The organism is Chryseobacterium cupriresistens (assembly GCF_046614675.1).
Lineage (GTDB): Bacteria > Bacteroidota > Bacteroidia > Flavobacteriales > Weeksellaceae > Chryseobacterium > Chryseobacterium cupriresistens.
Genome location: NZ_JBKKJT010000005.1, coordinates 288,358 through 346,028 on the forward strand (window position 1 = coordinate 288,358; position 57,671 = coordinate 346,028).

The following is a 57,671-nucleotide window of genomic DNA, read 5'->3' on the forward strand; positions in this document are numbered from 1 at the left end:
ACCTTACCCTTGCGATTATAATCAGGCAAAATCATCGATGGAGCTTACCCACCGCTGGCTGAAAAGATGTATTGACTGGACGAATGATAATCCTGAATTATACGGACATAAGCAAAGGCTTTTCCCGATTGTTCAGGGATCTACCTATTCTGATCTTAGAAAAATCTCTGCAGAAGTGATTTCCGAAGCAGGGGCAGAAGGGAACGCGATCGGAGGACTTTCGGTAGGAGAGCCTGAAGAAGAAATGTACAGAATCACTGACGAAGTGACAGATATCCTTCCAAAAGAGAAACCAAGATACCTGATGGGAGTAGGAACTCCGTGGAATATCCTTGAATCGATCGGGCTGGGAATTGATATGATGGATTGTGTGATGCCAACGAGAAATGCAAGAAATGCAATGCTTTTCACATGGCAAGGGGTAATGAACCTTAAAAATGAAAAATGGAAACGCGATTTTTCGCCTTTGGATGAATTTGGAACCAGTTTTGTAGATCGTGAATATTCAAAAGCGTATCTTCGCCACCTGTTTGTATCTAAAGAATATCTGGCAAAACAGATTGCTTCGATTCATAACCTTGCATTCTATCTTGATTTGGTAAAAGTAGCCCGAGAACATATTATTGCAGGTGATTTCTATGAATGGAAAAACGCTGTAGTACCGGTTCTTAGACAAAGACTGTAAGAGAATATGCTTAAAATTGTAGACAGATATATCATTAAAAAATACCTTGGGACTTTCAGTTTCATGTTGGTATTATTGTCTATAGTCGTATTGGTAATCGATGTTCAGCAGAAGATTCCAAGGATAGAAAATGCCAAGGCCATTGATCCGAAATTGGATCTGACCTATTTCCTTATCCATTTTTATCCTTTCTGGATCATCAATCTTGTGGTGACTTTCCTTTCCATTCTGGTATTTATATCGGTAATTTATTTTACCTCCAGGATGGCAAATAATACTGAAATTGTTGCTATTATCAGTAGTGGAGCCAGTTTCCACAGGTTTTCCAAACCTTATCTGGTTACTTCCATTTTTATTGGATTGATCGCCCTTGTGGTGTACCATATGGTGCTGCCATGGGCCAATATCAAGAAAAATGAACTGGAAGCGTATACGTATAATGCAGCCAATAAAGAAAAGATTTTAGGAACAGCACCTGCTTCTTCACAGCTGAGTAAAACGGAGTATATCTTTGTCGATTCATGGAATAAAAGAGAAAAAAGAGGGTCGAGTTTTGTCTATCAGAAATATGATAAAGACAGAAAAATGACCTATGAGCTGAAGGCAAGTGAAGTGTATTGGGATAAAGCTAAAAAACAGTTTGTTTTAAATAACTATCTGGAAAAAACAATCAATAAAGACAATACCGAAAAACTCGGTAACGGAATAGAATTAAGGAAAAATTACGGGCATTCTCCGGAAGAACTTTTCCCGAATGAGCTTTTGGGACAAAATAAAACCACTCCGGAACTTTTGAAATTTATTGAAAGGGAAAAAGAAAGAGGAAACAGCAACCTGAACTCTTACCTGAATGAACTTCACCAGAGAACTTCCATGCCTGTTTCAATTATTATTCTGACATTTCTGGCGCTTTCCCTGTCATCACAGAAGAAAAGAGGAGGATTAGGAGTCAATCTAGCCATCGGTATTTCATTGGCCTTCATTTTCGTGTTTTCATTCGAAGCCTTAAAAGTGGTTTCGGAAAATAAAAGTTTGTCTCCAGCTGTAGCCATGTGGCTGCCTAATATGGTGTTTTTGCCGCTTACCCTTTATTTGTATATCAAGAGAGCCAATCAGTAAAGTAATTTTACTTCTTTGTGATAAAAGGAATGCATTCCGTCTTCCAGTTCGATCCATAGTTCACCCTTTTCGTCTGCACGCCGGATAATGCCATTTTGTCGCGCTTTTTCAATTTCAAAGACCGATATCTGATCTTTTCTGAAAAGGTTTTTATTAAATCCATCCAGGATTTCCTGATCTGAAGGTATGTTTTTAAGCTTTTCACACAAATATTCATGAAGGTTTAAGGCAAGTTCTTCCAGGTCAAATTGCATCCCCGTCTGCGTCAGAAGTGACCCTGCATTGGATATTTCATCAAAATTTTCCTGCAGAATGTTGATTCCGGCTCCTATGATGAAATAATTATTTTGATTAATTTTTTTCTTTTCTATTAAAATTCCAACGATTTTTTTACCTTTAAGGATAATATCATTCGGCCATTTGATTTTTACCTCAGAGTCAGACAATTTGGCAAGGAAATCCCGGATCACCATTGCGGTATAATAATTGAACATAAAGTCGGAGCACAGGATGTTCTGAGTATTCACTGCCAGCGTATAAGCCAGATTTTTTCCGGCGGTCTGAGTCCAGATATTTCCATACTGACCACGGCCTTTAGTTTGATTAAAAGTATGAAGCCCTATAAAATTTGAATCTCCGTAAAGTAAAAACTTTGATATTTCGTCATTAGTAGAAGAACATTCTTTCAGGTAAAAGAGTTGGCTCATTTAAGAAAACTTTAAGAGATTAAGAGGGTAAAAGTAAGGTTAAAGTAAAGAAAAAACAATAAATTTGCAGATTATAGTATTTTTTTAATGAATAAAACAGCAGAAAAACAAGCGTTAATAGATAAAATCGTTGAAGCTATCCAGGATGTAAAAGGAGAAGACATTATGATCTTTGATCTTTCAAACATCGAAAACTCAGTAGCAGAAACGTTCGTGATATGTAGTGGAAACTCAAATACACAGGTAGCTGCATTAGCGGGAAGTGTAGAGAAGAAAGTAAGAAACGAACTTCAGGACAGACCTTGGCACGTAGAAGGTACTGAAAATGCGATGTGGGTATTGGTGGATTACGTTTCAGTGGTGGTTCATATATTCCAGAAACAGGTACGTGAGTACTACGACATAGAAGAACTTTGGGGTGACGCAGTCATTACCAGAATTGAAAATGAATAATAAAAATTTTAAAAAGTCTAAATGAATAATAAAGGATTCAACTGGTTCTTTCCTATTGCAATCGTAGCTCTTTTGCTATTCTTTGGCTCCAATTTCCTTGGAGGTGATGCCGCAAAATCTATTGATGAAGATGGTTTCTTTAGAGAAATGCAGGCGGGCAAAGTCCAGAATATAATTATATACAAAGACATAGAGAAAGCTGATGTTTTCCTAACAAAAGAAGCAAAATCGGCAATGGTTTCCAAAGCCGGAAAAGAAAACAACCCCCTTTCTGCCTTCGAAATGGCTCCAAAAGCAGATTTTTCTGTGAAATACGGAGATCTTCAACTTTTCCTTCAGAAATTTGAACAGGTCAAAGCCAGCAATCCGGTTATTAAAACAACCAAAGATTACGGTACAGGGAAGAGCGCATTAATGGATATCTTAATCCCTGCGCTGGTTTGGATTTCAATTTTAGGATTATTCTACTTCCTTCTTTTCAGAAAGATGGGTGGAGGCGGAGGTCCTGGCGGACAAATTTTCTCTATCGGAAAATCCAAAGCGAAGCTTTTCGACGAAAAAGAAAGAATTCAGGTAACATTCAAGGATGTTGCAGGATTGGAAGGTGCTAAAGAAGAAGTTCAGGAAGTAGTAGACTTCTTGAAAAACTCCGAGAAATATACAAAACTGGGAGGTAAAATTCCTAAAGGAGTTCTTTTAGTAGGGCCTCCGGGAACTGGTAAAACCCTATTGGCGAAAGCTGTTGCAGGGGAAGCTAAAGTTCCGTTTTTCTCACTTTCAGGTTCCGATTTCGTTGAAATGTTTGTGGGAGTAGGAGCTTCCAGAGTAAGAGACCTTTTTGCTCAGGCTAAAGCAAAATCTCCGGCCATTATCTTCATTGATGAGATTGATGCTATCGGACGTGCCAGAGGGAAAAATAATTTCTCCGGCGGAAACGACGAAAGAGAAAATACCTTGAACCAGCTTCTTACTGAAATGGATGGTTTCGGAACAGATACCAACGTTATCGTAATGGCAGCAACCAACAGAGCGGATATCCTTGATAAAGCTTTGATGAGAGCAGGACGTTTTGACCGTTCTATCTATGTAGACCTTCCGGAACTTCACGAAAGAAGACAGATCTTTGATGTTCACTTGAAAAAGATCAAACTTGATGATAATGTAGACAGAGAGTTTCTTGCCAAACAAACCCCTGGTTTCAGTGGGGCAGATATTGCCAACGTTTGTAACGAAGCAGCACTTATCGCAGCAAGAAATAATCATACTTCAGTAACAAAACAGGATTTCCTTGATGCTGTAGACAGAATCATCGGCGGTCTTGAAAAGAAAAATAAGGCAATCAAACCTTCTGAAAAAAGAAGAGTTGCTTACCATGAAGCAGGACACGCTACGATCTCATGGTTGGTAGAACACGCATCTCCACTTTTAAAAGTGACGATCGTTCCTAGAGGACGTTCACTGGGAGCAGCATGGTACCTTCCTGAAGAAAGACAGCTTACCACTACTGAACAGATGCTGGACGAAATGTGTGCAACATTGGGAGGTAGAGCAGCAGAGCAGGTGATCTTCAATAATATTTCTACAGGAGCACTTTCTGATCTGGAAACCGTAACAAAGAGAGCTCAGGCAATGGTTACAATCTACGGATTAAGCCCGAATATCGGTAATATTTCTTACTATGACAGCTCAGGCCAGTCTGAATACAATTTCGGAAAGCCTTATTCTGAAGAAACCGCTACAAAAATTGATGCAGAGATCAAATCAATCATCGAAAATCAATATGAGAGAGCGGTAAGAATTCTTGACGAGAATAAAGATAAGCTTGACGCTTTAGCAAGTAAATTGCTTGAAAAAGAAGTGATTTTCCGTGAAGACCTTGAAGAGATTTTCGGAAAAAGAGCATGGGATCCTGAATTGACAGAGAAACCTGTAACCAATACTATTCCTGAAAAAGATCAGCCCATTGTAGAGGAAACACCTCAGATCAAAGAGAAAGAAGAAGAAAGCGAAATACAGGCTCCCGAAAGCCCGACACAGCTTTAAGATTCTTAAAAAATAGAATTAATAAAAACCTGACAATCGCAAAATTGTCAGGTTTTTTCATATTTAAGGAGATATTTTGGACACTATTGTAATTTATTTTCTATTTTTGTATAAAGTTGACTAAAAATAGATTAAGTTGAATTTATTCAAGAGGATTGTAAGCAAACTTACCAACCAGCCTGAAGAAGAGGACAAACAGAGCCTGGAGAAACTTGGGGATTCGCTGAAAAATGCGGATCTTGACTATAAGTTTGCGCAATTATTTACGCATTCGGGAGGATTTTTTAATTATTGTGCAGATGAAGCGGAAGCTCTACAAACTTTAAATCAAATTATTAAAATAGAAGGTGTTCACAACCTTTTCTGCTGGGATAAAGAACTTCAGAACTTTTTGAACGTTGTGAAGTCTTCATATACGTCAGAATTACAGCCATCTAATGACGCCGCATTCATCACCTGTGAATATCTCATTGCCTATGACGGCAGAATCATGCTTTCGCATAATAATATCCTGCATTATCATTCTTCAAGGCTTCCTGATAAAATTATCATCATTGCCAATGTTTCTCAGATTGTAAACAACCTGAATGATGCCATGGGTAAAATAAAAAGAAACGGAAATATCAAGAACCTTACTTCCATCAGCGGAAGCCAATCGAAAATGGATAGTTCTTCCAATTCCAATACAAAACTGTTTTTATTGCTGCTTGAAGATTAAGCAACCACTTCTAAATTTTAAATTTTGGACAAAAATCTCATTCAAAGAACCGTATCAGGTATCGTTTATGTAGCCATCATTATTCTTTGTTCTACTCCGTTGGGAGCGCAGCTGCTGAACAGTATTGCACCTGGTCTTGCCAAACAGCAGTATCTGTATCACGGTTTAATGAGTCTTCTGCTGATTGTAGGAACCTGGGAATGTGTTAAAATTATGAAGTTTGGAAACGGCTATGAAAAATGGGTCGTATATCCATTGGTCATTTTTATTTTCTACATGTTTTCCAAAAGGTATTTTAATCACGATTTCTTTTTTGATTTCAGACTTAGTGAAATATTAGCACTCGCCTTGATTGGAATAGCTGTAGTAACCTTATTCAAATATCCTAACGAATTATACTTTGACAGCGGAAAACTTATTTTTACCGTTATTTATGTGGCTCTCCCGTTCAGTTTTGCATTAGGACTGCCCAAATTCTCCAGTTATAATGAAAACTTCTCTCTGGAAGTTCTTTTCCTGTTTATCCTTATCTGGAGTAGTGATACTTTTGCCTATCTGGTAGGAAAATTCTTTGGAAAACATAAAATGGCTCCTAAGATTTCGCCTAAAAAAACATGGGAAGGTTATGCCGGAGGTGTTGTTTTAACATTGGTGTTGTCTTATTTTATTGAACACTATCAGCCCGAGCTGAGAGGAAACTGGATGATCGTAGGATTTCTGGTGGCAGCCTTTGCGCCATTAGGAGACCTGGTAGAAAGTCAATTGAAGAGAAACTTCGGTGTAAAGGATAGTGGAAACATCATTCCGGGACATGGAGGAGTTTTAGACAGGCTGGATAGTTTTATTATCTGCGTTCCTGTCGTATATTTGTACTTTATTTTAGAAAAATTTATTTAATCTCATGAAATTACATAGAGAATCAAAAGGAACGATTACCGTTGCGACCATACTTTTTATCATTCTGGGCGCTTTAGCAATTTATTTCCTTGAAATATGGTCCCTGCTGATCATTATGCCTTTGCTGGTTATTTACAGTTTAGTATTCTGGTTTTTCAGAGTTCCGGACCGTAATATTCTTGACCACAGAGAAAATGTGATCGCTCCGGTGGACGGAAAAGTGGTTATGATCAAAGAAGTGGAAGAGGATGAATTTATAAAAGGTAAAGCAATCCAGGTTTCTATTTTTATGTCTCCTCTGAATGTTCACATCTGCAGATATCCGGTTTCAGGAGAAGTGATTTACAAAAAATACCACCCGGGAAAGTATCTGGTAGCATGGCATGAAAAATCTTCTACAGAGAATGAAAGAACTACCGTAGCAGTGCAGACGATGACCAATCACAAAGTAGTCTTCAGACAGATTGCGGGATATGTAGCAAGAAGAATTGTATTCTACTGTAATGAAGGAGATAAAGCCAAAGCCGGGCATGAGTTCGGATTTATTAAATTCGGTTCCAGAATGGATGTATTCCTGCCTTTGGATACTGAGATTATATGTAAGATCGGAGATATTACAAAAGGTGGTTTGGATGTGATTGCCAAACTGAAAGAAAACTAAAATTCTTATCGTAGATAAAAAACCAAAAGAGAGCTTTTAAAGTTCTCTTTTTTATTTGGGGTATGAAGGGTATATTTTGTTATTTGAGTTTAATTACGCATGAGTATTATTGCGTATCGGAAGACTAATACCTTTCCGTTGGGATTGATAATTTTGCCTGCTTAAAAACACAGGCCCATGCTTTTTTAAGTGATTCAAGGTAAATGATTGTTAATTTATTGTCAAAAATGGCATTTCATTTGATAATTTTAACATCTAATTTTAGTAAATTGTAGCTAGAAAAACACCTTAATCATCTCCTTTTAATGCTGAAAAAGACTAATACATTTCGTTTTGTAGATTTCTATTTTGCATGAAAGGCTGTTAATATTGGAAAATTTATACTTTCAGGAGTACAAATGCCAACTTAAGCTTGTGAGAGCACAAAAAAACAACAAGATGATTTATAAGTTTTTCTTTAAGATGATTAACGACGAAACTGAGAAGATGGATGATGATTTTGAAAGTAGTTATCTTCATCTTATTAACCGGTATTTGCTTTTACTGTTTTTCATATTCCTGTTTTACTCCATTTTTATTATTACTTTTTTTGGGGATATGCTGATCTCCATATTTCTTACCGTTATTACCTTCTTCTGGCTGTTCCTCATGGCTATCAAAGGAAAAACGAAACGGTTCAAAAAGGTTTTAAAGCCTTTCATTATCGGTATATTTGTTTTACTCACATTTATAGTAAGCTTTTTTCATATTTATACTTACAAAAACGCAGGTGTAGAATACTTTTACTTTTGTCTTCTGTTTGCTGTTCCGTTCTTTCTGAAATACAAACAGGACTCCCTTACGATCTTTTTTATTACATTCATCATCAGTATCAATTTCATTGCATGTCTGTATTTTGATTTTGATTTCCTGCCAAAGAGCCGATTCATAGAAAAAGAAGATTTTAAAACAATCAAACTGCTGAATATTTTATTCTCCGTTGCTTCCTTTTTAATGGATATCGTATTTATTACACAGAAAGACGCATTGATTCATGGCTTAATTTCCGATAAAAAAGCCAAGGATTCCACCATCAAGGATCTGGTCAAAACGAATTCGGAATTGATGAAACACCAGATGTTGATTAACCATCTTTCAGAGGAAAATATTCAGGAAATACTGAATTTAGCGGAAAGCAATTCACCCATGTTTTTTGAGAAATTTCAGGTATTTTTTCCTCATTTTATTCCGGATATTTTACAAATAAATCCTAATCTGATCCATTCTGAGCTCTATTTCTGTGCACTGATGAAGCTGGATTTTGATACCAAAAAAATAGCACAGTGTACCAATAACAGTATCCGGGCTGTAGAAAGTAAAAAATACAGGATCCGGAAAAAACTGAATATTCCCTCAGAGATCAATATCAACAGCTTTTTGATAAAAATTTAAACAGAATTCCGATTTTTGTTACTCATACGTAATCTTGAGTAGGTTCTGATGGTGTTTTTTGATTTTCTTGTCAATATTTTTACTTAAAAACATTGTGATGAATATTAAGAACATTCATATTGGAAGCCTGATCCGATCCAAAGTGGAAGAGTATCAGATTTCAATAGAAAGAATTTCCCGGTTTTTAAACAGTACGGAAGATGAAGTGGAGAGCATGTATCATACAAAAAGTATGGATACTGATGTTCTTCTGAAATGGTGTAAACTTTTAAAATTCGATTTCTTCCGGTTTTATACCGGACATCTCATTTTATATGCTCCCCAGGCGAGAATTGATAATGTCTTTACTCAAAAGGAAAATACCATGGTTTTCAGAAAAAGCATTTATACGCAGGAGGTTAAGGATTTTATTCTTGATAAAATAAAGACAGGGAAAATGACGGCCAATGATGTGGTTGAAAGGTATAAAATACCCAAGACCACTTTATATAAATGGATGAAAAAGATATAAGATGATGCCAGATTATAAGCAGATTTATACCGACATTCTTGAAGAAAAATTTCCCGAGAAATTATCAGATACCGCCATCAGGCTTAAGCTGGAAACATTACATTCAGCTTTTGATATTCTGAAATTTAATCAACTGATTTTTGGAGAAACAGAATATACTATGGAACGTAAAAACCAGAGGCTCCGTTCTTATGATAAGGAATCAATTCTGAAAATTCTCAGTTATCAGAAAAGAAATGAACTGACTAATCTTCAGGTGAGTGATCATTTTAAGATAAGCCGAAATACCATTGCGAAATGGAAAAGAATTTTAAATGATGACTGATATTGCGTTTTTTAAACCTAATGATTTTTTAAACCTAATGATTTTATTTTTTATGATAAATAAGTTGTTATGGTTCTTTTAAGTTGTTTTGCTTTTGATATTTGAATGTATGGTTGGGTTTTGTTAAAAAGCTCAACTTTTTATTTGTATTTTTTATCAGGATAAGTCATTGGCATTTGTGAGTTTTACTACGCGTGAGTAGTATTGCGTAGCAAGGAATTATTTTGTAATCGTCTGTGGTTGATAATTTTGTGGAAGTTAAATGCCCGGATTATTATTATCAAACAATTATAACTTATACAATGATGGAAACAAAATTTACAATGCCCCCAATCAAAGTCCTGCTCATAGCAATGCTCTTTGTTTTTGGAAGATCTTTTTCTCAAACCAACAATGGTGCAGTAGGGATTAATACTACTACGCCGAACTCTAATTCCGTTTTGGATGTTATTTCAGGAAATAACAACAAAGGAGTACTTATTCCAAGGTTAACAGAAGCGCAGCGAAACGCAATTGTAATCAATCAATCCAATGATGATGGCTTGACGATTTACAACACCACAGAAGACTGTTTCAATTACTGGAGTTTTGTGGATAAAGAATGGAAAAGTGTGTGCGGACAGCTAGGTAAATCTGTTTTTACCATAGACTGTTCCGCTTCCAAAGCAATGGGAAGCTATGTAAAAGGGAAAGAACTTACCAATTCCAATTACCTGAAGATTGCCGTGAATGTGACTAAACCCGGTAATTATACCATTTCCGGAACAACCACAAACGGATATAATTTTTATGGAACCGGAGTATTTCTAAACACCGGAACACAAACAATACAAATTCCGGGACAGGGAACTCCTCAGAATATTCAGACAGATAATGTTGCTCTTGAGGCCAACGGAACTGAAGTAACTTGTACCCCTGCGATTTCGATTGCTGTTCTGAGTCCTGCAGGTACCTATACCATGAGCTGTGGAACTGCAACGGTAAATGGAGTATACAAGGTGGGAACTGCTCTTACTGCTTCGAATACAATTACCTTACCTGTAAATGTTTCAACATTGGGAAGTTATACTGTTTCCACTAATACTGTTGACGGAATTTCTTTCAGCGGATCAGGCACATTTACTTCTACGGGAAATCAGAATATTACATTAAGCGGAACAGGAACTCCAACTTCTACATCGGTGAAAACAATTACCATTACTTCCGACAGCCAGGGTGGGGTATCTACAACATGTTCTGTGAATGTAGTGGTTGTCATTCCTAAAAAAACGGTTCTCCATATCGGATTAGAAACAGCTTACGGGTATAGCGCCTATACCGGTCCGTCAAGAAGTCTGATGGATTCTCCAACAAACTTTGGTACCACTGCTTCCAGTATTGTTAAGTATGAAGGTTTTACACATACTTCTTTAGGGAACTCACCTTCTTCAGCAGCTCTTCAGACGGCTCTTAATAATAAGCCGGATATTGTTGTCATTGGATACAACTATACACCTAATGCTACAGATGCAGGTTATATTGCTTCCTATCTTAATAAAAAAGGAGTTGTCATTGCGATGACAGATGATACGGGCACTGCACAGAATTTATTCAGAGGGATATTCTCTGATCCTACCATTTCAGCATCTTATGGAGGCGGTGCAGGTTCAGTGTATGCTCTTACCAATTCTGATGATCCCATCCTTAACGGACCTTTTGGAGATGTAAGAGGGAAAAACTGGGGTGAAGATGCTTCTACCACAGTAAATATTTCGGGGTTGACAAGCGGATTTGTTCCTTACAGCTATGCGCAGCCTATCAACAGCACCACTGCCAGAACAGGAATTTCAGGATTAAGAAATACCAGCCTGAACTTTATATGGTTTGGTGACGGTGGCTTTTTAAGTAATGAAAATGCTAACGGGAACCAGTATCCAAGTAATACCATTGAGCCTTTTGTTGCCCCAAGTTCAGGAGGGTATTTCCCGGTTCAGAAGTCTTCTTACGGATACGCAGGAAACGGCTATACAACAGGAGGAATGCAGGTTCAGAATTCAATCCTCTTTGCGAATATGATTGCCTGGGCAATTAAGCAGGCAGAATTCAACGGAATAAACACACAATGATAAAAGGTTTTTAAAGATGACTCCGGCACGATTATTCATGCCGGAGTTTTTTATTTTATATGTCTTTTAACTTCCTGTACAAGGTTTAATATGAATTCTACGGGAATATCCTCCTCCGTATCAATAAGAAGGATTTTAAACTTCTTTCTGCCGTCCTGGATCAATTCAGGATAATCAAGCCGGTCACCATGATAAAAACTCAGGTAGTGCTTTTTGTATTTTTTGCTGTAATAGAAATAGCACAGCATTTTCTTTTTGTATTTGATAAACGGAAGCCCGAAACTGAATGTTTCTGTAATATTTTCCGGATCTGAAGCTAAGATCGTATCACGCAAAAATAAAAGAGTACTTCTTTCAGGCTCTTCGATTCTGTAGAAATACTCTTGTATAGGATTCATTGTAATTCAGTTATAAGATTAGTCGAAGTTTTGAAGTTCGACAAGTTTGTGATACATTCCTCTTTTTGCAATCAGGTCGTGGTGGGTTCCCTGTTCTACGATATCACCTTTTTCCATCACTACAATCCAGTCTGCTTTCTGAATGGTTGAAAGACGGTGGGCAATCACTAAAGAAGTTCTGTTTTCCATCATCTTCTCCAGTGCATCCTGTACGAATCTTTCGGATTCTGTATCCAAAGCTGAAGTTGCTTCATCAAGAATCATGATCGGTGGGTTCTTCAATACCGCTCTGGCAATAGAAACCCTTTGTTTCTGACCTCCGGAAAGTTTACCTCCGTCATCTCCGATATTGGAATCATATCCTTCAGGAAGTGTGGTGATAAATGCATCTGCATTGGCAATTTTAGCGGCTGCAATCACTTCTTCTCTGGTGGCATCAGGTTTACCCATCAGAATATTATTGTAAACGGAATCATTGAATAATACAGATTCCTGGGTTACCATTCCCAATAGCTTACGGTATTCCTGTAGTTTTAAATGTTTGATATCTGTTCCGTCAATCAGAATTTCTCCTTCCGAAACATCATAAAATCTTGCTAATAAATTGGCAATCGTTGTTTTACCACTTCCACTTTGCCCAACAAGAGCAACCGTTTTCCCTTTTGGAATAGAAAGGGAGAAGTTTTTAAGAATCGTATGATCTTTATCGTAATAAAAACCAATATTATTAAATTCGATAGAATGCTTTAATGTTGAGATAGAAACAGGATTGGGTACTTCGTCAATTTTCACATCAGCATCAAGAATAGCTAAAACTCTTTCAAGAGAAGCTTCACCCTTCTGAACATTCGAAATAGATTGAGATAAACTTTTCACAGGAGGTAAAATCTGGAAGAAAATACCCAGGAAAACCAAAAAATCTGCAGGTGAAATACTTTGTTCTACAATGATTTGTTTTCCCCCATACCAAGCAATAATTAAGAATGTTACTGAACCTAAAAATTCGCTCATCGGAGATGCTAATTCTTTTTTTCTTCCCAGACTTATAGAACTGTTAATCCATCTCTGCATAGACTGCATAAAACGGTTGTCCATTATTTTTTCTGCACTAAAAATTTTAATAACCTTTGTAGATTTCAATGTTTCGTCTACAATTGAGAAGATATTCCCCATTTCATTCTGCGCTTCGTGGGAGTCTTTTTTCAGACTTTTTCCAATTAAAGCAATCATAGTTCCCATTACCGGTAATACCAGAAGTGAGAAAAGAGTCATTTCTGTACTTAAAAAGAAAAGAGTCACCAATGTACTGATCAGCATGAAAGGTGCATTGATTAATTCAACTAAACTTCCTAAAATATTCCCTTCAACTTCACCCACATCATTGGACATACGGGACATCAGATCTCCCTTTCTGCTTTCTGTAAAAAAGGAAACAGGTAAAGCAAGAATCTTTCTGTACATTGCTCCACGAAGGTCTTTAGTAACCCCTACACGGTAATTGATCAATAAAAATGAACCTAAATATCTGAAAAGGTTTCTCAGTAAAAACATAAACGCTGTTACCACGCAAAGCCACGCCAAAACGTTAAGTGCTCCATACTGGGTTACTAAACTCTGAACATAGTAATTGGCATATTCTTTTGCGTAGGAGAAAAAATCTAAAATTTCTCCCGAATACACAGGGGGATGGCTGTATTTTTTAGCCTCAATGGTTCCGAAAAGCATTCCCAAAACAGGTAGAATAGTTCCTAAGGAAGCAATCTGAAATACAGAATACATAAGATTGAAAAACAAACTTCCGTAGATGTATTTTTGGTGAGGTCTTGCGAACTTTAGTATTTTAATATATTGGTTCATTCAATGAAAAAATTGGATAGCAAAATTACGTAAAATTAAAAGATAAGACGTTCTTAATCCTGTTTTACTTTACCGGATAAGTTTCAAAAAGTGTCTTTTTGTTACAACTCAGCACTATTAAGCATTATTTTTTTGCTTAAATAAACCTGAACTTGGCTTAAGAACAGGAAATCGTAAGGTGTTGCTGTTTAATAAAAAAAACTGCTGAAAGAGCAGTTTTTTATAATGATTTCACTTAAAATTTCACCTGATCATTGTATTTAGGAGCAAAATTTTTAGGACTCAGTTTATCCAGTGTTTTTCCCAAATTATTGATGATCTGAGTCATATTATCAAAATCGACAACGTTGATGTCATCATTTTCATGGTGATAATGAGACGCTTTGGTCATATCAACAGTAGAAAATGAATGGGCAATGATTTTCTTTTTGACAAAGCTTACATTATCTGAACGGTAAAACAGCTGCTGTTTTGCATAAGGGTCAGCATTAATTTTTAATCCGTTTACTGCATTTTGATTGAAAAGTTCATCAAGGTCAGAGAATCCGTCTCCCGTCATATATAATGCATTTTTTCCCCACTGAGATTCCGTAGCAACCATTTCGAAATTAAAAAGAGCTGTCATTTTATTATAAATATGATCCAGATTCTTATCAGTGGAAATCGCTCTTGAACCCAGCATTCCTTTCTCTTCTCCATTAAATGCCATGAACACCATAGAGAATTCCGGTTTTTTGTTTTTAAAATAATCGGCGATACCTACCAGAGTCGTGATTCCGCTGGCATCATCATCTGCTCCGTTATAAATATTATCTCCGCTTTTATCACTGGTTCCGATATGATCAAAATGTCCTGAAAAACCAAGGTACTGATCAGATTTTCCTTTTTTAATTCCACAGACATTGTATACGGTCTTTCCATTGTAATCAAAAGGTACCAGATAAGATTTTCCGGTACAGTATTCCAGATTATTTTCTTTGAAAAGTGCAGCGATGTAATTGGCTGCATTTTCATTTTCCAGGGTTCCGATTTCACGGCCTTTCATTTCATCTGAAGCGAGAGTGGAAAGAACTGTCTTTACTCTTTCTTTGGAAACCTCCTGAGCAAAAGTGAATATGGAGAATAGTGATAAAGTAAGATACGTTAGCTTTTTCATTGTCTTTTATTAAAGTTATAGGATCTGTCGTATTTTTAACTCAAAAGTTGCAATGAATTTACATAAAATAAATTAAGAGTGTACGACAAATAAAAAACAGCTCCTTAAAAGAAGCTGTTCTCACTCAAAAAATCGTTGTAAGGCTATCGAAGTCTGTCTACAGATTTTACGAGCCTCTCATCTTTACGGATATAAATGTTTGCTATGAACAAACAGATTACCGCAATCAATGGGAAAATCGGCTCAATACCCTTCTCAGGAATTTGAATTCCTCCGGATAAGTTTAGTAACCAGTACGCCAATACACCAATCAACAAAGCGTTTATAATGATGCTGATGGTATTCAGCAAAATTTGTCTTTTTCTGTTTTTGAAACTGAAAATACTTAATGCTCCGATAACAACAAGTACGATACAGCCTATATTAAGTAAAGGAATACTGTCTGAAATGACAACATCCTGTCCTGTTATAAAAAGGAAAACCGCAGCTAAAACTGCTAATAAGGTCCATATGGTTTGTATTCTCTGTAGCATTGAATATTAAATTCTTGGCAAAAATAATATAAATTTTGCACAATTCAAAAATAAGTGTAGATTTGCATTATACAATGTACTTGAAAACAAAAGTCACCGGACTTACTTTTCTTACTCACAATTAATTACATTTTTACATTAAATATGTTTAACATAGAAACGTTAAGGTCAAAATCCGTAACGGAACTGACTAAAATCTTGAAAGATTTGGGCGTTAAAGTTGCAAGAAACAGCAATGAAAATGACAAGATCTTTGCTATTCTTGACTTTCAGGCTTCTAACCCTAAAGTCGCAAAAGATTATTTCAACGCCACCGAAACCGCCAGTATAAATACTGAAGAGGCTCCAGCAGAAAAACCTGCCAAAGCCCCGGCAAAAAAAGCTGCCCCTAAAAAAACAGCAGCCAAGCCAAAAGCAAATGCAAAAGCTCCGGTAGAACCTAAAACAGAGGAAATAGTAGAAGAAAAGGTAGCTGCTCCTGAAGAAATTAAACCGGAAGAACCCAAAGTGGAAACCACAGCAGCCACGGTAACAGAAGAAACCGCAGCAGGCGCTCAGGCCAAAAAGAAAAGAAAAAGAGTTTCAACCAATGCCACAAACGCAGAAGTATCTCAGGAAAGAACTGAAACTCCAAAAAACACAGAACCTCAAGAGCCTGCCCAGGCTGAAGAAAGGCCTAACAATCCTCAACAACCACAGGCTAACAGACCTCAAAAAGGACACAACCATCCACAGAACGGTGGAAACCAACATAAAAACCAAAACCAGCAACATCAGCAGCACCAAAACCAAAATCAGAATCAAAACAGACATTCTGAAAAGGCTGAGGAGCAGAATGACCATAAAAAAGAATTCAATTTCGATGGATTGGTAAGCATTGAAGGGGTTTTGGAAATCTTACCGGATAACTACGGATTTTTACGTTCTTCAGATTTCAGCTATATCTCTTCTCCTGATGATGTGTATGTTTCTACAGCTCAGATCAGAAATTTCGGTTTGAAAACAGGAGATACAGTAAAAGGAATTGTAAGACTTCCGAAAGAAGGTGAGAAATACTTTTCATTATTAAGACCTACAGAAGTTAACGGACGTGATCTTGCATTTATCAAAGACCGTGTTGCTTTTGAATATCTTACCCCGCTTTTCCCTGAAGAGAAATTTAATCTCGCTGGAAGCGGTTCTACAGTGTCCACACGAATTGTAGATTTATTTGCACCTATCGGAAAAGGACAGAGAGCAATGATCGTTGCACAGCCTAAAACAGGTAAGACGATGCTGCTTAAAGATATTGCTAATTCTATTGCAGCCAACCACCCGGAAGTATACATGATGGTTCTTCTGATTGATGAACGTCCGGAGGAGGTTACTGACATGGAAAGAAGTGTGAATGCAGAAGTAATTGCTTCTACATTTGATGAAGCTGCTGAAAAACATGTAAAAGTAGCCAATCTTGTTCTTGCAAAAGCACAAAGAATGGTAGAATGCGGACATGATGTAGTCATCTTGCTGGATTCTATCACCAGATTGGCAAGAGCATATAACACGGTAACTCCGGCATCTGGAAAAGTACTTTCCGGTGGGGTAGATGCCAATGCACTTCACAAGCCGAAAAGATTCTTCGGAGCTGCAAGAAAGATTGAAGGTGGAGGATCTCTTACAATCATTGCAACAGCATTGATTGATACAGGATCCAAGATGGATGAAGTAATCTTTGAAGAATTCAAAGGTACAGGTAACATGGAACTTCAGCTAGACAGAAAAATTGCCAACAGAAGAATTTATCCTGCTATTGATCTTGTAGCATCAAGTACCCGTAGAGATGATCTTCTTCTTGATGAAGTAACTTCACAGAGAATGTGGATTCTTAGAAAATATCTTTCTGAGATGAACCCTGTGGAAGCGATGGAATTTGTAGATAAAAACATCAAAGGAACTCTTAATAATGAGGAATTCCTGATGTCAATGAATAAATAAATTAATTTAATTATTGTTAAATAGAAAGCACGGATCATCAGGTTCGTGCTTTTTGTTGATATTACATAAAAAAATAAAACTTAATTCATTCTAAATCAATATATCAATGTTAAAGATTTATTAAAGTAATCCAGAATCCTTGATAATCCCTTAAATATTGGCTAATTTTGAATTATAACATTAAAAATAAAGATTATGTCATTTGAATTACCAAAACTAGGATATGCATACGATGCATTAGAGCCAACGATCGATGCAAGAACTATGGAAATCCACCATACAAAACACCACCAGGCATATATTGACAATTTAAATAAAGCAATTGAAGGAACTGAACTAGCAGGAAAAACTATTGAAGAAATCTGCCAGACAGGAACTGATAAACCAGCTGTAAGAAATAACGGAGGAGGTCACTTCAACCATTCTTTATTCTGGGAAATTTTAACTCCCGGAGGAAGCAAAGAACCGGTAGGAAATGTAAAAGCTGCTATTGAAAACTACGGAGGTTTTGATAAATTCAAAACTGATTTTTCTGAAGCTGCTAAAACAAGATTCGGTTCAGGATGGGCTTGGTTGGTAAAAAATGCTGACGGTTCCGTATCTGTTTCTTCTACGCCAAACCAGGACAACCCGTTAATGCCTGTAGCAGACGTTAAAGGAACTCCTGTTTTAGGATTAGATGTTTGGGAGCACGCTTATTACTTAAACTACCAAAACAGAAGACCAGACTATGTTTCTGCATTCTTCGATGTAGTAAACTGGGATAAAGTAGAAGAATTATTCAATAAATAATTTTCAGCTATTATAAAAATGAAAAGGTTCAGAATTACTCTGAACCTTTTTTATTGACTATGCTTTAAAATTTACCTTATCGCATCACTTCCGGATAATCCATTTAATCTTAGCTTATACTTCCAGTTTACATAGACAAAAACCTGGTATAATTTATATTCAAACTTGATCCCGTAATTTTCCTTGGGATCATAATCTATCCCCGATTCTATAATATTTCTGTATCTGCCGGAATTATAATAACTGTTCCATTCGTTGACCAAAAAAGTATTTTTTGTCTTGAGATAAGATTCTGAGTACTGGCTGATCGGTTTGGCAACAGCATTTATAAAATAATCAAATTGGGTATCTATAACGGTAAGGTCCCATTCTCCGTCTTCATTTTTAGAAGGCTTCATTTCATGCTGCTCTTTATCTTTCTTCGGCGTTTCCTGAGAAAAGCAGCTGAAAGGTACCAATGCAATCATTACTAATAAAATAATATTTTTCATGACACAAATATTTTATATAAAAAAAGCACTCCAATAAGAGTGCCTAAATTTTTTATGGTTCTTTCTGAAGAACTACAAATGCCGGGAAGTGATCACTGTAGCCTCCTGTGAACTGGTCTCCATTCCAGGATCTGAAAGGATATCCTTTATAATTTCCTTCTTTATTAACGAGATAAGCCGGGGCAAAGATTTCTGTTTTATACACAGAATATTCTTTATTCACCTGATCTGAAATTACATTTTTAGAAACAATAATCTGGTCAAAAAGGTTAGGAGCGTCCTGATAAGCCAGAGAAGCAACTCCTTTCTTATATAAAGGATACATCAGATTAAGATAAGGTGTTTCCTCGCTTAAGTCTTTTGGATTCGCCTGAGCTTTCAGGTGGTTTTTTAAACTTGGGCTTACAGGGTCATCATTAAAGTCACCCATTGCGAAAAGCTTCGTCGTTGGGTCTGCAGCTCTTACACTGTCCATTTGTTGTTTTAATAAGGCTGCAGCTGCATTTCTTTTAGGTAGAGAAATGGCTTCACCACCTCTTCTTGAAGGCCAGTGGTTCATGAAAAATGCTACTTTTTCATTATCTAAAAATCCTGTTACCACAAGGATATCTCTTGTATATTCTCTTCTTCCGTTGTCACCGTAAATAACCAGTTCTTTTTTTAATGAATTGGTAGGGGTGAATCTTCTTTTCTGATAGATCAGTGCTACGTCGATTCCTCGGTAATCATAAGAATTGTAGTGTATAATTCCGTAATCATATTTTTTTAAGGCAGGTTCATTCACAAGATCCTGGATTACCTGTCTGTTTTCAACCTCAATCAAGCCTACTACTGCCGGAGCTGTTTTGGTATACTGAGCTCCCATTTCAGAAATTACCTTAGCTTCGTTAGCCAGTTTTGCTTTATAAATTTTACTTCCGTAATTCTTTGGGCTTTTTGGGGTAAATTCTTCAGAACCCCCTTGTTCTCTTACTACTTTTTTACCAATTAAAGCCCCGTCACTCCATGGCCCGTCATATTTTTCAGCTTCAAGAAACTTAATAGAATCCATAGGAATACTTCTGTGGAATGCCGGATTCTTAATATCCTTGGTTCCGTCTATATAATCTGCTGAACGAATAGTATCCCAAAGGTTTTCTACATTTAAGAAACCTACGGTTGCTACTTTTCTCAGTTTTCCTTGTTGTTGGGAGAATGCCACGATCGAAATAAACAGGGCAAACAGACTTGAAAATCTCTTCATCTCTTTGGAGTTTTATTATTCTATTATTACAAATTTACTTTTTTTTAACTCACTGCGTTTTAAATATTTGTAAATTTAAAAGCAGTAATTCGAATCTCTCTTTTATAATGATTCTTAAAAGATTGCAATGTTAAGAAAAAAATACGTTAAAAAAGTTCTGGATTGCAAAATTTGTTTAAATTTGTGCCCCCAACTTTTAAACTGTTGAAAATTAACAATAAAAGTATTAAAAAAATAAATATACTCATGATTAAAAAATTATCATTGATCTCTTTATTTACCTTGCTGCCTGCGTCATATTATTATGCGCAGACAACAGTGTTTGCGTATCTTAAGGATGCGGAAGGCAAGCCCGTTGAGCAGGCAAGTGTAGATTTAAAAGGAGCAGGAAATGATGCAAAGGCAGACAAAATCGGATATTTCCAATTTACGGATTTGATGCCCGGACATTATCAGATTATGGTTACAAAACCCAATTTTGAAACTAAAATTTTTGAATTTGACGTAACCAGTGATGAGAAAAGAAAAGATCTTGGAGTAATTACTCTTTATTCTGCATTAAATGGTGCAGATCAGGGGTTGGCTATCATAGAAGATTCTGGGGAAAGCGATAGCGGTGGTGCACAGCAGACTGCAACTGTGGGGCTATTACAGTCATCTCAGGATGTTTTCAACAGAATGGCAAGTTTTGATTTAGGTCCCTACTGGTTCCGTCCAAGAGGAATTGACAGCAGAACAGGTGAAAATATGATCAATGGAGTTTCTATGGCCGCTGCAGATAATGGAGATGTAGACTTCAGCACTTGGGGAGGATTGAACGAAATTACCCGTTACCCGGAAATTGCAGCTAATCATGCCCCTTCAGAATATGCTTTCGGAGGAACTACCGGAGTTTTTTATAAGAATACAAAAGCCAGCGAATACAGAAAAGGAAGTCAGTTGACATACTCTCTGACCAACAGAAATTACAGGAACAGACTATCTTACAGATTCTCTTCCGGAATGAACAAGAACGGATGGGCATTTACCGGAATGATTGCCAGAAGATGGGCACAGGAAGGGATCCAGGATGGTACTGCTTATGATGCATACAGTGGATATCTTGGTATTGAAAAAAAATTCAGTGATAGCCATACCATGACTTTAAATGCCATTGGGTCCAAATATGCAAGAAGCTCTTCAAGTCCAAGTACCCAGGAAGTATACGACTTCAGAGGTGTTCATTACAACTCGTATTGGGGATGGCAAAACGGAGATAAAAGAAATGAAAGAGTGAAAAGAGGTTTCCAGCCGATGATTCAATTGCAGGATTTCTGGAAAATCAATAAAAACTCTCAGTTATGGACGTCTGTTTCTTACCAATTTGGGAAAGAATACAGCTCAAGACTGGACTGGTACAGAGCCAATAACCCGTCTCCAACGTATTACCGTAATCTACCAAGTTATTGGTTAAACTATACAAATCCGTCTCCTGAGCAGGCTGCCAACATCGGAATCACAAGAGACTGGTGGACCAATGATGACCAGTCACACACACAGATCAACTGGGATAATCTTTATAATGCCAACCGAAATGTAGAATACAATGCATTATTGGGCGGAAGAAGAGCTGCTTATTATCTTGTAGATGATGTGAAAGACGATAAAGTATGGAATGTGTCTACCCACTATACTTATAACTTCACCGATACTTCCCGTTTTATTTTAAATTTATCTTATCAGAATTACAGATCTGAACAGTATAGAGAAGTAAATGATCTTTTGGGTGCTGATTTTGCCCTGAATATGGACCCGTTTGCATCCAACACCACTGCAGGAAGTGTCTGGGGAAAATTCAATACAAGAGAAAGCGATACTGATGTTGCCAAAAGAGAGGGTGATAAAATCGGGTACAGCTATATTTTCAGAAGACAGGAATTCAAAATAAACCCCGCTTTCAAATTCTCCACAGGAAAATTTGATGTTTTCATCTCGGGATTATTCGGTTACACGACAAACAGCAGAGAAGGATTGTTCCAACACTATCTGTATGAGTCTTCTTATGGTAAAGGTGCAGATCAGAACTTCTGGAATGCAGGCGTTAAAGGTCAGGTTACTTATAAAATCAATGGAAGAAACTTCCTGGTTTATAACGGAGCTTACTTCTCGCAGTCTCCTTTCCTGAATGATATTTACTTTAATACAAGAGTAAGTGGTGTTACCACTCCTGGTATCAAAAATGTTGTTGTTGATGCCAACGACCTGAGCTATGTAATCTCTACTCCGATTGTTAAACTTAGACTGACCGGTTATCTTGTTAACACCCAAAACGAAACAAGTGTACAACGATATTTCGCACAGGGAGTTAAACTGACAAACCTTACTGAGAGTGGTGATCAGGCTCCGGTTCAGGATGGTGCTTTCATTACGCAGGTACTGGCAGGAGCCAATAAGAGAAATATGGGGATTGAACTGGGTGCACAGGTAAAAGTGACGCCTACTTTAACGGCAAGTGGTTTATTAAGCTTAGGACAGTATACTTATACTAATAATCCTACCGTTTATTTTGCATCTGATGCTGTTGGAACGTTCAGAGAGCTTGACGGGAACGGAAATATCGTTTCAAGATCTTATACCAATATGGGCGAAGCAACGCTTAAAAATTACAGACAGGGCGGAACTCCTCAGGAGGCATATACTTTAGGTCTTCGTTACAGCAGTCCTAAATACTGGTGGGTAGGAGCAACATGGAACTATTTCGGGCATTCATTCTTGGATCCATCTCCGGTAACCAGAACCGCAAGATTCTATACCAATCCTAACACACCTGGAGTTCCTTATGATCAGGTAAATGATGAAGAACTTGCAAGAGTTCTTACGCCTACAAAGCTTCCTTCAGCATTCTTCTTCAATGTTAATGCAGGGAAGTCCTGGATAATAGGTAAGTATTATGTATTGGTGTCTGCATCGGTTAATAACATCCTTAATAACAGAAATTATATTACAGGAGGATTTGAGCAGACCAGAAACGTTAACTATATTGATTATGCGAATGATTACGACAGCGGAAATATGGTATTCGCTCCAAAGTATTGGTATAATCAGGGTAGATCTTATTTTGTTAATCTTCAATTCAGATTCTAAAAAACTAAAATTAAAAATCGAAAACAATGAAAAATATATATTTTAAAGCGGCGATCTTTAGTGCTATTTCAATGCTGGCATTCTCGTCTTGTGTAAAAACTGATGATTATGAGGTGCCAGAAATCAAATGTACCAACAAATTTGCTGCAGCTAATCACCCGTTAACTGATCTTGCTACTATTGCAAAGGCAAAACCAGGTGAAGCCGATATCATTAAGGAAGATTTCATCGTAGAAGCTTATGTCTCTTCAAGTGATGAGTCTTCAAATCTTTACAAAATGATGTTCCTTCAGGATAAACCTGAAAACCCGACACAAGGGATTGAAATTGATATCGATGGGGGAAATCAGTATCTTGATTATCCTATTGGAGCTTTAGTAAGAATCAACCTGAAAGGATTGATCGTTCAGGGAGTTAATGGAAACATTAAAGTAGGTTCTTATGACCCTAACTATCCTATTGGAAGAATCAACCCTAATAAATTATCCAATTACATGGCAAGAGTTTGTGACGGACAAAAGCCTGTAGTAGCTGCAATGAAGCCATTAGAGTTCAACTCTATCTCTGATGCTTTGAAAAACGGTGCTCATATCAATCAGCTTGTAAAAATTAAAAATGTTCAGTTTGAAGAGCCTGAACTGACCAAAAATTTTGCTGACGAATCTGCAACAGGTGATCGTTATATTACGGATAAAAAAGCAGGTAGATTAGATCTTCGTTTCAGCAACTATTCAACTTTTGCGAAATCTCCTATCTCTCCTAAATATGAAAAAAGTGGTGATATCGTTCTTCTTCTGAGCCGTTTTACAAGCTCAAATAACGCAACGGTTTTCACAGATCAGGCTTATATAAGAGATCTTAATGATATTAACTTCCCGAATGCCAGATTCACTCCAGGTCAGCCGGAACTTCCATCTGCTAATGCTGTCAATCTTTTCCCGAGCTCTGATTTCGAGAACTGGCCATCTTTCCTGTCAAGTTTAAATAGCTTTGGGCTTATCTCTTATGCATCTCAAGGTATTGGTTTGGGATATAATGATACAAACTCCCTTCAGATTAAAGGTACACCTGGTAACAATGACTATGTATTTACAGCGAATGCGGCATCAGGAATACCAGCAGCTCCGAAGAGAATTACAATGTATATTAAAGGGACCGCATCAGGAAAATCACTTTCTTTCAACGTATACAGAGCAACACCGTTGGCTCCTAATACCTCTGCTTTCTATACATTCAATTTAGCAACATTCTCTACAGGTGCTACTTTAAGCCCGGAAAGTACGAATTCATATAACGGATCTATCAATACGAACGGACAATGGAGACTGATTGAGCTTACGCTTACAGGCCTTACCGATCTTAATACTACCGCTGGAAAACCAATGTTTGCCCTTAAAACAGGAAAAGACGGTGTGTATGATCTTCAGATTGATAATATCAAAATCGAGTAATTCATTAGGATAAAATATATTCTAATACACACTTTATAAAAATCGGGCAGCTTTCAAGCTGCCTGATTTTATTTTAATAGTGGATATTAAATCAATTAAGGATTTAATACTTTTATCTCTAAAAAACAGAAACTATATTAAGATGGAATATTTCATTTATGCATTAAATCATACTTACACCGATGAATCTCATACAGATACTAAATTTCTTGGATTTTCTAATAGTATTGAAAACTTAGAAAAGTTGAAAGCCAAAGCAATTGTTCTACCTGGATTTAGAGATTATCCCGAATCATTTGTTACCGATTGTTATATTCTGGATAAGATACATTGGAATGAAGGATTTCTGGAGGTCATTGGTGAAATTGGACGTGACTACATTGAAAAAGGTGACGACATAGATGCCAACTGTATTTCAATAAAAGAATTAGGCTTAAATACGGTTTTCAGTGTCAGCCATTATTATACAATACATACTTTTCTGGATGACGAAAGATATATCGGAGTATTTTCATCTTTAAAAAAAGCAGAAAAAGCTATTGAAGAACTGAAAGACAAGCCTGGTTTTAAAGATCATCAGAATGATTTTAATATAAGTGAGTTAGACCTTGATATTCTTTTATGGTCTACGGGATTTTGAGATATTAAAAAGCAAAAACCACTGAAGTCTATCTAGATGCAGTGGTTTTTTTATTTTCTTTTATTTAACCGTAATCGTTGGATCCCAGTAAAAGTAACCGTACAGAATCTGTTTGTTACTGTCATTCGGATCTAAAATATAAAGTCCAAACTGTACATAGAAATTCTCTGTTCCTGTAGCTTTTACTTTAGAATCGATACTCGCAAAAGTAATATCAGCGCTGGCGGCAGGAAGACCGTTTTGAGAATTTAAATTAGGTACCGCAGCCTGTCTTCTTTCAACAGAATTGTACATAAAGCTGTTAAAAACCTGATCACCGGACCAGTATTTAATATTGTAGATGATCACAGCATCATCAGAATTTTGATAGATTGATGTTCCTCTGAAAGAAACTATATCTCCGGCTCTCGCACTGAAGTTCAGATCAGCTGTGCCCTGTCCGGAAATAGCGTTGGCATTTGAAACGATCATATGCTGGCTGTTATGATCAATTCCTGTAGGATTATTAGGATCCTTACTTGGATTTGGATAAGTAGATCTTACATAATCTGTGTCAATAACGATCAGGACATCAATTTCCTGACTGGATGATTTTAGTTCTATATCTTCCATGATATTTAGTTTTTGTCTGGTGTTTCTTACTCGTCTGGCTTTTCAGATTCCGCCCCGTTATTTAAGTGAATCCGGCTTCACTTTCCTGGTTGTAATTACAATACAAATGTACATTGCTGAAAATGAAAATAGTAGAGTGGAAATGCTGAAATTTTTGATTAGGTATTTGTACTTAATTAATCTCTTTGTAGTGATTTTTTGTCAGCCCAAAAAAATACCCTGAAAAATTTGACTTTCCAGGGTACCCATTTTATAATGGTTAAATCTAATTTTCGTTTAAAAAGAAACCTCGTTCACTTCTTTTCCTCTCTGAAAATTCATTGTTTTCTGGCTGCCTTTATAGGCAATGTTGACAATGTTGATCTGCTTAGGAAAAGCGCTTAAAAGGATCGTATTTTTAATCTTTAAGGTATTGATATCCGAAACACCTCCGGTTTCAAAATATACCCATACAGTTTCTCCGCTGACCTGACTTCCTGTGAAGGTAATCGTTTTAGGAGAGCCATTGACAAATACATCAAAATTATTGTTCACATATTTTTTTACCTCTGCTTCAAATCCTGCCGTATTAGGGTTGATTTTAATAGCGTCAGAGATATGGCTTGTATTCATTTTTGTGGTAAACTTCAATGTCTTGCTTCCATCAATATAGTCCACTTTGGTCATTGAAGAGAAAAAGTCTACATACATAAAACTCATTAACACAAAAAATGTTAAAATTCCTGATATATATAAAAGTTTTTTCATCTTAATTAATAGATTTACAATCATAGTTGTTCGTTATAAGTCACAAATAATATGCCAATTAAAAATTTACATTCACAGAATACTTGTCATAAAATGCTTTAATATGTGCTACAGCCTCATCAGCAGTATCTACCACACGATAAAGTTCAAGATCATCTTCGGCAATCATTCCTTCTTTTAACAGAGTTGCCTTAAACCAATCCAGTAATCCTCCCCAGAATTCGCTTCCCACTAAAACGATTGGAAATTTTCCAATTTTATTGGTCTGAATCAGTGTCATCGCTTCCGTGAGTTCATCCAGCGTTCCGAATCCTCCAGGCATTACTACGAATCCCTGAGAGTATTTTACAAACATTACTTTTCTCACGAAAAAGTAATCAAAATTCATGGAATAAGATTTATTGATATAAGGATTGAAATGTTGTTCAAAAGGCAGATCAATATTAAGTCCTATAGATTTTCCTTTGGCATTAAAAGCTCCTTTATTCCCCGCTTCCATGATCCCCGGGCCGCCTCCGGTAATAATTCCGAAACCTAGCTTGGTAATCTTTTCAGCAATATCTACAGCCATTTCATAATATTTGTTCTCCGGCTTTAGTCGGGCAGAACCAAATATAGAAACACACGGACCGATTTTAGCCAGTTTTTCATAGCCGTCTACAAATTCAGCCATGACCTTAAAGACCATCCAGCTGTCCTTGGTGATTGTTTCATCCCAGGTTTTCTGTCTGAAACTGTTATGTAGTTTTGTTTCGTTAATATCAAGTTCCGGATTTATTAAGCTTTCATCTCTGGTTTCATCAATTTCCATTGCAAAATTTATTTAAAGTGTTTTTCGGCTTCTATTACGGATGATGGTCTTCCAACGTCAATAAGAATACTGTCATGTACAAAACCATGTATGTGCTCGGTTTGCATCAGATCCAGATATTCTTCCATAACAGAGAATTTGCCTGTTCTTTTTATTTTTTCAAAGATGACAGGATTGATACAATGAATTCCGCTGAAAGCAAGGGCCTTAAAACCTTTATTGAATTCAGCCAGTCTTTGCTCTCCGGTTTGCACATTGAGCCAGCCTCTCAAAACCATATCATCATTGAAAAGGAGTTTTCTCGAACTTTCTCTGTCCGAAACCGCTAAAGTAGCAAAATCTTTTATCTTTTTATGGTATTCCACCAGAGCATTGATATTCAGGTCAGTTAGAATATCAGCGTTCATGATTAAAAAATCTTCTCCGTGATCAAGAAATTTTCTTGCAAATATCAAGCCGCCACCTGTTTCCAGCAGTTCGCTGGTCTCATCAGAGATTTCAATCCTGCACCCGAAATTATTGTTTTTCTTCAGAAAATCAACAATCTGTTCTCCGAAATGATGAATGTTGATAACAAAATCCTTTATTCCGAAGCTTTTAAGGTAATTAATATTTCTTTCGAGAAGCGGAACTTCATTCACTTTTGCCAATGCTTTCGGATGGTGATCTGTAAAAGGTTTCAATCTGGTACCTTTCCCTGCTGCGAAAATTAGAGCTTTCATTTTTTATAATTGATAAATGGTAATTGATGAATGATAATACTTTGTATCATCAATAAATGAAATTAAATCATTTATCAATGATCACTTATCGTTTATTTATTCAGTTGCGGTTGTTCATCGTGTTGAAGGGTGACCTCAGTACCTTCAGGATATTTTTCTTTGATAAATTCTGCAATTTTTATAGCACAATATACTGATCTGTGCTGTCCGCCAGTGCATCCGAAATTAATCTGCAGATGCTCAAAGCCTCTTTCCAAATAATTATCAATATTGATGGAAACGAGAGATTTTACCAGTTCTAAAAACTTTGGCATTTCCGTTTTTGTTTCCAGATATTCCTGAACTCCTATGTCATTTCCGGTCTGGATTTTATATTCTTCAACTCTTCCCGGATTTAAAATTCCACGGCAGTCGAAAGCGAACCCTCCGCCATTTCCTGAGTTGTCTTTAGGGATTCCTCCTTTTTTGTATGAAAAACTGTGTATCTCGATGTGTAGCATATTCTTTTTTATCTTTTTTAAACCATTAAGGTTTATTTAGTTATCTTAAAATTGCTTCGTATTTGCTCAGATATTTTGATCAGTCAGTCTGAGCGGAGCCGAAGACTTATTTATTTATTATTTCCTCAATTTTTTGCTTTGCCTTTTCTGATGTCAGTTGCTGAATTACTTTCTGCAGTTCCGGGTAATTGTTCATCTGTTGCCATGAGTCTGCAAATTGAGTAATATTCTGAATTCCTTGCTCCAGACTGGCCATGAAATGCTGTTTCCTCTGTATCATCCCCCGGAATCCGTAGGCTCCCAAAACTTGCAGAAATCGCATCATTTGTACAGGCATCACTGCATTTCTTAACTGAACCTTTGTTTCAGGATCTTCAAACTGCTCAATATAATATTCCAGCATTTCCTGTTTGAAATCGTCCGGGAAATTAGCTTTTGCCTGAAAAAGAAAAGAGATGACATCATACATCAACGGACCTTTCATTGCCGATTGGTAATCGATGAAAGAGACCTCATTTCTTTCATTCACCATGATATTTCTTGCCTGAAAATCGCGGATCATAATTCCTTTAGGTTCAAGATTTTCAATAAGTACAGCAATTTTTTTGAACTCTTTAAGGAGAGTCGACTTGTTGTATTCAAGCTCCAGAAAATCGGCGACAAAATTTTTAAAGTAATACAAATCATGAATCACAGGAAGTTCATCATAGCTTTCATATTCAAAGGTTCTGGAAAAGTCGATTTTACCCTGGGTCTGCATCTGCAGTTGGTAAAGCTTTTCTAAGGTCTGCTTAACCAAAGATTGTACAGTGGGAGACAAGTGATCTTTTGCAATTACCTCAGAAAGAGTTTGCTGCCCCAAAAATTCCTGGATATACATCTTTCTGTCCTCTGAAACAGCAAGGATGGAAGGAGTATTAAGGCTCAGATCTGAGAATACCTGGGAATAGTAAAGAAAACTTTCATTTTCCGGGATATTTTCATTGTACGTGATAATGTATTTCTCGGTACCGGCAGCGGCCAGAAAATTGACCCTCGCGGATCCGCTTTGAGCTAATGTGACGAATTCGGAAGATTTTTTACCTACATGGTTTTCAAAAAATCGTTTTGCGTTTTCAGAAGTCATAATATGGAACAAATATACTAAATTAACGTGAGTTGGAAATTATAGTGTAAAGAAGTGATTAAGAAGGTGGAAGAGCATGAGAATGGTAGTGTAGAATTTTGATTTTATTGAATGTTTTTATGAAAAATTTTAAGCCTTATAGGTTAAATTGGTTGTTTTTTACTTTTGGTTTTTAACTTTCTTTATTCAAATTCAGGATATTACAGGCTAATTTTTATCTTTGTAGTATGCTGAAAGACTTTAAACCTGTTTTAGGTATTTTATTGCGTTTTATTGTTATCTACCTGGTGTTGCTTTTTGCCTATCAGTTTTATCTGAATAGTGGGAAAGACTCCGGATTGGATTCTTTTTCAAGAATGATTGCCAGTCAGGTAACTTCTCTGCAGAACGCGATAGGTTATCCTACAGAACTTTATGACGATGTAAAGAACGAGCAGGTTTGGTTTTATGTTAAACAGAATTATGTGACGAGAATGGTGGAAGGGTGCAATGCCGTTTCTGTCATCATTTTATTTGTATCTTTTGTTTTTGCCTTTTATAAGGGAATGAAAACTTTTGTTTTTGTGGGAGCAGGACTAGTGTTATTATACATGATAAACCTTTTGAGAATAGTAGGGTTAAATATCGTGATGTCCGACCATAAGGAATATGGAAAGATGTTTCACGATTTTATTTTTCCTGCTATTATTTATGGAAGTGTAGTTGTCCTTTGGCTGATCTGGATTAAATTTTTTGCCTTAAAACATGAAAATTCTTAGCTGGTTTCTGGTGATCGCAGGCGTATGCGGATTGATAGGAGTAAGAGCTTTGGAAGGAACTCTTTTTTATGACCCTTTTTTAGACTACTTTCACGAAGCCAATAAACATATTGAATTCCCTGCCTTCGAATGGGGAAGACTGATTGCTGGTCATGTTTTCAGATTTATTTTAAATCTTTTTTTTTCCTGTCTGATTATTTACGGTTTATTCAGAAATAAAGACTGGACAATACAGGGAGCAGTGATGATGATTGTCGTCTTTGTCATTACATTACCGATTTATCTGTATTGCATTCATAGTAAATTTGAAATAGGATATCTTTTTTCCTTTTATATGAGGAGATTCGTGATTCAGCCATTAATTATACTGCTGATTGTTCCGATGTTTTATTACAGAAAACAGATGATCAGTAAAGAAAGCAGGAAAAAAAGCTAATCTGAATTTTATTCTTCCTCAATAATTGTGTGTTTATCGACACTCGTTACATTTTCCGGAGTCCATTCTACACGTTTGACGAAATCTTTTTCGCGGACAGGGCAGTCCTTGATCTGGCATACCGGGCATGAAATTGGTTTACAGTCATCCATATGAAAATTGAATTCAATCGTACGTTTAATGTTTTTGGCAAGGAGAATAATTACTTTTTCCATTTCATCATGAGCATCACGAAGGTCATAATACCACGGCAGGGTAATATGGGCATCAATATGTAAGGAGGAACCGAATTGCTGGATTTTCATATTGTGCACATCAATCCATTCTGTTTGTCTGTTTTCTTCAAGGATTTTAATCACCTGATTTAATATTTCAGGATCCTGTTCATCCATAATGCCACTCAGAGATTTTCGAACGATTTTATAGCCTACGAATATGATGTAAAGCCCAAAACTTAATGCTACTACAGAATCCAGCCAATAGATTTTGGTGAAGTAAACAATAATTAAACTGGCAACTACTCCGAGAGTTGTAATGGTATCGGACTGAAGATGCTTTCCGGATGAAATAAGAACCAGAGAATTTTCTCTTTCTCCTTTTTTAATAGAGATATATCCCAGCAGATAATTAATAACTGCTGTGGCAGCAATAATCCAGATCCCAAGATCAATTTTGCTTAGCGTTTTCCCTACAATAAGACTATGAATCCCTTCATAAATGATCATAACACCGGCAATAGCGATAAGGGCGCCCTCTATACCCGAAGTTACAAATTCTACTTTCCCATGGCCATAAGGATGGTCTTCATCTTTAGGTTTAGCCGCTAAATGAAGTGAATATAATCCCATAAATGCACTGATGACATTAACGATGCTTTCCATGGCATCAGAAAAAACAGCATCAGAATTAGTCAGTTTCCAGGCAATGATCTTTCCGATAAAAAGGATGATTCCAAATGTGGCAATAAGCTTTTGAAATCCTATTTTCTCTTTGTGGGTACTTTTCTGGGTGTTCATATAAGTGTTTGATAAAAAAAAGAATCTCAATTCTGAGACTCTTTTTTATTTTGTTAGTTTATACTAAGTTGTTTGCTACCAGGTATTCTGCAATTTGTACAGCGTTTGTTGCTGCTCCTTTCCTCAGATTGTCTGCAACGATCCAGAGGTTGAGCGTTTTAGGCTGTGACAGATCTCTTCTGATCCTTCCAACGAAAACTTCGTCTTTTCCTTCTGAATAAAGAGGCATCGGGTAGTGGTTGTTTTTCACATCATCCATTACAATGACACCAGGAGTTTCAGATAAGATTTTTCTTACTTCATCCAGTTCGAATTCATTTTCGAATTCAATGTTTACACTTTCAGAATGTCCTCCCTGAACCGGAACTCTCACAGCAGTTGCTGTTAAGTTAAAGGTATCGTCTCCTAAAATTTTCTTAGGTTCCTTCATCAGTTTGATCTCTTCTTTCGTGTAATCATCATCAGCAAATACATCACAGTGTGGCAATGCATTTTTGAAGATCTGATATGGATATACTTTTTCAGTAGTTTCATCTCCGCTGATTTCACCGTTTAACTGGTCTACAGCAGCTTTACCCGTTCCTGTTACAGACTGGTAAGTAGAAACGATTACTCTTTTTAAATCATATTTTTTGTTCAATGGCCCAAGAACCATTACCAATTGAATGGTAGAACAATTCGGATTTGCGATGATTTTATCTTCTTTTGTTAAAACATCAGCATTGATTTCAGGAACGACTAATTTTTTGTCAGGGTCCATTCTCCAGGCAGAAGAATTATCAATTACTGTTGTTCCTGCTTCTGCAAATAAAGGAGCGAATTCAAGCGAAGTAGATCCACCTGCAGAGAAAATAGCAATATCCGGTTTGGCAGCTATAGCGTCCTTCATGCTTACGATGGTAAATTCCTTCTGTTTATACTTCACCTTCTTGCCTACAGATCTTTCGGATGCTACCGGAATTAATTCTGTTACAGGGAAGTTTCTCTCCTCCAAAACTTTAAGCATAACTTGTCCAACCATTCCTGTTGAACCTACTACAGCTACTTTCATTGATTTAAATAAAAATTTAAGATTAAACTATTTATAAATTATAACGCATATAATTTTTTTGTCTTTTTATGCCCCAAAAACTCTTGTCCAAGGGAATGCAAATGCAAATAAACCTACTGCAATAAGTCCCATAATTACTACTCCTAAAGAAATAGTATCATTGGATTTTACTTTTTTGTTGACAATCGTCATCAAAACTGCCGCAATAAGCATAGAGAACGGATGTTCAACATATTGGAATCTCAATGCCGCATTTTTCATTACTTCTCCCATATTTAATCCTTTGCTGAACGTGGTGATCAGCATAATGATTCCCAATAAAAACTGAACGTGGAAGAAAATCATCGTGAAAAGCGTTGTTTTCTTCAAAAATTTGTTCACTTTTCCACTGAAACCGAACATGGTAGCCAAAAGTGCAATGACAAATAATGTTACCAAAAGAATTTCAAGATACCCGAAACCTTTATGGGCATTAAGTAAAATGTTGTAAAAATCCATAATCCTATTTTTTTGTACACAAAGATAACAAAAATCCCGGCTCAAAGCCGGGATTGATATTGAGAAAATCTAATATTGTGATATTATTAGAAATTGAATGATAATGTTGCTGCCCAGGTTCTTCCGAATCCGAATAGTACACGGTTATCAGTTGCTACACCTTTATACATATATCCCAATTCTTCATACGTTTTCTTAGCAGTATTGTTAGATCCATCGGCTAATTTTGAAGGAGCGTCAGATCCAAATACGTTTGTTGATGCATCAGAAATATAGAAGGTATCAAATAAGTTGTAAACATTTGCTCCGACTGTGAAATACTGAGAAGCATCTTTTAGTCTGATTTTATATGAAATACCTAAATCAAATAAGTTGAAGTCTGGTAATTGTAATACACCTCTTTCTTGTGCTGTCTGGTTAGAGAAAGTAGCAATATCAATAGAAGAATATACTTTTCCAACATATCTCCATGTTCCAAAAATGCTTAGGTCTTTTACTGGCTTAACAGTTGCTCCAAGTGAAGCTGTCATTTGAGGGATACTGTTATTGCTTGTTCCTCCTACTTTTACTTTATCTAAGTAAAGAGTTGTTGAAGTTGATGTTCCTGATAATGTAAGAGGATTGTTGTTGTCATCAAAAGCTGATCCGGTTGCATTTCCTTTGTAGTAATAATCACCCCAAGAGAACATACCTTGAAACTCTAGGAAATTTGTTGGTCTGTAAACTGCATCAAATTCTACTCCCTGGTGAATTTCAGTAATCCCGCTGATTTCCGCATATCCTGTAGTCGTTGTGTTATCAGCTAGTGTAAATGTTTGGTTGGTTCTTCTTAGCCATCTGTCTCTCCATTCAGTTCTGTATAAGTTAACATTTGCACTGAATTTTTGAGATCTGAAACCATATCCTACTTCGGCTGAGAAGATTTTCTCATTCGTTAAGCTAGGGTTTAGAACCTGGAAGTTACTTGGATAGACAGAGTTCATGAAAGGCTGCTTGCTGTAATAACCTACATTAGCAAATACATTGTTTTGACTATCAATGTTATAGTTGGCACCCCCTTTAATGTTATATCCAAATAGATTTTTGAATCCGGTTTTTGTATTAACAACCTGTCCTTGCTGCTTAGTCACACCATCTTTAACGAAGTTATCGATTCTTTGATATCCTTGGTTGGATACTGATCCCTGAAGGAATGCAGATAATTTATCTTTAGTATATTCAACTTGACCAAAAGCACTGTACCAGATAACTTCACCATCGTTACTATATCCGATTTGCTCATTTAAAGGTGCTGTTTTTCCTCCAAATGGGTTCCAAGCAAGCTTTTTGTAGTCGAATGTTCTCGTAACGTTATAAGGTGCTACATTATTATTAAGAATTTCCTGATAACCTTTTGCTCCATACAAATCAGAAACTACCTGATAGTGGTAACCATAATAGTATCTATCATCTGTACCGATTGAGAAATTCCAGTTATCATTAACTTTATGCTGGAAGTTAGCTAAGATACCGTACCAGTTATGAGAATTGATACTTGATCTTCTGATAATACCATCTCTTACCTGATATTGTTTTCCGTTAGCCGGGTTTGTCACCGTGTAAGGAGCACCTGCTGTTATACCATTGTTTAGTGCGAAAATCTTATCATAGTCATAGGTTCCGTCTGCTCTTCTGTAAGAGTTGATATTGTTTGTAGAAGGAGTTCCGTTACTGTTGAATTTCCCATTCCAGAAACTTCCAAGATCTCCTGTTCCACCACCTCTACCATTAGACATATATAAAACAGTACTTAATTTTGACTTCTCGCTCATTGTCCAGTCCCAGTTCAACATTAATACTGGTTTTGAGTAATAATTGGCTCTGTTTGCAATAGAAGTTCTGCTTCCGTCAGCATTGATACGGTACCCCCAGTCAGAATTATAGGTTCTGTCAGGTGTATTATCGTGGTCTGGGTTATACGTTATATAATCTTTGATGAAAGGAGAGTAAGTTCTTTGATTATGCCATTGTGGAGATCCGGTAATCGTAAACTGGAAATTATGTTTCTTGTTTGGTTCCCATCCTAAGGCAAAATAGTAAGCATAGGATTCGTAATCTGTGTTTTGAATATAGGTGCTTCCTGCTTGTCTGCTCATTAAGAATGAAGAAGACCAGCCTTTATCAGACTTACCCGTATTATATGCAAAAGATGTTTTTAAAAAGTCATTGTTACCAACTCCTAATCTAACTACACCTCCTTTTTTCATATCCGAAGATCTGGTTAAGAAGTTCATAGTCCCTCCAACGGATGCAATTGCTAATTTAGAAGAACCAAGTCCTCTTTGTACTTGCATAGTGCTAGTAACGTCAGCTAGTCCAGTCCAGTTTGAGAAATAAACAGTACCTCCTTCCATATCATTTACAGGCATACCGTTTACCATAACTGCGATGTTTCTGGATTCAAAACCACGCATAGTGATTTGGGAGTCTCCAAATCCACCACCACCTTTTGTAGCGTAAACAGATGGTGTTACGTTTAGAAGTTCAACAAGCTCCTGGTTTCCTTGCTTTTCAAGAATCTGAGCAGCTTTGATTGTAGATACTGCTACCGGTGTTTTTCTATCTTTAGCGATATCGGTAACACCTCTTAAGATTACCTCGTCAATATCTTTGGACTTTTGTACTGTGTCCTGAACTTGTTGAGCGTAATAAACACTAGCTGTAGATAAAGTAATTACTGCAGTTAGTATCGATTTGTTGATTAATTTCATAATCGTTAGTAATAATTAGATTTAATTTTCTGCAAAATTCGCAAAATTAAATTTAACTATTATTAACTCAATGTTAATTTTTACTCAGTCTTAATAATGTTAAAGTGTTAAAAATCAGTATTGTGGCTAAAAATTGAATTTTTGTATGAAAAAAGTCATGTTATTGAATTTTTAACAAACCGGGGGTGTTTTTGTTAAAAATTCAACGCTATTTCACTGCTTTGAGACTCAAATCTATATTCTCAGCAGAGTGGGTAAGGGCTCCTACAGAGATATAGGTAACACCTGTAGAGGCAATTTCTTTCAGCATATCGCGGGTAATTCCTCCTGATGCTTCAGATTCACAAGAACCGTTGATCATTTTTACAGCCTCCTTCATTGTTTTTACATCCATATTGTCTAACATGATTCTGTCAACTTTAGCATTGATAGCTTCCTGTACCTCTTCAAGATTTCTTGTTTCAACCTCTATTTTTAACTTTTTCTTATTCCTTTTAACATAGTCTTTCGCCATTGCCACAGCATTGGAGATACTTCCATTGTAATCAATGTGGTTGTCCTTCAGCATGATCATGTCATAAAGACCATACCTGTGATTGGTTCCTCCGCCAATAGCCACTGCCCATTTTTCACACATTCTGAAGTTGGGAGTTGTTTTTCTTGTATCTAAAAGTTTAGTTTTTGTGCCTACCAATCGAGAATCCCATTCATGAGTAAGGGTTGCAATCCCACTCATTCTCTGCATACAGTTAAGAACAAATCTCTCTGTGGAAAGGATAGATCTAGCACTTCCTGTAACTATAAGCGCTACATCTCCGAATTTACATGGAGTTCCATCTTTAATGAAAACCTCTACTTTTAAATTCTTATCAAATGTTTTAAAGATGATTTCTGCCAGCTCAACGCCTGCAAGAATACAGTCCTGTTTTACCAAAAGTTTAGCACTTTGTACAAGATCCTGTGGAATAGTAGATAGGGTAGAGTGATCCCCATCCTGAATATCTTCTTCAAGAGCGTTTTTTATAAATGTCTTTAATGCTTTATCTGTTACGTATGCTGGTCTTTTCATTGTGTGATTTCTGTTAGGCTAAGTCTTTATTATAAAATGCTCCTTTATTCTCCGTCATTTCCATGGATTGGGTAATGATGAGATGGGCAACGGTTGTAAGGTTTCGTAATTCCGATAATTGGGGGGAAAGAATAGAATAGTGGTATATTTCATCTACAGCAGCGGCAATTTCCTGGTGCTTCTGTAATGCCATATTCAGACGTCTGTTGCTTCTGACAATTCCTACCAGATCACTCATCATTTCCTGAAGCTGCTTTCTGAGATAGCTTACGATGACCATTTCGTCCATGATTTTCATTCCTTCTTCATTCCATTCCGGAACGGCTTTCAGGTCATCAAAGTTGAAACTGTTTTCATTCAGAAGTTCTACTGTTTTCATTGCGGCATTATGCCCGAAAACCAAACCTTCAAGAAGAGAATTTGAAGCAAGCCTGTTGGCACCGTGTAGTCCTGAGTTGGTACATTCACCCACAGCAAAAAGATTTCTGATGGAGGATTGTCCGTCTCTGTCTACTTCGATACCTCCCATTAAATAGTGGCAGGCAGGTACAACAGGAATCAGCTGAGTGAAAGGATCAATTCCTTCATCTTTACATTTTTTATAAATATTAGGGAAATGTTCCAGGAATTTTTCATGGTTCATTTCCTTGCAATCCAAGCCGACAAATTCGTCTCCGGTAATTTTCATTTCGGCGTCAATGGCTCTTGCAACAATATCTCTGGAGGCTAATTCTTCACGTTCATCATATTTATGCATGAATTTTTCGCCCCTTTTGGTTCTTAATTTTGCTCCGTCTCCACGAACGGCTTCTGAAATCAAAAACAACATTCCATCCATTTTGCTGTAGAGAGCTGTTGGGTGAAACTGGTAATACTGCATATTGGAAACCTTTCCTTTGGCACGGGCAACAAAAGCAATTCCGTCCCCTGTTGCAATCGTAGGATTGGTGGTGTTTTTGTAAACATGTCCTGCGCCTCCTGTGGCAGCAAGCGTTATTTTAGAAGTAATTTTTTTGATGGTTTTGGATTTCTCATCCAGAATGTAAGCACCGTAGCAGTGGATGTCTCCTTCGTTAAGTTCCTTTCCGGGAACATGGTGTTGTGTAATGATATCAATGACGTAATGATGATCCAGGATTTCAATATTCGGGCTGTTATTGGCCGTTTCCAATAAAGCTCTTTCGATTTCAAAACCTGTAATATCTTTATGATGTACGATCCTGTTTTCAGTATGGCCTCCTTCTCTTCCTAAAGCAAATTTACCGTTCTTCATGTCGAACTGTGCTCCCCATTCTACAATTTCATTGAATCTCGCAGGAGCTTCTCTTACCACCATTTCTACGACGTCACGTTTGTTTTCTCCGTCGCCGGCACGCATGGTATCGTCTATGTGTTTTTGGAAATTATCATTCTGAAAATCTGTAACGACGGCGAGACCGCCTTGTGCATACTTGGTATTGCTTTCGTCTTCATCAGACTTGGTTACAATAATAATTTTGGCATCAGGGTGCTGTTCAGAAACTTTAATGGCATAGGAAAGTCCGGAAATGCCGGAACCGATTACTAATACATCCGCTTTTATCATATGCTGGCTTTAGGTACAATCGTTTAAAATATTAAATAAATTTAAACAATTTTTCGTTTGGTTTTCTTACTTTTTTCATGTGCTGGAAGTGATCTTCTTCGGAACGGTAACCTAAAGCGAGGGTAACGGTTACTTTTTCTGTTTCAGGATTGACCTTCAGAATATCTTCTATAAGATCCTGGCGGAAACCTTCCATGGGACAGGAGTCAATATTTTCAATAGCTGCGGCATACATAAGATTGGCCAATACTATATAAGACTGTTTTTCTGCCCAGTTGAAAATTTCATCATGTGTTTTCTGGTTAATATGCTGATTAATACTGTTTCTGAAAGGATCAAGTTTTTCCATTGGAGTATCCCTTACTTCTGAAATATGATTAAAATAGCCCCGGATATAGTTCTCTTCTATGAATTTTTTTGAGATAATAACAATAAGATGGGAACAGGTGGAAATCTGAGATGGATTATAAAAAGCAGGAATTAATTTCTGTTTCATCTCCTCGCTTTCAACAATCACAATTTTATAAGGCTGAAGTCCCAGCGAACTGGCAGACAGCTTTCCTGACTCAAGAATGTTGTGAAGGGTTTCCTGAGGAATAATCTGATGATTGAATTTTTTTACAGAATATCTTCTGCTTAAAGCTTCCAAATAATTCATAGGACAAATTTAAGCATTGAATATGAATAAAGAGTCTTTAAAATGAAATATCTCCTTCTTGTTAATACAAAAAATCACCCCGGCCGGGCGGGGTGATTCTTTTGATGTGTCGGAAAGTGTAATTATTCTCTGTTTTTTACAACAATCCAGCCTGAGAATTTTATCGGAGTACTGTTTTTATTATTTTCATTCCATGAAACAGAATACCAATAGTTTCCTGTAGGAACTTTTTTACTTCCATTGGTAGTTCCTGCCCATTTGTAACCGTTAGTTTTATCGGCCTGGAACATTTTGTAACCATACCTGTCGAAGATGGCTATTTCCAGGTTTTGTTTATTGGCCAAAGCTGAATAATCTATAAAATCATTCTTGCCGTCATCGTTAGGTGTAATGATATTGATAAGGTTGGGTACTGTAATATTGACTTCAACAGGAACACAATTATAACCGTCTCTTACATATACTTTAGCTTCTCCTCTTGCAATATTGGTAAACACATTGGAATCCTGCCAGTTGATATTGTCCATAGAATACTGATAAGGAGGAGTTCCGCCATTGGCATATACTGTTACCGTGCTTCCCGAAATGTCAACCGTTGTAATAACCGGATTGTCGGAAGGGTATACTGTTACTTTCTGTGTTGCAACACAATCTCCGGTTTTAAGTTTTACCCAGTAAGTTCCTACTCCTACATTTTTGATAGATTGAGTAGTGGCTCCTGTGCTCCATTCGTAGCTTTTGAAACCTGCTCCTGCATCTAAAGTAGTTGTATTTTCTATACAAATTGTCTTGTCTAGCAAAGTTCTTGAATAAACAGGAGGGATTACAGTTAATGTGACTTTAGCAATAGAATAACATCCGTTTGAGCTGAATACTTTAATATAAACCACACCGTTAGGGGCAATGTAAGCTGCCGGAGTAGAGATAGCATTGGTTCCACTGATAGCGTCTGCCAGGGACGGATAATATTCTTTTGTAAGTCCACCCTGAGAAACGACAGCTCCTGTAAGATTAAAGGATGCCATAGATGGGTTGGTTTCGATAAAGCAGGATTTTATTTCAATATCATTCACAACCACAACAGGGTAAATGTTCAATGTAATTTTAGAAGTACTCACACATCCCTGAGGAGTCGTTACTTTTACATATATTGTTGCTGCTGCAGATGCATAGGCAGAAGGGTTTGTTATCTGATTCGTACCATTGTTCAAATCGTATAAAGTAGGGTAGAATTCTTTGGTAACTCCGGCAACAGTTGTTACAGCAGCCGTGTTGAGGTCAAATGTTGCTGTCCCGGCATTGTTGTTATTACATCCGGTCAGACTGGCATCGGTTGCTGCAAATGGAGTAGGATTAAGCTGGATAACACCGTCGCCATTATCGCAGAGAGTGGAAGTAGGGTCCTTGACTACCACTTTGATTGTCGTATTTCCTGAATATTGGAAATTTGAAGGATTCGCGATAGGCGTTGAGCTTCCTAATACATAATATGTGAAAATATAATTTCCGGGATTATTTACAAATTGAGAATTGTAAGAAGTAAGATCTACCACGCCATTTCCGGTAGCTGGATTTGTACAAACGAATGGAGTTATGGTATTGCTTAGGATAGGAACTTTATCTACAAATACCTTAACATTCTTAATAGAATGTCTTGCACTGGCACCTCCGGTTGCTGCAGAGAAACCAAAATATCCCTGCGACATTCCCACGGCACCTCCTGAAGGAGCAAAAGACTGATCTACAATAAGAACACCGTTTATTCTCACTTTGATAATCCAGTTTGTAGGGTTGGTAAGATCTGTTTCTCCATTTACCTCAACATGTCTGTAAGTGTCTCCTACAAACGGATTGGTAGCAATAAGATCCGGAGAGTGAAAAGTACTTCCCGGAGTCGTGTTGAACTCAATATTGTTACCGGCTGTATTATTGGTGCCATAAAGAATGTGAACTTTACTCATCTGGCCTTCAGTGGTATTGTTGAAGATATCAAAACCAACCATGAGCCCGGAAGCATTGGCCGGAATTCCCAGACCTCCTCCTGATACAAAACCTGTTGGTGGATTAGCAAGATACCAGAAGGTAAAACCGTCTCCTTTTCCAAACTGAGTGGTTCCGTTTCCGTCAATTCTGAAATCGAATTCCACTTTCCACTTATCACAATAGCTCAGAGTGATGGGAGTGGATAATTTTACAGCCCCATATCTGCTGGTCTGATCGGTTGTCAGTCTTACAAAGTCTCCGCTTACTGCAGCATCAGAGACAAGATCCCAGCCCGTTGTATTTACAGGATTTCCGGTAAGTTGATAGGTTTGCGAAAGAAATCTTCCCGGCAGGCATAATAAGATAGTCAGTAAAAAAATGAGTATATCTTTTTTCATAGTGGATGGATTATGATGTTATTGTTTTTTGATATAAAATTGTTTTGGTGTTTACATTATTGATGATAAGCAGTGTCCGGCCTCAATTTGGTTGGGCAAATCCTGTTTTTTAATACCGAAACTACCCCAAATGAGGTAGTTTCTGATAGTAATTTTATTCTCTGTTTTTAACCAATACCCAGCCTGAGTATTTTGTTTCGGTATTGTCTTTATTGTTTTCGTTCCATGAAATGGTGTACCAGTAAGTTCCTGTAAGAACCTTTTTACCGGAAGCTGTTCCGTCCCAGGTGAAGTTTCTCATTTTTCCAGCTTCATACAATTTGTTGCCATATCTGTCGTAAACAATAAATATCAGATTTTTCTTGTAAGCCAGTGCTGAGTAATCAATGAAATCATTCACGTTGTCGCCGTTTGGAGTGATAGCATTAATCAGGTTAGGAACAGTAATCTGAACTTCAACAGGTGTGCAATTGTAAAAATCTTTTACATACACTCTTACTTCGCCTCTTGCTAAACCTGTGAATATATTGCCAGGCTGCCAGTTCACTCCATCCAGAGAAAACTGATATGGAGGTGTTCCTCCTGCTACATTGACAGTGATCGTATTGTTGTCAATATCGATGCTGGAGATTACAGGATTTGCAGATGCTTTTACATTAACAGTCTGCGTAGTGATGCAGTTGCCGGTTTTCAATTTTACCCAATAAGTTCCCACGCCTACATCTTTAATGGATGAGGTTGTTGCTCCGGTACTCCATTCATAACCATCGAATCCCGGGCCGGCATCCAGATCTGTTTTCTCACCAATACAAATGGTTTTGTCTTTCAGAACAGAAGACGTTACAGGAGGTAATACAATAAGATTGATTTTAGCAATATTAAAACATCCGGTGGCATCGGTTACTTTAGCATACACTGCGGTAGTTGTAGATAAATACTGAAGAGGATTCATGATTTCATTGATGCCGTCCAGAGCATTTGCTATAGAGGTGTAATATTTTTTGGCAGCACCAGTACCTAAACTAGTAACATCTGCAGCAGTCAGATTAAAAATAGCACTGGTAATATTATTTTCAATAAAACATGATCTTAAAGTAGCTTCTTTCACAGGGGTATCCGGATAGAATGCCAGTGTGATTTTAGCCGTACCTGTACATCCCTGAGGGGTTGTTACTTTTACATATACTTCTCCGGGAGCAGAGAAGTAGTTCCCGGGATTTTGAATTTCATTCGTATCTGCATTAAGATCTGCCAACGTTTTGTAGTATTTTTTAACAGCACCGGGAACACCTGTAACATTTGCTGTATTCAGGTTGAAAGTGGCTGTTCCTGCTTTGTTATTGTTACATACCGTAATCGTTTTGTCTTCCGCTTTGAAAGGAGCTAGAACCAATAAAATTTTACCATCCGGGTTATCACAAAGCAGCCCTGCATTATCTTTAATAACCACTGTAACCGTTGTGTTGGCATTGAACTGGTAATTGGCAGGATTAGCAATAGGTGTAGAACTTCCAAACGGATAATAGGTAAATGTATAATTGGAAGGGTTGCTGACAAATTGTGAGTTGAAAGTAGTCAGGTTTACAGATCCATATCCGGTTGTAGGGTTGGGGCAGAATGACTGTGTTGCTGAATCCTGTAAAATAGGAACTTTATCCGTATAAATTTTTACATTTTTAATGGAATGTCTTGATCTTGCTCCTCCTGTAGATGCTGAAAAACCAAAATATCCTACTGTCATTGCAGCAGCAGTGCCTGAAGGCGCAAAAGACTGATTACAAATTACATTACCGTCTATTGTTATTTTTATGATCCAGCTGGTAGGAGCTGCGGGATCTACCTGTGCTGTCACTTCCACATGTTTAAAAGTGGTTCCCTGAAACGGTTGTGTAGTATTCAGATCCGGTGAATGGAAAGAACTTCCGGGAACGTTAAAGAACTCAACGTTATTGGTGTCTGTTGTGTTTTGAACCTGCCCGTAAGCCACGTGAACCTTGCTCATGGTAGCAGTTGTGGTATTGTTGTAAGTGTCAAGCCCTACCACAAGACCCACTGCATTTTGAGATACCCCAAGTCCGGATCCTAATACGCTGGCAACAGGAGGGTTAGCGAGATACCAGAAGGCAATTCCATCACCGTTGGAGGTTTGGTTGGAGTCCATTCTGAAATCAAATTCTACTCTCCATTTGTCGCAATATTTTAAATTGATGGGGTCATTCAGCCTGATAGAACCGGACTGGTTGTTGGTATCCGGTGTAAGCTGAATAAAATCTGTGTTTACCTGGGTGGGAGAAACCATGGTCCATCCGGTTGTTGTTACCGGGTTTCCGATAAGCTGATAAGTCTGGGCAAAGGACTTCCCGGCTATACAGAGTAAAAAAACAGATAAATACAATAATAGATTTTTATTCATTTATAATGGGACTTAGATTAATATGTAAAGATATTAAATCCCAGTTAAATAATGTGTATTTAATGTTAATTTCGCTTAAATTTTAATAATATTTTAAAAAAATACTGCTAATTATGAGATAATGGTGAATATTGTAGTGTCTATTGAATATTTACATTAATTAAATTAAAATAACGAATTGTTGTCCAAACCTTCAAAATAAGTATCGATTTCAAGATCGGGAGAACTCGCTGCTGCAACGGCTAATTTGTCGCAAAGCTCGTTTTCAAAATGCCCGGCATGACCTTTTACCCAATGCATTTTTGGGGAGTGTTTGTTATACAGCTCTACAAATTTTTTCCATAGATCTGGATTTTTTACGTTTTTCCAGCCTCTTTTGATCCATCCGGCAATCCAGTTCTGGTTGATCGCATCAGATACATATTTGCTGTCTGTGTAAACGTGGATATCGTTTTCTGTAGATTTCAGTTTTTCCAATGCTGTAATGACCGCCAGAAGTTCCATTCTGTTGTTGGTCGTTTTCCGAAAACCTTTGGAAAATGTTTTCTGGTAATTTTTTTCAGGAACACGCATGAGAATTCCATATCCGCCTTTTCCCGGATTTCCGCTGCAAGCCCCGTCGGTATAAATTTCGATTCTCAAACCTGTTTTTTAAAAATGGATGTATTGACTACAATTAAACTGATCTAAACTTTAGTCTTTCTTAAAACGGGAAATCATCATCGTCATCAAAATCATTCATTGAAGAACCGGAAAGTTTTGAGTTGTCCGGAAGATCAAATGCTGCTCCTGGCTGAATCGTTGTTTTAATCTTGTCAAAGCCGCTTGGTTCTCCAAAGTTGGAAGGATATCCTCCTCCGGCACCACCATCAAATGCAGCTTCAATGTCACCGAATTTGGCAAAATGTTTTAAGAAAGATAATCTGACATCTGCTGTAGCACCATTTCTATGTTTTGCAATGATAAGTTCGGCCTGGTTTTCAGTAGAAGTTTCCTGTCCTTCTTCATCATTATCCCAAACGGTAATTTTATAATACTCCGGTCTGAAGATGAAAGATACGATATCCGCATCCTGCTCAATTGCTCCGGATTCCCTCAGATCTGAAAGCTGAGGTCTTTTTCCGGGACGGGCTTCCACACTTCTTGAAAGCTGGGAAAGAGCAATTACCGGTACGTTAAGTTCTTTTGCAATCGCTTTTAATGAACGTGAAATCATGGAGATCTCCTGTTCACGGTTTCCAACTCCTTTTCCACCGCCACCGGCTGTCATCAGCTGAAGGTAGTCAACCATGATAAGTCTTACTCCATGCTGCATCACCAATCTTCGGCATTTTGCACGGAAGTCGAATATGGAAAGGGAAGGTGTTTCATCAATATATAAAGGAGCGTTTTCCAGTTCAGATACATTGGAAAATAGTCTCTGCCATTCTTCATCATCCAGGGTTCCTTTTCTTAGTTTCTCTGAGGAAATTCTTGTTTCAGAAGCAATCATTCTGGTGATAAGCTGTACTGAGGCCATCTCGAGAGAGAACAGAGCCATAGGAATTTTGTGGCCTACTGCAATATTTCTTGCCATGGAAAGAAGAAAGGCTGTTTTACCCATCGCCGGACGGGCGGCAATAATGATGAGGTCAGAATTCTGCCATCCTCCGGTTTCCTTATCCACATCTCTGAATCCTGAAGGAACTCCGGAAAGTCCCTGCTTATCTTTTAACGATTTAATCGTGTCAATAGCTTGTTTTACCAATGAGTTGGCAGTATCGAATCCTTTCTTGATAGTTCCGTTGGTAATCTCAAAGAAAGACTGTTCTGCCTTGTCCAGAAGTTCAAAAACATCTGTAGATTCTTTGTAGGAAGAATCAATTACGTTAGCAGAAACATTGATAAGGCTTCTTAAAATATACTTTTCAAGAATAACACGTACGTGATATTCGATATGGGCGGATGAGCTTACTCCCATGGTGAGGTCAATAATGTAATGATCACCACCTGCCTGGCTCAGCTTGTCTTCTTTTTTTAAATCCTGAATGATTGTCATTAAGTCTACCGGGTGGTTGCCTTCATACAATTTTAGAATAGTAGAAAAAATGACCTGATGTCTGGGGTCATAAAATACCTCCGGGGTAAGAAGGTCAATGGAATGGTCAAGACCTTTTTTGTCAATCAAAAAAGTTCCGATAACCAGTCTTTCAAAGTCCACTGCATTGGGAGGCATTTTTCCATCCGCAATAGACAATTCTTTTGCAAAGTTTCCGTGTGTCAGGGATGATAATGTTTCTTTCTGCGCCATGGTGCAAAGATAGTTTATTTAAAAAATAATAAAAAAATAGTATTCAACAAATTATTAGCAGTCTTTCGTAAAATGCTGTAAACAGGAGGTTGGTCTTGTTGATAAAAAAAATCACCCCGGTCTGAGGTGATTTTTCAAAAAAGATGAAGTAGAACTTATTCTTTATTCTTTACCAATACCCATCCTGAATATTTAGTTTCGGTATTGTTTTTATTGTTTTCATTCCATGAGATCGTATACCAGTACGTTCCGGTTGGGATTTTCTTACCAAAGGCAGTTCCGTCCCATGTAAAGTTATTGAATTTCTTAGCTTCATGAAGTTTATTCCCATATCTGTCATATACAATGAAGATAAGGTTTTTCTTGTAAGCTAACGCTGAATAGTCGATAACATCATTTACGTTATCTCCGTTCGGAGTGATGGCGTTAATAAGATTAGGAACTGTTATCGTTACCTGGATAGGTGTACAGTTATAAGTATCTTTTACATATACCGTATTTTCTCCTCTTGGAAGTCCAGTGAATGTATTGGAATCCTGCCAGTTAACACCGTCTACAGAATATTGGTAAGGAGGAACTCCTCCTGTAGCTGTTACAGTAATATTGTTGTTGGTAATTTCGATTCCTGATACCACCGGCTGAAGGCTTGCATGTACACGTACTTCCTGAAGTGTGAAACATTTTCCGGTCTGAAGCTTTACCCAATAAGCACCAACACCTACATTGCTGATAGATTGTGTAGTTTCACCAGTGCTCCATTCGTAGCTTACAAATCCAGGACCTGCATCCAGGGTAGTTTTGGCTTCAGCACAGATTGTTTTATCTTTTAATACCGCTGATTTTACAGGAGGTAATACTACCAGGTCTATTTTAGCAATTGAATAACACTGTTTGTCATTATCCACTCTTGCATATACTGTTTTGCTTTCTGAAAGATAGTTTAATGCCGCTATAATAGGGTTTGTCTGTGCTTTCGCATCAGCTACTGTTGTGTAATACTTAATAATAGTTCCGGTAGGGGTTGGAACAGGTACACCAATATCTGCTTTGGAAAGATCAAATGTCGAACGCGTCACATCATTATCGATGTAACAGTTTTGGAGTACAGCATCTTTCAGTACAACTGATGGGTAGAATAATAATCTGATGGTAGTAGTTGCGATACATCCGAAAGAAGAAATTACTTTTACATAGATGGTAGATTCAGCAGAAACATAGTTGGCAGGATCTGTAATTTCATTAATATCTGCATTCATATCTGCCGCCGTTTCATAATACTTGATCGTTGCTCCGGTTCCTCCAAATACATTGGCTGTTGTTAAGTCATATTTTGCAGTACCCGCTCCGTTGTTGTTACAGGAGTATAAAGTAGCTGAATTGGCAGAGATACCTACATTGACAAACTTGAATTTTCCGGTTATGAAACATCCGTTGATAGGATTGGTCGGATTGGTGGGATCCTGATACACAATTCTGTAATAATATGTTGTAACTCCGTCTACAGTAGTTACTGTAAGAGGATTCTGTCCTGTAAGGGCGTCGTTGGTTGTTTTGTGATAAGTAACCTTGAAGTTCGTGCTGTTACCATTAATAATAGCTGCAGATAATGTTGTAAAATCAAACTGGGTAGGCAGCGCACAAACCATTACCTGATTAGGATCATTAGGAGCCGCTCCCGGAATACCCGGCGCGATAAATGGGTTAGGCGAAAGAACAGGATCGTTAAATGCTGAACTTAAGCTTGCAGTCCCTGTCCATTCTAAAGAAAAACCATTAACAGATCTACTGAAGTTGTCAATAACCAGATAATAAGTCTGGCCAACCAATACATCCATATAAGGACTCCATTTACCATTGTTCATACTCGATGTAACACCCGGAGGATTGGTAGGGAATACGGCTGGTGGAGCAAGAGTCAGATCGAGACCTGTATCTCCTGAAGTACCGCTATAGTTACATCTTATGGGCTGTATGAAAACGTGATCCGCATTCTGTAACGAAGCACAGCCGTTAGCTGTTGGTCCGTAAACTGCAAAATCATAATCATCATCCTGATCGTTAGGTTTTATTGTAAATGCCAGTGTTCCTGGTGTGGATACTGTGAAAGTGTACCAAACTGTATATCTTTCATTGGTACTGAGGCATCCACCGTTTTGGTTAAGAATTTCTATTATATTCCCCGGGCCCGAAGGGGTGTATGAAATGTCAGAATTACCACAGATGGGAATTGCTGTGACACAATCTGACTGTGAAAAGGCCATTTGCGTTATCAATAAAATAAAAAGGAGTAATATTTTTTTCATTGTTAAAACTTTTTTTTGTTAAACAAACTTGAAATCAATAAATTTTTATCACTATTTGTAAAAGAAAAAGCCGCCAAAGCGGCTTTTTGTATTCTAAGGTGTTTTATTCTCTGTTTTTTACAACAATCCAACCTGAAAACTTGAAAGGAGTGTTCTTCTTGTCATTCTCGTTCCATGTTACAGAATACCAGTAGGTACCTGTTGGGATATTCTTGCCTCCAATTCGGCCATCCCATTTGTAACCATTGGATTTGTCTCCCTGGTGGATTTTTGTTCCGTATCTGTCAAAGATACTCAAAATAAGATTCTGTTTGTCTGCCATCGCAGAATAATCTACAACATCATTGATACCATCTCCGTTTGGAGTAATCATATTGATAAGATTAGGAACAACTACTGTAACTTCAATAGGCTCGCAGTCATAAGCATCCTTTACATACACTTTGTAAGTTCCTCTTGCTACATTAGAGAATGTATTGGAAGCCTGCCATAAAATTTTATCCATAGAGTACTGGTAATCCGGAGTTCCTCCAATAACATTGATCGTTAATGTAGTGTTGGAAATATCAACATTTGTTACTACCGGCTGTTCAGAAGGATATACCGTTACTTTTTGAGTGGCAACACATTCCCCTGTTTTTAATTTTACCCAGTAAACTCCTACGCCTACATCTTTGATAGACTGTGTTGTAGCTCCGGTACTCCATTCGTAGCTTTTGAATCCAGGTCCCGCATCCAAAGTGGTAGTATCTTCCATACAGATGATTTTGTCTTTCAATACACTGGATGTTACCGGGGCAATTACAGTTAAACCAATCTTTACCACTACATAACATCCTCTGGTGTCAGACACTCTTACATATACTAAACCGCTTGGTGCAATATAATTAGCATTTAAAATCTCATTGGTTCCGTCAATTGCATCTGTTAGTGAAGGAAAGTATTTTTTAGTGATACCTGCCTGTGGCGTGATAACAGCAGCATTATCAAGGTTGAATAAGGCTGTGGAAGGATTCGCTTCAATAAAGCATGATCTTAATTCTGCATCTTTTGCAATAATTTGCGGATAGAATTTAAGGGTAATTTCTGCAATATCACTACATCCGAATACAGAAGTTACTTTTACATATATTTTACCCTCTGCGGAAACAAACTGATAGATGTTGGTAATCTCATTAATTGAGTTATTCAGATCGTATAAAGTATAATAATATTTCTTGGTTGCGGTAGGGTCAGGGAAAACATCTGCAGTCGTAAGGTCATAAGTTGCCGTACCTGCATTATTATTGTTACAGCTTGTTAACGTTACGTCTGTTGCCTTGATGGTACCATCTTTAAATTTAAATTTACCGGTCTGTCTGCATTTATTAATAGGGCTGTTAGGGTTTGTCGGGTCAGTATAATTGATACTGTAGAAATAAACACCAACAGGAGTAACCGTTTGAGGACCAACAAGAGGGTTGTTGCCGGTTAAGGCATCATTTTGACTTGTATGATAGCTGATGCTGAAATTTGGATTGCCGTTAAGAATTCCTGCTGATAACGATGCAAAATCAAAAGTCGCCGGATTAGAACATATGATGACTTCTCTTGGGTCATTAGGGTTAGCCCCTGGAATTCCCGGAGGTACAAATGGGTGAGGCTGTATATTCGGATCGGTGAACGGAGACGATAAAGTAGCCGTTCCGCCCCATGATAATTTGAATCCGTTAGCTGTTTCTCTGTGGTTATTCACAATGATATAGTAAGTCTGGCCAGGCAATACATCCATGTATTTTACCCATTTGTCTCCTGTAGCGGTTTCACTAAGATCTGTAGAGGTCATGTTAAGACCTGTATTCCCACTTAGTCCGGAATAGGAACAACGTATTGGGGTACCAAGGTTTGAGCAGGATTTGTCAGGCCCATAAACACCAAAGTCATAATCATCACTCTGGTCGTTAGGGATGATTTCAAAGGTAAGGGTTCCGCCTGTAGCTATCGTAAAAGAATACCATACCGAGTACTTTTCGTCAGAAGTTAAACATCCGCCCAGATCTTCCGCAATGTCTCCGTGTCCGCCTGGTGTATATGAAATATCAGAGTTACCGCAGACCGCCATTGCAGTACCACAATCTGACTGGGCAAATAAAATATGTGAAAATATGATTAAGAAAACAAGTAATGTTTTTTTCATGAGAATTAATTTTTAAAAACAAATATTAAAACTGTTTAATTACTAAAAATGCTCTTTTTATCTGATAATTTCGAAATCTTTCATAACAAAAAAACTGATCGTCCCAATTAGCTCAGGAGATCATGCATTTTACTTATTGTTAATTTGTTCCGATCAGTTGTTTTCCCCAGTTGGGTGAACTGGATGCAATGCCTGATGTTTCAAATTCTTTGGCTGCTTTTTGATATAGCTTTATAGCTTCAGTCTTGTTTCCCTGCTTTTCAGCAATTTCAGCTTTTAGAAAGGAAAGTCTTGGATTGTTCTTTAAAGTTGTTTCTGCCTTATTCATGAAACCTGCCACGGTTTTTAATTCCTTTTGTGGATCTGCCGCTGTTTTTATTCTGATTTTCTGAAAATGAATAAGCGCAAGAAGAAGATTTACTTCTCCATTGTTCTTTTCAGAAGCAAGGGATTGCATGGCCAGTTTTCTTGCAGTCTCATTAGGCTCTCCAAGAGGGCTGTTTGGACTGTTATTTAAAAGGAAATTCGTTTTAAGATACAATGCTGCTGCTGCATAATAATTAGCCTGCCATTTATCTGAAGTTTTAGCTTCTGAAAATCTGGAAAATAGCATATCGTAATCGTTTTCTGTTTTAGCGTTATCGAATTGTAAAACAGCTTGTTGTAAGGTTTGATCTGAAAAAAATTGAGCATTCATCAGAGAACCTGTCACGAGAAAACTCAAAATTAGTAAAAGTTTAGTCATAGGGGGATATTTTATGAAGCAAATATAAAAAATTATTAACGTTAAATTAAAGATTTTAGGATATATTTAATGAAAGTAATGTATTGGTTTTAAATGTGGTATTTTATTTTTGGGATTCAATAATGCATAGATCGCAAATATATGAGCGGTTTTAATAAATATTTGAGATTGAATTCTTTAATAATTTTTTAAAAAACAAGTATAAAACAAAAATCAGAATAGAAAACGTTCTATTCTGATTTTAAGTATTTCGGATTTTGATTTTTTTAATATCCGATTTTAAATAGGCTGGTAAACAATAAGTTAATATTGCATCTTTCTCAATTTAGGATTGGTGCTTCCTACAAGCATTGCAACTAAAACAGTCATACAGCCGCCAAATACAACAGAGCGTACTACTCCCAGTAATTTGGCCATAAGCCCGCTTTCGAACTGTCCCATTTCATTGCTGGACATAATGAAAATGGAGTTCACACTCAGAACACGTCCTCTGATATGATCAGGCGTTTTTAGCTGAACAATGGTACCGCGGATAACAACAGAAATCCCATCCAGCATTCCGCTCATCACCAGAAACATAAAAGACAGCCAGTATAGTTTTGATAACCCGAATCCAATAATACATAGTCCGAATCCGGTAACAACCGCAAGAAGTATTTTCCCTTGATTTTTCCGAAGAGGAACAATAGACAAAATAGTAATAATACACATGGAGCCAATATCTGAAGCAGCGTTCAGTAAGCCGAAACCTTCAGCACCCGACTGTAAAATATCAGTCGCAAATACAGGGATCATGGCTACCGCACCACCGAAAAGTACGGCAAACATATCAAGGCACAGCGCTCCCAGAATCTCTTTGGTTTTAAAAATATACGAAATCCCTTCACGCATACTTTCCACTACATTTACTGTTTCCTTTTTATATTCAGAATGCTGTTTGTGAAGCTGCCAGAAGAATAACGACGCAACAAATATTAATGTTAAAATAGCAACCAGGGTCCATTTTACCCCGATAAACCCAATAAGAACACCGCCAATAGCGTGGCCGCAAACTGAAGATATCAGGAAAGTTGCCTGGTTTAAGGTTACTGCATTCGGAAGGTTTTCTTTCTTTACGATTTTAGGAATCATGGAAGGAACAATAGGACCGATAAAGGCTCTTGCTATCCCTGTGAAAAAAATAACGCCATAAATATAATAGGTAATCTGATGACCTGTAAAGTGCATTTCCACATTAAAGAATGCAGGAATCAGCAGAAGCCCGATCAGAAAAATATAAGCATAATTACAAATAAGGAGCAGCCTCTTTTTTTCATTCATGTCAATAACATGTCCGGCATACAGGGCACAGCTTACCGCAGGAATTACCTCAGAAAGTCCGATAAGGCCTATGGAAAAAGGATCTTTTGTTAATTGATATACCCACCATCCTAATAAAGTGGCAAGCATTCTGAAAGCTAAAACAATAAAAAATCTCCCGGTGAGAAGATTTCTGAACTCAACATTTTGTAATGTTTGTAACGGGGTAAAGGAAATCATGAACAAAAATAGCCCTAAAAATTTATTTAGGGCCATTTATATGTCAGTTTTTGAAAGATATATTAAATAAGTCTCAAAAGATAATATCTATTTTAGTCTGCTCTTGTAGAACTTAGTACGATAGCGGCAACACCAGCTGCGCCAATGATGGTAGCCCCTGCGGCAATTCTTGCCTTTCTTCTGTCTTTTACAGCAGCCACATTGGCTTTAGGAATAATTACTTCTGTACTGTCTTTTTTACCGGCTGTACCTACCAGATTTTCACCAACAACGTTTCTGAATAAGATGGTCTGCTTTGGTGAGCCATCTCTCATCGTTACTTTATATATTTTTCCGGCTTCAAGATTAGAGTAGTTGTTTTTTGAAATATCTTCGCTGTATTTTGTAGTAGCACAAGATGTAATAACAAATAAAGATGTTAGTAAAGATGATTTCAACAGTACAGATGCTTTCATTATTTTCTTTTAGTTTTTCAAATTTATAATTTTTTTTGAATATACGTTTTTGGAATTGAAAAAATATGATTAAAATTTGTAAATTCCCAATAAATCTGCAATCTTTCTGTCATTAGCCAATCTTGGTGTCTTATTCTGGCCCCCTAATTTTCCCTGGGATTTGGCATATTCATGAAATGCTCCTTTCTTAAGTCTCGTAATCTGCAATTTCTGTAAAATATTCCCTGAAATCAAATCATCATAGTAAGTATTTCTTTTACGAAGCTGCAGATCAAGGTCATCCCTGAATGCTTCCAGGTTCTCAGGTTCTTTTTCAAATTCAATCAGCCATTCGTGACAGGGAAGTCCTTCAGCCGGATTTACCTGCGGAGCCAGATGGAATTCTGTGATCTGTGCCGGATATTTTTCAAGGGCAGCTTTCATTGCTTCCTCTACTTCAAAAGCAATCACGTGCTCTCCAAATGCAGAAGTAAAATGTTTTGTTCTTCCACTTACCAAAACCCTGTAGGGATCTTTGCTGATAAATCTTACAACATCTCCTATAGAATAGGCCCACAAACCGGAATTGGTCGTAAGAATTAATGCGTAATCTTTATGAAGCTCAACTTCTTTTAAAGTTAATCGCCTTGCTCCGGGCTTACCGTATTCTTCCAAAGGAATAAATTCATAGAAAATCCCGTGATTGGTTAATAATAGTAATCCTTCTTGAGTATAATTATCCTGGAAAGCAAAAAAACCTTCAGAAGCTGGAAAGGTCTGAACAATATCTACTTTACCTCCCAATAGCTCCTCCATTTTATCACGGTAAGGTTCGTAATTAACACCTCCGGTTACAATAAGCTGAAGATTAGGGAAAAGCTGTTTGATCTTTTTACCATGTTTCTCTGTCAGTTTCTCAAAATACATGATCAGCCATGGCGGAATTCCTGAGATCAGCGTCATGTTTTCATGTTCCGTTTCCTCAATGATTTTATCTACCTTAGACTCCCAGTCTTCCATAATATTGGTTTCCCAGCTTGGCAGACGGTTTTTCTGAAGGTAATTGGGAATGTGATGCGCTACAATACCTGATAGCCTTCCCGTTTTTATTCCGAATACTTCTTCCAGCTCCGGGCTGCCCTGGAGAAAAATCATTTTTCCATTCACGAAATCAGCATTGTTTTTTCTGCTGATATAATGAAATAAGGCGCTTTGAGCTCCGGCAATCTGAAATGGCATTCCTTCTTTGGAAATCGGAATATACTTAGAACCGGAAGTGGTTCCTGAAGTTTTGGCAAAATACTCCGGAGTTTCTGTCCATAGAATATTAGCCTGTCCTTTTTTTACCCTTTCAATATAAGGTTTCAGATCTTCATAATCAGCTACAGGAACTCTGTCCTGAAATTCTTTTACAGAATGAATATTTTCAAAATCATGTTCCCGCCCGAAAAGTGTTTTTTGAGCAGTATTCACCAGAGAAAGGAGTAAGTCTTCCTGGTTTTTCTCAGCATTTTTTTTGAAATCCTCTGCTTTTTGGACGTGTTTTTTTGCCCAGATCAGCGCTGCATTTTTCTTGAAGAAGTTTAACATGGGTCAAATTTATAAATAAGTAGAGAATCTGAAATCATTTTTATGAAGCTTCACATAAAAAAACCGATGGAACTGGTTCCACCGGCTTTTCGAAATTTGATTATGAAAATAACAACTATATGTTAATGTTATGCTTATTTGTTTGCTTTGTACCTTTTATCAGGAGTGCCGTCTTTTTTCAGGTGTTTGTTTTCTTTATATCTCTTATCCGGAGTACCGTCTTTTTTCATTTTGGCAGCCGGTTGTGCAGGCTTAGCTGCTTTTGCATCCATTGCCGGTTTTGCTGCTTTCACTTCAGCCGGTTTGGCAGCTGGTGTTGCTTTTACTGGTGGATGCGCGGGAGTACTTTTAGCGGGAGCAGTCTGCTGAGCAGTGGCAAGTCCTAATCCCAGGATCAAAGACATTGCAGATAAGAATTTTTTCATAAGAATTATTGTTTGTTTTTTGTTGAATAAAGATATACAAAAAGCAGGCTACAAAACCGGGATTTTCAAACTTAACTAAAGTTTATTACAGCTTAAAAAAAAATTAAAACACTTCATTTACAATGAAAAAGCCTGTCTCCATTTACAGAAACAGGCTTGCATAATATATAAATAGACATGGCTAGCGCGTACAATTGGCTGTCCACGTTTTGCCATCCTTAGCGTATAATATTTTTAAGTCATTATTATCAATTCTGATGTAAGAAGTTGCTGTAGAACCAACCATAACAAGAGTATGATCTCCTTCCTGATTAAACTCTATTCCGTTAAGATCCGGAATACTGTTGGAGAAAGCAAAATTATACTTGGTGCCACTGGCAATCTTTGTTACAAATACACTTCCGTTATCTGTGCTGATATTGGTGGATCCTCCGTCATTATAAGAAACTTTTCCTTTATAAGTTCCTGCGAAAAATTCATTGTTTACCGGATCATCATCTTTACTGCACGACGAAAAAGATAATGCTGTAAATACCAACAGCATCATAACTCCTAAGATTTTAATTGCTTTTTTCATAATATTATTCTTAAATGTTTGGTTATAACTTAAAAGCCAAACACTATGCCACGGAGAAAATAGTTGAATCTTTTTAACAGGTTATTAAATAAAATTGTAAAAAATTAAGAATTATAAGGGTAAGTCGTTTATTTTAAACCGTCAGTCCTTCCGTTTTTCAGAGGAAGAGAAAAAATATCCTTACCTTTGTGTATCATAAAACGGTTTCGGAAAACTCCCGAAATCGCTTTGTCGTTTATACCATCACTATTTATGCAGTTAAAATCCATCAATGAAAAGTTCCTTCCAGACCTTATGCAGAAAGAGTTTGGAAAAGAAATTTTTACCCAGTTAGAAAACAATCAGCATATTACCGTAAAGGGAAGTGCGGGATCTTCGGTTTCTATTTTTGTGGCGGAGCTATTTTTGGTCCAGAAGAAAAATATTCTTTATCTGGTAGATGATAAGGAGGATGCTTTGTATGCCAATACGGAGATGGAGGATCTTTTGGGTAAGGATAAAGTGTTATACTTTCCGGCAACCCACCTTGAACCTTACCAGGTAGAAAAAACTCAGAATGCGAATCTGGTTTTAAGAACGGAGGTCCTGAATAAAATAAATTCCGGGAGGTCTCCCAAAGTGATTGTTGCCTATGCTGGAGCTTTATCTGAAAAGGTATTGAAAAAGGAAGATTTTAAAGCAATTTCCCATCATATAAAAGTTGGGGATCAGCTTGATTTTGATTTTGTGGATGAACTGCTTAATCATTATCATTTCCAGCAGGCTGATTTCGTTTCAGAACCGGGAGAGTTTTCTGTAAGAGGAGGAATTGTAGATGTCTTTTCCTATTCACATGAAAAGCCGTACAGAATTACTTTCTTCGGTAATGAAGTGGAAAGTATTAAAACCTTTGATATCGAAACCCAGCTTTCGGTAGATAAAGTAAAAGATTTTCAGCTGGTGTCCAATATGAACTTTTCTGTGACGGGAACCAGAGTTTCTTTGCTGCAGTTATTGCCTGCGGAAAGTTTTGTAATTTCCAGAAACGGAATGGTGGGAATGCAGAAGATAAGAGCGTTCTACGAAAAGTCTCTGGAAAAATATGATAGCTTAAGTAAAGATATTGCTCACAGGACTCCGCAGGAACTTTTTATTTCTGATCAGGAG

51 protein-coding genes (2 of these 51 only partly in view) are annotated in these 57,671 nt (G+C 37.2%); 19 read left to right on the forward strand and 32 right to left on the reverse strand.

Translation table 11 applies throughout. The features are described from left to right. Positions 1 to 685, forward strand: the 3' portion of a protein-coding gene (tgt, locus tag ACLI50_RS15765) for a tRNA guanosine(34) transglycosylase Tgt (RefSeq protein WP_202841775.1). Its footprint begins 446 nt before the window's first position; only the last 685 of its 1,131 coding nucleotides appear in the window; the start codon falls outside the window, past its left edge; its stop codon occupies positions 683 to 685. A gap of 6 nt (positions 686 to 691) precedes the next feature. After that, entirely contained in the window at positions 692 to 1,804 is a 1,113-nt protein-coding gene (locus ACLI50_RS15770) for an LptF/LptG family permease (RefSeq protein WP_034691587.1), read from the forward strand. On the opposite strand, the gene ACLI50_RS15775 is transcribed toward ACLI50_RS15770, so the two are convergent. Continuing rightward, the gene (locus ACLI50_RS15775; RefSeq protein WP_137904422.1) at positions 1,798 to 2,511 is read right to left on the reverse strand and encodes a biotin--[acetyl-CoA-carboxylase] ligase; all 714 of its coding nucleotides are present in this window, start codon (positions 2,509 to 2,511) and stop codon (positions 1,798 to 1,800) included. The genes ACLI50_RS15770 and ACLI50_RS15775 overlap by 7 nt on opposite strands. Positions 2,512 to 2,598: 87 nt before the next feature. Between ACLI50_RS15775 and rsfS the strand changes: the two genes are divergently transcribed. From rsfS to ACLI50_RS15820, 9 genes are all read left to right on the forward strand, one after another. Then, positions 2,599 to 2,964, forward strand: coding sequence for a ribosome silencing factor (rsfS, locus tag ACLI50_RS15780; protein WP_047097448.1), 366 nt, complete (start codon positions 2,599 to 2,601; stop codon positions 2,962 to 2,964). A gap of 21 nt (positions 2,965 to 2,985) precedes the next feature. Next, entirely contained in the window at positions 2,986 to 5,007 is a 2,022-nt protein-coding gene (ftsH, locus tag ACLI50_RS15785; RefSeq protein WP_120232489.1) for an ATP-dependent zinc metalloprotease FtsH, read from the forward strand. Between the two features lie 136 nt (positions 5,008 to 5,143). After that, a complete protein-coding gene (locus tag ACLI50_RS15790; RefSeq protein ID WP_110008379.1) occupies positions 5,144 to 5,725 on the forward strand; it encodes an LUD domain-containing protein in 582 nt (193 codons plus the stop codon). A gap of 24 nt (positions 5,726 to 5,749) precedes the next feature. Then, positions 5,750 to 6,622: a phosphatidate cytidylyltransferase gene (locus ACLI50_RS15795; protein ID WP_110008380.1), complete on the forward strand. Its 873-nt coding sequence runs from the start codon at positions 5,750 to 5,752 to the stop codon at positions 6,620 to 6,622. A gap of 4 nt (positions 6,623 to 6,626) precedes the next feature. Then, a complete protein-coding gene (locus ACLI50_RS15800; protein WP_202841772.1) occupies positions 6,627 to 7,283 on the forward strand; it encodes a phosphatidylserine decarboxylase family protein in 657 nt (218 codons plus the stop codon). Positions 7,284 to 7,721: 438 nt separating this feature from the next. Then, entirely contained in the window at positions 7,722 to 8,714 is a 993-nt protein-coding gene (locus ACLI50_RS15805) for a helix-turn-helix transcriptional regulator (protein WP_411414194.1), read from the forward strand. Positions 8,715 to 8,811: 97 nt separating this feature from the next. Further along, the gene (locus ACLI50_RS15810) at positions 8,812 to 9,225 is read left to right on the forward strand and encodes a transposase (protein WP_411414195.1); all 414 of its coding nucleotides are present in this window, start codon (positions 8,812 to 8,814) and stop codon (positions 9,223 to 9,225) included. A gap of 1 nt (position 9,226) precedes the next feature. Beyond that, positions 9,227 to 9,550: a helix-turn-helix domain-containing protein gene (locus tag ACLI50_RS15815; RefSeq protein ID WP_343639772.1), complete on the forward strand. Its 324-nt coding sequence runs from the start codon at positions 9,227 to 9,229 to the stop codon at positions 9,548 to 9,550. A 323-nt stretch (positions 9,551 to 9,873) separates the two neighbouring features. Continuing rightward, positions 9,874 to 11,655 (forward strand): phage tail-like protein, encoded by a 1,782-nt coding sequence (locus ACLI50_RS15820; protein ID WP_411414196.1) that lies wholly within the window; start codon positions 9,874 to 9,876, stop codon positions 11,653 to 11,655. Between the two features lie 50 nt (positions 11,656 to 11,705). Here ACLI50_RS15820 and ACLI50_RS15825 read toward each other — a convergent pair whose 3' ends face one another. From ACLI50_RS15825 to ACLI50_RS15840, 4 genes are all read right to left on the reverse strand, one after another. After that, positions 11,706 to 12,053 (reverse strand): DUF1801 domain-containing protein, encoded by a 348-nt coding sequence (locus ACLI50_RS15825; protein ID WP_137904420.1) that lies wholly within the window; start codon positions 12,051 to 12,053, stop codon positions 11,706 to 11,708. An 18-nt stretch (positions 12,054 to 12,071) separates the two neighbouring features. After that, the gene (locus ACLI50_RS15830; protein WP_202841765.1) at positions 12,072 to 13,910 is read right to left on the reverse strand and encodes an ABC transporter ATP-binding protein; all 1,839 of its coding nucleotides are present in this window, start codon (positions 13,908 to 13,910) and stop codon (positions 12,072 to 12,074) included. A 235-nt stretch (positions 13,911 to 14,145) separates the two neighbouring features. Then, on the reverse strand, positions 14,146 to 15,066 hold the full coding sequence (locus ACLI50_RS15835) for a M28 family peptidase (protein ID WP_202841763.1): 921 nt from the start codon (positions 15,064 to 15,066) through the stop codon (positions 14,146 to 14,148). 143 nt (positions 15,067 to 15,209) lie between these two features. Next, the gene (locus ACLI50_RS15840; protein ID WP_202841757.1) at positions 15,210 to 15,599 is read right to left on the reverse strand and encodes a DUF4293 family protein; all 390 of its coding nucleotides are present in this window, start codon (positions 15,597 to 15,599) and stop codon (positions 15,210 to 15,212) included. 144 nt (positions 15,600 to 15,743) lie between these two features. On the opposite strand from ACLI50_RS15840, the gene rho reads away from it, so the two are divergent. Beyond that, a complete protein-coding gene (rho, locus tag ACLI50_RS15845) occupies positions 15,744 to 17,573 on the forward strand; it encodes a transcription termination factor Rho (RefSeq protein ID WP_411414197.1) in 1,830 nt (609 codons plus the stop codon). Positions 17,574 to 17,768: 195 nt separating this feature from the next. Next, positions 17,769 to 18,365 carry a superoxide dismutase gene (locus tag ACLI50_RS15850; protein WP_131437230.1) on the forward strand — a complete coding sequence of 199 codons (597 nt, stop codon included), beginning with the start codon at positions 17,769 to 17,771 and terminating at the stop codon, positions 18,363 to 18,365. Positions 18,366 to 18,436: 71 nt separating this feature from the next. Here the strand turns inward: ACLI50_RS15850 and ACLI50_RS15855 are convergent, their stop codons facing one another. Both ACLI50_RS15855 and ACLI50_RS15860 read right to left on the reverse strand, forming a co-directional pair. Continuing rightward, positions 18,437 to 18,856: a DUF6146 family protein gene (locus ACLI50_RS15855; RefSeq protein WP_202841755.1), complete on the reverse strand. Its 420-nt coding sequence runs from the start codon at positions 18,854 to 18,856 to the stop codon at positions 18,437 to 18,439. A 52-nt stretch (positions 18,857 to 18,908) separates the two neighbouring features. Then, entirely contained in the window at positions 18,909 to 20,099 is a 1,191-nt protein-coding gene (locus tag ACLI50_RS15860; RefSeq protein WP_411414198.1) for an endonuclease/exonuclease/phosphatase family protein, read from the reverse strand. A 246-nt stretch (positions 20,100 to 20,345) separates the two neighbouring features. On the opposite strand from ACLI50_RS15860, the gene ACLI50_RS15865 reads away from it, so the two are divergent. From ACLI50_RS15865 to ACLI50_RS15875, 3 genes are all read left to right on the forward strand, one after another. Then, positions 20,346 to 23,222, forward strand: a complete 2,877-nt coding sequence (locus ACLI50_RS15865) for a carboxypeptidase regulatory-like domain-containing protein (RefSeq protein ID WP_411414199.1) — start codon at positions 20,346 to 20,348, stop codon at positions 23,220 to 23,222. Between the two features lie 26 nt (positions 23,223 to 23,248). Next, positions 23,249 to 24,673, forward strand: coding sequence for a DUF5689 domain-containing protein (locus ACLI50_RS15870; RefSeq protein ID WP_411414200.1), 1,425 nt, complete (start codon positions 23,249 to 23,251; stop codon positions 24,671 to 24,673). 142 nt (positions 24,674 to 24,815) lie between these two features. Next, on the forward strand, positions 24,816 to 25,313 hold the full coding sequence (locus ACLI50_RS15875; RefSeq protein ID WP_202841751.1) for a DUF7336 domain-containing protein: 498 nt from the start codon (positions 24,816 to 24,818) through the stop codon (positions 25,311 to 25,313). 60 nt (positions 25,314 to 25,373) lie between these two features. On the opposite strand, the gene ACLI50_RS15880 is transcribed toward ACLI50_RS15875, so the two are convergent. The 6 genes from ACLI50_RS15880 to ACLI50_RS15905 all read right to left on the reverse strand — a co-directional run bounded on the left by ACLI50_RS15880 (position 25,374) and on the right by ACLI50_RS15905 (position 29,831). Beyond that, the gene (locus tag ACLI50_RS15880) at positions 25,374 to 25,925 is read right to left on the reverse strand and encodes an inclusion body family protein (protein WP_110008398.1); all 552 of its coding nucleotides are present in this window, start codon (positions 25,923 to 25,925) and stop codon (positions 25,374 to 25,376) included. Positions 25,926 to 26,201: 276 nt separating this feature from the next. Continuing rightward, the gene (locus ACLI50_RS15885) at positions 26,202 to 26,672 is read right to left on the reverse strand and encodes a DUF6702 family protein (RefSeq protein WP_227941116.1); all 471 of its coding nucleotides are present in this window, start codon (positions 26,670 to 26,672) and stop codon (positions 26,202 to 26,204) included. 58 nt (positions 26,673 to 26,730) lie between these two features. Further along, complete coding sequence (locus tag ACLI50_RS15890; protein WP_110008400.1) at positions 26,731 to 27,483, reverse strand: LOG family protein; 753 nt, start codon at positions 27,481 to 27,483, stop codon at positions 26,731 to 26,733. An 8-nt stretch (positions 27,484 to 27,491) separates the two neighbouring features. Beyond that, a complete protein-coding gene (locus tag ACLI50_RS15895) occupies positions 27,492 to 28,205 on the reverse strand; it encodes a nucleotidyltransferase family protein (protein WP_330744985.1) in 714 nt (237 codons plus the stop codon). Positions 28,206 to 28,297: 92 nt separating this feature from the next. After that, a complete protein-coding gene (locus ACLI50_RS15900) occupies positions 28,298 to 28,705 on the reverse strand; it encodes a RapZ C-terminal domain-containing protein (protein WP_330744986.1) in 408 nt (135 codons plus the stop codon). Between the two features lie 106 nt (positions 28,706 to 28,811). Beyond that, entirely contained in the window at positions 28,812 to 29,831 is a 1,020-nt protein-coding gene (locus ACLI50_RS15905) for an aminoglycoside phosphotransferase family protein (protein ID WP_411414201.1), read from the reverse strand. Between the two features lie 227 nt (positions 29,832 to 30,058). Here ACLI50_RS15905 and xrtF point away from each other — a divergent pair, with 227 nt between their 5' ends. After that, a complete protein-coding gene (gene xrtF, locus ACLI50_RS15910) occupies positions 30,059 to 30,589 on the forward strand; it encodes an exosortase family protein XrtF (protein ID WP_202841743.1) in 531 nt (176 codons plus the stop codon). After that, on the forward strand, positions 30,576 to 31,025 hold the full coding sequence (locus tag ACLI50_RS15915; RefSeq protein WP_411414202.1) for an exosortase F system-associated membrane protein: 450 nt from the start codon (positions 30,576 to 30,578) through the stop codon (positions 31,023 to 31,025). Before xrtF ends, ACLI50_RS15915 begins: the two co-directional genes overlap by 14 nt. A gap of 8 nt (positions 31,026 to 31,033) precedes the next feature. Here the strand turns inward: ACLI50_RS15915 and ACLI50_RS15920 are convergent, their stop codons facing one another. The 19 genes from ACLI50_RS15920 to ACLI50_RS16010 all read right to left on the reverse strand — a co-directional run bounded on the left by ACLI50_RS15920 (position 31,034) and on the right by ACLI50_RS16010 (position 56,525). Continuing rightward, the gene (locus ACLI50_RS15920; RefSeq protein ID WP_202841739.1) at positions 31,034 to 32,041 is read right to left on the reverse strand and encodes a cation diffusion facilitator family transporter; all 1,008 of its coding nucleotides are present in this window, start codon (positions 32,039 to 32,041) and stop codon (positions 31,034 to 31,036) included. 58 nt (positions 32,042 to 32,099) lie between these two features. Beyond that, positions 32,100 to 33,092 carry an aspartate-semialdehyde dehydrogenase gene (locus ACLI50_RS15925; protein ID WP_062673335.1) on the reverse strand — a complete coding sequence of 331 codons (993 nt, stop codon included), beginning with the start codon at positions 33,090 to 33,092 and terminating at the stop codon, positions 32,100 to 32,102. Positions 33,093 to 33,158: 66 nt separating this feature from the next. Next, positions 33,159 to 33,590, reverse strand: a complete 432-nt coding sequence (locus tag ACLI50_RS15930) for a hypothetical protein (RefSeq protein ID WP_034691532.1) — start codon at positions 33,588 to 33,590, stop codon at positions 33,159 to 33,161. Positions 33,591 to 33,676: 86 nt separating this feature from the next. Next, positions 33,677 to 36,340 (reverse strand): TonB-dependent receptor, encoded by a 2,664-nt coding sequence (locus ACLI50_RS15935; protein ID WP_343639733.1) that lies wholly within the window; start codon positions 36,338 to 36,340, stop codon positions 33,677 to 33,679. Between the two features lie 208 nt (positions 36,341 to 36,548). After that, on the reverse strand, positions 36,549 to 37,409 hold the full coding sequence (gene nadC, locus ACLI50_RS15940; RefSeq protein WP_343639731.1) for a carboxylating nicotinate-nucleotide diphosphorylase: 861 nt from the start codon (positions 37,407 to 37,409) through the stop codon (positions 36,549 to 36,551). A 13-nt stretch (positions 37,410 to 37,422) separates the two neighbouring features. Continuing rightward, positions 37,423 to 38,994 carry an L-aspartate oxidase gene (gene nadB / locus ACLI50_RS15945; protein ID WP_137904406.1) on the reverse strand — a complete coding sequence of 524 codons (1,572 nt, stop codon included), beginning with the start codon at positions 38,992 to 38,994 and terminating at the stop codon, positions 37,423 to 37,425. Positions 38,995 to 39,025: 31 nt separating this feature from the next. Then, entirely contained in the window at positions 39,026 to 39,652 is a 627-nt protein-coding gene (locus ACLI50_RS15950) for an NAD(P)H-dependent oxidoreductase (protein WP_411414203.1), read from the reverse strand. 122 nt (positions 39,653 to 39,774) lie between these two features. Next, the gene (locus tag ACLI50_RS15955) at positions 39,775 to 42,033 is read right to left on the reverse strand and encodes a T9SS type B sorting domain-containing protein (RefSeq protein WP_411414204.1); all 2,259 of its coding nucleotides are present in this window, start codon (positions 42,031 to 42,033) and stop codon (positions 39,775 to 39,777) included. Between the two features lie 154 nt (positions 42,034 to 42,187). Continuing rightward, the gene (locus ACLI50_RS15960) at positions 42,188 to 44,446 is read right to left on the reverse strand and encodes a T9SS type B sorting domain-containing protein (protein ID WP_411414205.1); all 2,259 of its coding nucleotides are present in this window, start codon (positions 44,444 to 44,446) and stop codon (positions 42,188 to 42,190) included. 165 nt (positions 44,447 to 44,611) lie between these two features. Beyond that, positions 44,612 to 45,088, reverse strand: coding sequence for a ribonuclease HI (rnhA, locus tag ACLI50_RS15965; protein ID WP_202841718.1), 477 nt, complete (start codon positions 45,086 to 45,088; stop codon positions 44,612 to 44,614). 61 nt (positions 45,089 to 45,149) lie between these two features. Next, the gene (dnaB, locus tag ACLI50_RS15970; protein WP_110008416.1) at positions 45,150 to 46,736 is read right to left on the reverse strand and encodes a replicative DNA helicase; all 1,587 of its coding nucleotides are present in this window, start codon (positions 46,734 to 46,736) and stop codon (positions 45,150 to 45,152) included. Positions 46,737 to 46,891: 155 nt separating this feature from the next. Then, the gene (locus ACLI50_RS15975) at positions 46,892 to 49,039 is read right to left on the reverse strand and encodes a T9SS type B sorting domain-containing protein (RefSeq protein ID WP_411414206.1); all 2,148 of its coding nucleotides are present in this window, start codon (positions 49,037 to 49,039) and stop codon (positions 46,892 to 46,894) included. A 103-nt stretch (positions 49,040 to 49,142) separates the two neighbouring features. Further along, on the reverse strand, positions 49,143 to 51,215 hold the full coding sequence (locus tag ACLI50_RS15980; RefSeq protein ID WP_202841714.1) for a T9SS type B sorting domain-containing protein: 2,073 nt from the start codon (positions 51,213 to 51,215) through the stop codon (positions 49,143 to 49,145). A gap of 139 nt (positions 51,216 to 51,354) precedes the next feature. Further along, positions 51,355 to 51,960: a tetratricopeptide repeat protein gene (locus ACLI50_RS15985; protein ID WP_343639719.1), complete on the reverse strand. Its 606-nt coding sequence runs from the start codon at positions 51,958 to 51,960 to the stop codon at positions 51,355 to 51,357. Positions 51,961 to 52,263: 303 nt separating this feature from the next. Further along, a complete protein-coding gene (locus tag ACLI50_RS15990; RefSeq protein ID WP_411414254.1) occupies positions 52,264 to 53,499 on the reverse strand; it encodes an MFS transporter in 1,236 nt (411 codons plus the stop codon). 92 nt (positions 53,500 to 53,591) lie between these two features. Continuing rightward, on the reverse strand, positions 53,592 to 53,954 hold the full coding sequence (locus ACLI50_RS15995; protein WP_110008421.1) for a hypothetical protein: 363 nt from the start codon (positions 53,952 to 53,954) through the stop codon (positions 53,592 to 53,594). A 69-nt stretch (positions 53,955 to 54,023) separates the two neighbouring features. Continuing rightward, the gene (locus ACLI50_RS16000) at positions 54,024 to 55,523 is read right to left on the reverse strand and encodes a GH3 auxin-responsive promoter family protein (protein WP_411414207.1); all 1,500 of its coding nucleotides are present in this window, start codon (positions 55,521 to 55,523) and stop codon (positions 54,024 to 54,026) included. A 134-nt stretch (positions 55,524 to 55,657) separates the two neighbouring features. Then, complete coding sequence (locus ACLI50_RS16005) at positions 55,658 to 55,948, reverse strand: hypothetical protein (protein WP_227941372.1); 291 nt, start codon at positions 55,946 to 55,948, stop codon at positions 55,658 to 55,660. Positions 55,949 to 56,129: 181 nt separating this feature from the next. Next, positions 56,130 to 56,525 (reverse strand): hypothetical protein, encoded by a 396-nt coding sequence (locus ACLI50_RS16010; protein WP_227941101.1) that lies wholly within the window; start codon positions 56,523 to 56,525, stop codon positions 56,130 to 56,132. A 252-nt stretch (positions 56,526 to 56,777) separates the two neighbouring features. Between ACLI50_RS16010 and mfd the strand changes: the two genes are divergently transcribed. Further along, positions 56,778 to 57,671, forward strand: partial view of a transcription-repair coupling factor gene (mfd, locus tag ACLI50_RS16015; RefSeq protein ID WP_411414208.1) — the beginning only. The gene runs 2,475 nt beyond the window's last position; only the first 894 of its 3,369 coding nucleotides appear in the window; it begins with the start codon at positions 56,778 to 56,780; its stop codon lies beyond the right edge, outside the window.

What these genes read in the sequence shown, in the direction of transcription:
- ACLI50_RS15770 (WP_034691587.1), top strand. Translation starts at nt 692, where the DNA reads ATGCTTAAAATTGTAGACAGATATATCATTAAAAAATACCTTGGGACT.
- ACLI50_RS15775 (WP_137904422.1), bottom strand. Translation starts at nt 2,511, where the DNA reads ATGAGCCAACTCTTTTACCTGAAAGAATGTTCTTCTACTAATGACGAA.
- rsfS (WP_047097448.1), top strand. Translation starts at nt 2,599, where the DNA reads ATGAATAAAACAGCAGAAAAACAAGCGTTAATAGATAAAATCGTTGAA.
- ftsH (WP_120232489.1), top strand. Translation starts at nt 2,986, where the DNA reads ATGAATAATAAAGGATTCAACTGGTTCTTTCCTATTGCAATCGTAGCT.
- ACLI50_RS15800 (WP_202841772.1), top strand. Translation starts at nt 6,627, where the DNA reads ATGAAATTACATAGAGAATCAAAAGGAACGATTACCGTTGCGACCATA.
- ACLI50_RS15805 (WP_411414194.1), top strand. Translation starts at nt 7,722, where the DNA reads ATGATTTATAAGTTTTTCTTTAAGATGATTAACGACGAAACTGAGAAG.
- ACLI50_RS15810 (WP_411414195.1), top strand. Translation starts at nt 8,812, where the DNA reads ATGAATATTAAGAACATTCATATTGGAAGCCTGATCCGATCCAAAGTG.
- ACLI50_RS15815 (WP_343639772.1), top strand. Translation starts at nt 9,227, where the DNA reads ATGATGCCAGATTATAAGCAGATTTATACCGACATTCTTGAAGAAAAA.
- ACLI50_RS15820 (WP_411414196.1), top strand. Translation starts at nt 9,874, where the DNA reads ATGCCCCCAATCAAAGTCCTGCTCATAGCAATGCTCTTTGTTTTTGGA.
- ACLI50_RS15825 (WP_137904420.1), bottom strand. Translation starts at nt 12,053, where the DNA reads ATGAATCCTATACAAGAGTATTTCTACAGAATCGAAGAGCCTGAAAGA.
- ACLI50_RS15830 (WP_202841765.1), bottom strand. Translation starts at nt 13,910, where the DNA reads ATGAACCAATATATTAAAATACTAAAGTTCGCAAGACCTCACCAAAAA.
- ACLI50_RS15835 (WP_202841763.1), bottom strand. Translation starts at nt 15,066, where the DNA reads ATGAAAAAGCTAACGTATCTTACTTTATCACTATTCTCCATATTCACT.
- ACLI50_RS15840 (WP_202841757.1), bottom strand. Translation starts at nt 15,599, where the DNA reads ATGCTACAGAGAATACAAACCATATGGACCTTATTAGCAGTTTTAGCT.
- rho (WP_411414197.1), top strand. Translation starts at nt 15,744, where the DNA reads ATGTTTAACATAGAAACGTTAAGGTCAAAATCCGTAACGGAACTGACT.
- ACLI50_RS15850 (WP_131437230.1), top strand. Translation starts at nt 17,769, where the DNA reads ATGTCATTTGAATTACCAAAACTAGGATATGCATACGATGCATTAGAG.
- ACLI50_RS15855 (WP_202841755.1), bottom strand. Translation starts at nt 18,856, where the DNA reads ATGAAAAATATTATTTTATTAGTAATGATTGCATTGGTACCTTTCAGC.
- ACLI50_RS15860 (WP_411414198.1), bottom strand. Translation starts at nt 20,099, where the DNA reads ATGAAGAGATTTTCAAGTCTGTTTGCCCTGTTTATTTCGATCGTGGCA.
- ACLI50_RS15865 (WP_411414199.1), top strand. Translation starts at nt 20,346, where the DNA reads ATGATTAAAAAATTATCATTGATCTCTTTATTTACCTTGCTGCCTGCG.
- ACLI50_RS15870 (WP_411414200.1), top strand. Translation starts at nt 23,249, where the DNA reads ATGAAAAATATATATTTTAAAGCGGCGATCTTTAGTGCTATTTCAATG.
- ACLI50_RS15875 (WP_202841751.1), top strand. Translation starts at nt 24,816, where the DNA reads ATGGAATATTTCATTTATGCATTAAATCATACTTACACCGATGAATCT.
- ACLI50_RS15880 (WP_110008398.1), bottom strand. Translation starts at nt 25,925, where the DNA reads ATGGAAGATATAGAACTAAAATCATCCAGTCAGGAAATTGATGTCCTG.
- ACLI50_RS15885 (WP_227941116.1), bottom strand. Translation starts at nt 26,672, where the DNA reads ATGAAAAAACTTTTATATATATCAGGAATTTTAACATTTTTTGTGTTA.
- ACLI50_RS15890 (WP_110008400.1), bottom strand. Translation starts at nt 27,483, where the DNA reads ATGGAAATTGATGAAACCAGAGATGAAAGCTTAATAAATCCGGAACTT.
- ACLI50_RS15895 (WP_330744985.1), bottom strand. Translation starts at nt 28,205, where the DNA reads ATGAAAGCTCTAATTTTCGCAGCAGGGAAAGGTACCAGATTGAAACCT.
- ACLI50_RS15900 (WP_330744986.1), bottom strand. Translation starts at nt 28,705, where the DNA reads ATGCTACACATCGAGATACACAGTTTTTCATACAAAAAAGGAGGAATC.
- ACLI50_RS15905 (WP_411414201.1), bottom strand. Translation starts at nt 29,831, where the DNA reads ATGACTTCTGAAAACGCAAAACGATTTTTTGAAAACCATGTAGGTAAA.
- xrtF (WP_202841743.1), top strand. Translation starts at nt 30,059, where the DNA reads ATGCTGAAAGACTTTAAACCTGTTTTAGGTATTTTATTGCGTTTTATT.
- ACLI50_RS15915 (WP_411414202.1), top strand. Translation starts at nt 30,576, where the DNA reads ATGAAAATTCTTAGCTGGTTTCTGGTGATCGCAGGCGTATGCGGATTG.
- ACLI50_RS15920 (WP_202841739.1), bottom strand. Translation starts at nt 32,041, where the DNA reads ATGAACACCCAGAAAAGTACCCACAAAGAGAAAATAGGATTTCAAAAG.
- ACLI50_RS15925 (WP_062673335.1), bottom strand. Translation starts at nt 33,092, where the DNA reads ATGAAAGTAGCTGTAGTAGGTTCAACAGGAATGGTTGGACAAGTTATG.
- ACLI50_RS15930 (WP_034691532.1), bottom strand. Translation starts at nt 33,590, where the DNA reads ATGGATTTTTACAACATTTTACTTAATGCCCATAAAGGTTTCGGGTAT.
- ACLI50_RS15935 (WP_343639733.1), bottom strand. Translation starts at nt 36,340, where the DNA reads ATGAAATTAATCAACAAATCGATACTAACTGCAGTAATTACTTTATCT.
- nadC (WP_343639731.1), bottom strand. Translation starts at nt 37,409, where the DNA reads ATGAAAAGACCAGCATACGTAACAGATAAAGCATTAAAGACATTTATA.
- nadB (WP_137904406.1), bottom strand. Translation starts at nt 38,994, where the DNA reads ATGATAAAAGCGGATGTATTAGTAATCGGTTCCGGCATTTCCGGACTT.
- ACLI50_RS15950 (WP_411414203.1), bottom strand. Translation starts at nt 39,652, where the DNA reads ATGAATTATTTGGAAGCTTTAAGCAGAAGATATTCTGTAAAAAAATTC.
- ACLI50_RS15955 (WP_411414204.1), bottom strand. Translation starts at nt 42,033, where the DNA reads ATGAAAAAAGATATACTCATTTTTTTACTGACTATCTTATTATGCCTG.
- ACLI50_RS15960 (WP_411414205.1), bottom strand. Translation starts at nt 44,446, where the DNA reads ATGAATAAAAATCTATTATTGTATTTATCTGTTTTTTTACTCTGTATA.
- dnaB (WP_110008416.1), bottom strand. Translation starts at nt 46,736, where the DNA reads ATGGCGCAGAAAGAAACATTATCATCCCTGACACACGGAAACTTTGCA.
- ACLI50_RS15975 (WP_411414206.1), bottom strand. Translation starts at nt 49,039, where the DNA reads ATGAAAAAAATATTACTCCTTTTTATTTTATTGATAACGCAAATGGCC.
- ACLI50_RS15980 (WP_202841714.1), bottom strand. Translation starts at nt 51,215, where the DNA reads ATGAAAAAAACATTACTTGTTTTCTTAATCATATTTTCACATATTTTA.
- ACLI50_RS15985 (WP_343639719.1), bottom strand. Translation starts at nt 51,960, where the DNA reads ATGACTAAACTTTTACTAATTTTGAGTTTTCTCGTGACAGGTTCTCTG.
- ACLI50_RS15990 (WP_411414254.1), bottom strand. Translation starts at nt 53,499, where the DNA reads ATGATTTCCTTTACCCCGTTACAAACATTACAAAATGTTGAGTTCAGA.
- ACLI50_RS15995 (WP_110008421.1), bottom strand. Translation starts at nt 53,954, where the DNA reads ATGAAAGCATCTGTACTGTTGAAATCATCTTTACTAACATCTTTATTT.
- ACLI50_RS16000 (WP_411414207.1), bottom strand. Translation starts at nt 55,523, where the DNA reads ATGTTAAACTTCTTCAAGAAAAATGCAGCGCTGATCTGGGCAAAAAAA.
- ACLI50_RS16005 (WP_227941372.1), bottom strand. Translation starts at nt 55,948, where the DNA reads ATGAAAAAATTCTTATCTGCAATGTCTTTGATCCTGGGATTAGGACTT.
- ACLI50_RS16010 (WP_227941101.1), bottom strand. Translation starts at nt 56,525, where the DNA reads ATGAAAAAAGCAATTAAAATCTTAGGAGTTATGATGCTGTTGGTATTT.